The following is a 55,129-nucleotide window of genomic DNA, read 5'->3' on the forward strand; positions in this document are numbered from 1 at the left end:
TCGGGAGCCCGTCAGAGCTGAGGCTGCGAAACGCGCTACAGGTTCGGTGTCGCGCCGCGACGGCCGACCGCGATGATCTCGGCGACAGGCTTGCCGGCCTCGTCCGGCGCCACGAACGCCGTCACCGCCGCGCCGCCGGTGAGGAGAGCCTTCTCGCCCCGTGTGATCTGCGTGGCCGTCGCGTCGGGGGGGAGCGCCAGGGTCGTCGTGCCGCCCTCGTAGCTCAGCACGACCCGGCGCGGATCCGCGTCCGAGAGATCCGCGATCCAGCCGCCGGTCAGAACCGCGCTCGCCATCGTGTCCCAGGGGCGGCTGCCGGCGAACCAGCCGCGCAGATCCGGCGCGTAGATGGTCACGGTCTCGGCCCTGCGTGCGGAGCCGCATTCAGGGGTCGAGATCGCGCTCAGGTAGCTCTCCGGCTTGATGTCGCGGATGTTGGCCGGCGTCGCGGTGAGGAGGCGCGTCGTATCGTTCATGCGGAGGGTCAGGGACTCGCCCGAGTGCAGCCGCAGGGTGAGGAGGTCGCCGTCCCGCTTCTCGACGGTGCCGCGATAGCGCGTGCCGACATTCTCTGTCGCGTCGGCCAGAGCGGCGGCGGTGAGGCCGAGGAGGAATACGGCGGAGAGAATCGTGCGCATCGGGTTCGGGCCAAGCTTGCAGCGCGGCCAGGTTAGCTTGGCCAGGGTCACCGGCAACGGGGGCGGCGGGCCTCGGTTCCGCACCGTACGTTCACGGATTCGCGCACAGACCGCTCAATGGGCCAGCAGCACCGGCAGCTCGGCATGGGCGAGGACGTGACTCGTCGGGCCGCCGAAGATCATCTGCCTCAAGCGGCTCTGCGTGTAGGCGCCCTTGATGAGGAGGTCCGCGCCGAACTCCTTCGCTTCGGTGAGGAAGGTCTCGCCCGGCGTCCGGCGCCCGGCCGGCAGAGCCCGATGGCTGGCGGCGATGCCTTCGCAGGCCAGCGACTGTGCGAGGTCTTCCGCGCTCGGCCCCGGCACGGTGCCGCCCTCGACGCTGAGGACGAGGATGCGTTTGGCTTGGAGAAGGAACGGCATCGCGAAGGCGACCGCTCGGGCCGTCTCGGTCGACCCGTTCCACGCGATCAGCACGGCCTCGCCGAGGCTTGCGGGTGCCAAAGGCGGGGCCAGCAGGATCGGCCGCCCGCCCTCGAACAAGGCGGTCTCGAAGGTCGCCATGCGGGGCGAGGAATCCTCCGATCCCGGGCGTCCGACGACGGTGGCCGAGAACAGCCGGGCATACTGGCCGAGGAAGGCGTCGCCTGCCGGCACGTCCTGCCGCCAGCGGTAGCGCGGGCCGCAGCCTGCGACGTTCTCGGGGACGCAGAGGCCATCGCGCGGGTGGCGCGGGATCGCGGCCGCCTCCATCGCCGCGATGAAGTGCTCACCCGCCTCTTCGGCCTCGGCGCGGTCGGCCTCCTCATCGCGCAGCCACGTCATGCCGCCGACCATGTCGACGGGCACGTACTCTGCCAGCGCGGGGCGCAGGGACACCCCCTCGATCAGGCTGCCGAAACGGCGCGCGACAAGCGTCGCGGTGGCGAACACGGAGGGTAGGGTGTCGTGCAGGGCGACGGGTACGAGAAGCGTCTTCATCACCGTGAACTCCATACCGGCGCGGGCGGCGGGGCGCAGCCGCCCGGGAGTTCGGCCGCATCGTGCGCTCGCGCGCCGATGCTAGAGCGCTTCCTCCCGTCGTGGAACTCGTGGACCAAGAGCACGCACACGGATTTTCACAAGGGTGAGGGCGCTCCATGAGCAAGTGCTCAGGCAATCGCCAAGCTCAGCACCGAGGCGGGATGACAACGGCCAAGTCTTGCCCACGATTCTGTGAAAATCGACCCACCGTGTCCAGGAACAAAGCTGAGAAGTCCTCGTTGACGGCGTGAAGTGCAGGCGACAGCCTCGATTGGTCACCGACCATCGAGGCTGAACGCTCACGTCGAATATCTGAGATCGAGGTCGCTTATGTTGAAGAAGTACGTTGCCATGTCCGCCCTGATGACAGCTCTCGCCACTCCGGCGATGGCCCAGGGTGTCGGCGACTTCCGCCTCCAGGCCATGCAGGCCAATGCCTTCGAGATCCAGTCGAGCCAGATCGCGCTGTCCAAGTCGCGCAACCCGGCTGTCCGCACCTTCGCGCAGCACGCGATCAGCGATCACCGCGCCGCCAACGTTGCGTTGGCGGGTGGCGAGCGGAACTACGTCGCGGGCGGCGGCCCGGTTGGCGGTCTGATCGAGGCGCCCCTGGCGGTGGCCGGCGGTGCGGTCGGTGCGGCCACGGGCGCTGCAGCCGGCGCGGTCGGCGGCACCCTTGCGGGTGGTCCGGTCGGCGGTGTCGAGGGCATCGGCGCCGGTGCGGCACGCGGCGCGGCGGTCGGCAGCCGCGTGGCGACGGGCGACGTCGACGCCACGGCCGGCACCACGATCGTGCCGCCGAACCCGGAGCAGCAGGCGATGCTCGCCGAACTCTCCTCGACCCCGCCCGGCCCGCGCTTCGACCGCCTCTACGGCCGTCAGCAGGTGATGGCTCACCAGCAGACGATCGCCGTGACTCAGGCTTACGCAGCCTCAGGTCCGAACCCGGCGCTCCGCAACTATGCCCAGCAGGCCCTGCCGGTGCTCGAGCAACACTACGCGATGGCGCAGCGCCTTCCCGGCGCCCGCTGATCCGCGAATGATCGATAGGCCGGTGGCGGATCTCCGCTGCTCAATCGGGGAGAACGGCGGGCGAGAGCCCGCCGTTCTCGTATGTGGCGCCTGGCTCAGGTGCAGTTGATCAGGGCCGACGGGCGCAGGCTCTGGCCGTCCCGGTCGGTGATCGGCGCGAAATCGCCCGTGCCTGGGTCGCGCACGAGGAGCTCGCCGGTCGCAACGCCGAAATGTGCACCGTGCAACTGCAAGGTCCCGGCCTCGACGCGCTCGCGCACGAAGGGGAAGGTCATGAGGTTCTCGATGCTCTGGCTCACCATCGCGTGCTCCATGCGGGTGAGGTAGTCGGGCGCGGATGAATCGCCCGCCTTCTTCTCGGCCGGCTCGACCAGGGAGACCCATTTGCCGATGAAGTTGCCGGGCGAGAGGGGCTTGGCCTTGTTGGCGAATGCCTTGATGCCGCCGCAGGTGGCGTGGCCGAGCACGACGATGTGCTTCACCTCCAGCGCCTGCACGGCGAACTCGATCGCCGCCGAGGTGCCGTGATACTCGCCGCCCGTCTCGCAGGGCGGCACGATGTTGGCGACGTTGCGGATCACGAACAGCTCGCCCGGACCCACATCGAAGATCACCTCCGGCGACACGCGGCTGTCGCAGCAGCCGATGACCAGCACGTCGGGCTCCTGCGTCTTGGCGAGCTGGGCATAGCGCCGGCTCTCGTTCGGGAAGCGGTTCTCGAGGAAGGAGCGGTAGCCCGTGGTCAAGGATTCGGGGAACATCATGCGTCTCTCCGGCCGTTGCGACGTGTCAGAATGGCGGCGATGTAACTGCCATGTCTCGACGGCGTTGCCGACTCAAGCATCCCGCCACGACAACGTGACCGGAACGGCGGGGATATCCCCGGCGAGAATGCGCCGGACGAGGGCCGCCAGTCCCGCCGGCTCGATGCGTTCCTCGGTCGCCTCCAGGTCGGAGAGGCTCCACCAGCGGGTGCCGAGGACCGGATTGTCCTCCGTTTCCGCGAGCCGGGCCGTGTCGATGCGGTCCGAGGGCAGGCGCACGAGGAAGTAGCGCTCGCGCGCATCGCGTGGCTTCCGGAACAGGTGGAAGAGCCCGTCGCAGGTGGCGACCAGCGGGCCGATCGGCGCTCCGGCGACGCCAATCTCCTCCTCGAGCTCCCGCCGGCAGGCCTGCTCGTGCGTCTCGCCGGTTTCGAGGCCTCCGCCCGGCATGAACCAGAAGGACCGATCCTCCGGCCTCGTCGGATCGATCGGCCGCACCGACTCGTAGGCGATGAGGAGCAGGCGGTCGGCCGGGTCGAAGACCAGGGCGCGGGCAATATGGCGCAGCGGCGGCGCGTCGTCGGTCGGTTCGCTCATGCCTCCCGCATAGCAGCTTCGCGCGCGGCCTGTCGCGGCGACAAGCCCCGCGGCGCCCAGATCACGACCGGCAGCCCGTAGGCGTCGCGCCCCGGCGGGTCGGGCAGCGGGACCGCGCGGCCCTCGAGGATGTCGCGGGCGACGACGAGGCCCGCCATCGCGTCGAGGTGGTCGTCGGCGCCGACCCCGCGTGGCCGCGGCGAGTGGACCAGGGCCGCAGGCAGGCCCGCCGCCAGCAGGAGCTCGCGCCGCTCTTCGAGCCCCCTTTGCCGCGCCGGCCCCTTCTTGGCGCCGGCGAGAGGCTGCCCTGCGTTGAGACAGCGGAAGGCCACTTCAGGGTGGACCTCGCGCAGGCGGGCGGCGACGCCCGGCCGCGACCGCAGCAGCCCGTCCGCCTCCCGCACGTAGCGGAGGATGTTCCAGCACTGGATCGAGGGTGCGAAGGGCGGCTCGCTCGCGGCGCGCGAGAGCGCCTTCGCCTCCTCGTAGGTCTCCGCATAGACGGCCGCACGCGGCGGCACCGGAAAGACGCTGGACCGTCCGCCGGGACCGAGCAGGGCTCGCGCCGCGCGGTCGGCGACGCGCCCGCCCCCTTCGACCCGGTCCGGAAGGCCGATCGGCACGTCGATGCCGACGATGCGGGGCGCCTCCGCCCCGTCGAGGAGCGCGGCGATGCTCGGAAAGAGCGCGACGCGCCAAGCCCCCGGATCGTCGAGGTCGAGGAGCGCGCCCGCCCAGGCGCCGCGGCAGCCGTCGAGACCCGCGATCCAGCGCGCCATGCTCTCCCCCGCAACCCCGGCCGATCCTTGAATCGGGTTGCGCGGGACGGTATCGGCGAAGCGGCCGGCGGGCTACCCGGCGAGGAGGAGGCGCCCCCCATGACCGAGATCCGCCCCCGTCGCAGCGTCCTGTCCCTGCCGGGGTCGAGCGCGCGCATGCTGGAGAAGGCTGCAGGGCTTCCCGCCGACGTCGTTATGCTCGACCTCGAGGACGCCGTGGCGCCCGAGGCGAAGGATCAGGCGCGCGGTCTCGTGGCCGAGGCCGTCGCCGGCCGCCGCTTCGGGCGGCGCGAGGTGGTGGTACGGGTGAACGCCCTCGAGACACCCTGGGGCGAGGCGGATCTCGCCGCGGTCGCACCTGCCGCTCCGGACGCGATCGTGGTGCCGAAGGTCAATCGTCCTGACGACCTCGTCGCGGTGGGCTCCCGCCTGCGCCGGCTCGGGGCCCCCGGCCCCCTGCGGGTCTGGGCGATGATCGAGAGTCCGCTCGCCATCCTGGAGATCGGCGCGATCGCCAGCGCCGCCCGCGATGTCGATACGCGGCTCGCGTGCCTCGTTCTCGGGCCTAACGACCTCGCCCGGGCGAGCCGGGTCCGCCTCGGGGTGCCGGGACGGCCGGCGCTGATGCCCTGGCTGATGAGCGCTGTCGCGGCGGCGCGCGCCTACGAGATCGACATCATCGACGGCATCTACAACGCCTTTCGGGACGAGGCCGGTCTCCGCGCCGAGTGCGAGCAGGGCCGGGATTGCGGCTTCGACGGCAAGATGCTGATTCATCCGAGCCAGATCGAGACGGCGAACACCGTGTTCGGGCCGGACGAGGCCGCCATCGGCGAAGCCCGCGCGATCCTCGGCGCGTTCGCCGAGCCGGAGAACCGGGGGCGCGGCGCGATCCCCTTCCAGGGTCGGATGATCGAGCGCCTGCACGCCGACGAGGCGCGCCGCACCCTTGCGATGGCCGAGGCCATCGACGCGCGCCGGGCATGAGCAGCCCGGCTCTGGAGGTCGCGATCCGCCTCCTCGACCCGCGGCTCGCGGGATGGGGTTTCCCGCGCTGGGGCTCGCCCGCGGCTGCGGGCCTCGATCTCCACGCGTGCCTCGAGGCGCCCATGATCCTCGAGCCGCAGGCCGCGCCGACCCTGATCCCGGCGGGAATCGTCGTCGCGATCCGCGATCCCGACTGGTGCGGGCTGGTGCTGCCCCGCTCCGGATTCGGCCACCGCGAGGGTCTGGTCCTGGGCAACGGCACCGGCGTCATCGACGCGGATTACGAAGGCCCGCTCCTCGTTTCCGCCTGGAACCGCAACCCGGCTCCCGGCCCCGGCATCCGGATCGAGCCGGGCGACCGCATCGCGCAGCTCGTGTTCACCCGGGTGACGCGCCCACGCCTCCTCGTTTCGGAGAGTGGCGGCGAGCCGCCCCAGGGTTCCGCCCGTGGCAGCGGCGGCTTCGGGTCGAGCGGACGGCGTTGAGGGCCGAGGGCGCATTCTCCGGCGGAGGAGGGGACACCTGAGCACCATGCGCTCCGATCCGCCCCCCGCGCCGGCCGGCCAAACAGCCGTTCGGCTCCGTCTCGCCACGGCGGCCGTGATCGACATCGCGCTCCACGCGCGGCCGCAGCCCGTCAACGCCCGGGTTCTGGCCGCTCGCCACGGCTTGCCGCCGCGCCACCTCGAGACCGTGCTCCAGGCCCTCGTCCGGCACGGCCTCCTGAAGGGCGTGCGCGGCCCGCGCGGCGGCTACGAACTCGCCAGGGAGCGGCGGCGGATCAGCGTCGGCGACATCGCGCGCGCCGCGGGTTGCGTCGAGGAGGACGAGGCGCCGTCCGCTCCCATGGCTGCCCTCATCGAGCCGACGATCCGGGCGGCGCAGGTGGCCTTCCTGTCGGCTCTCGACGCCGTGACGGTCGAAGATCTCTGCCGGCAGGCCGAAGTGCTCGACGCAGGCCGTCGCGAGCGGCCGATTCCGCATTTCGACATTTGATCTCGCGCCTGCGCGGGGTAGCGCTTGGGCTCGCACCTTCGGGCCCGCTGCCCTAGATGCCGGCGCGATGAACGCCGAATTCGATCTCGATCCGCGCCTCGCCGCCGACACCGTCGCGGTCGGGGACCTCGCCCTGTCGACCGTCCTGCTGATGGACGACGCGCGCTTCCCCTGGTTCATCCTCGTGCCGCGCCGTACGGGCGCCAGCGAGATCACCGATCTCGGGGAGGCCGACTCGGCGCTTCTGTGGGACGAGATCCGTCTCGCGACGGGTGTGATGCAGGCGTTGTCGCGGCCCGACAAGGTCAACGTCGCCGCCCTGGGCAACGTGGTGGCGCAGCTCCACGTCCACGTCGTCGGCCGCTTCCGCTCCGATCCGGCCTGGCCCGGCCCGGTCTGGGGCCAGGGTGAGCGCAAGCCCTATCCGCCGCATGCGCGTGCTCAGCTCGTCGAGCGCGCCGGCGCGCTCTTCGCCGCGGCGTGAGCTCCATGCTGGAAGGCTCGCTCGCCCGGCTCGGCTATGCGCAGAGCCGACTCCGCCGCCACTCGGCCGAGGCCGGGGAGGGCGCCGTGCCGCCCCTCGACACGCCGGACGCTGCGTGGGTGCTCTTCGCCGGCGACCGAGTGGTCCTGCGGCGCGAGCCCGCCACGGCCCTGCTGACGCCGGAGATGGTGGCGCGCGCGCCTGCCCTCGCCGCGCCCCTCTTCCTCGGCCGCTTCGACGGGCGGCCGGTCTTCGCTGCGGCGATCGAGCCGGCGTCCGACGACCTTGCGGACGGGGAAAGCCACCGCAGCCTCGACTTGCGCAGCCTTGCCGCCGAGGGCGCCGTGGAGGCGGATGAGCTGGGCCTCCTTGCAACGGCCAAATCCCTGCTCGTCTGGCACGCCCGCAACGGCTTCTGCGCAAATTGCGGCACGCCGAGCCAGCCCGCGGCGGGCGGCTTCCGGCGTGATTGCCAAGCTTGCGGCACGCATCATTTCCCGCGCACCGACCCGGTGGTCATCATGCTGGTGCGGCGGGGCGAGACCTGCCTGCTCGGCCGCGCGCCCCGTTTCAAGGAGGGGATGTACTCGTGCCTCGCCGGCTTCCTGGAGCCCGGCGAGACGGTCGAGGACGCGGTGCGGCGAGAGACGCGGGAGGAGGCCGGCATTCGGGTCGGCGGCGTGCGCTACCTCGCTTCCCAGCCCTGGCCCTTCCCGGCCTCACTGATGCTCGGCTGTGTCGCCGAAGGGCTCGACGAGACGATCACGATCGATCCCGCCGAACTGGCCGACGCCCGCTGGTTCCACCGAGCGGAGGTCGCCCGGTTGATCGCGGGCACGCATCCGGAGGGCCTGAGCGTGCCCCCGCCGATGGCGATCGCGCACCTCCTGATGCGCGCCTTCGTCGACGGAGCGGCGTGATCGCGATCAGATCTCGAGCGTGCGCCGCCCGATGCCGACGCCGGCTGGATCGAGGGCCACGCTCTTCACGATGGCGTAGACGGCGAGGCCCGGCACGAGGCCGAGATCCTGCGCCGATGCGCGGGTGAGGCGCGCGGCGATCGCGGTGGTGCCGCACGCGATCTCGACCATCACGGCGTCTCCCATCGGCGTCAGCGCGGCGATGCGCCCGGCCAGCATGTTGCGGGCGCTCAGCCCCACCGGCCTCTGCGTCGCCACGAGCACGTCTCGGGCGGGCAGGCGGACGCGTACTGGGGTTCCGACCGGCCGGCCGAAATGCGGCACGGCGAGTTGGCCGGCCGCGCCCGAGAGGCGCGTGACGCCACCCGCCAGATCGTGCGCCTCCACCACCATGTCGAGGAGGGCGCCGGCCTCCGCCTCGTGGGCGGGCAGGAGCTCGGCCCGGCGCAGGATCGTGTCGGCCGGCCCGGTGGCGGCGACGCGCCCGCCCTCCAGGACGACCACGGTGTTGGCGAGCCGCGCCACCTCGGCCACCGCGTGGCTCACGTAAACGATGGGGATGCCGGCCTCGTCCCGCAGCCGCTCGATATAGGGCAGGATTTCGGCCTTGCGGGCCTCGTCGAGGGCCGCGAGCGGCTCGTCCATCAGGAGGAGGCGGGGCTTCGCCAGGAGCGCACGGCCGATCGCGACCCGCTGCGTCTCGCCGCCCGACAGGCCTGCCGGGCGCCGGTCGAGCAGATGGCCGATGCCGAGCATCTCGATCACCGAGGCGAGATCCGCGCCCAAGCCCGCGCGCCGGCCGGCGAAGAAGCGCCCGTAGCCGAGATTGCCGCGCACGCTCAGGTGCGGCAGCAGCCGCGCCTCTTGGAACACGCACGCGATCCGGCGGCGGTGCACCGGCACGCTGAGCCGCCTGTCCGTGTCGAGGAGGGTCTCCCCGCCGACCACGATGCGCCCCCGGTCCGGACGGGCGAGCCCAGCGATCAGGTGGATCAGGGTGCTCTTGCCCGAACCCGAGCGGCCGAACAGGGCGGTGAGCCCCGGCCCGCTCGTGAAGGCGGCCGCGAGAGAGAAGGTGCCGCGCCGGAGTGCCACGTCGACCGCGAGGGTCATGGGCTCAGGCCGCTCCGAGCCGACGGCTGACGCGCCGGGCCAGCATGTCGGAGGCGAGGAGCGCGCCCATCGAGACGAGGATCGAGACGAGGGTCAGCCGCATCGCGCCGCCCTCGCCGCCGGGGACCTGGGTCAGGGTGTAGATCGCGGAGGGAAGGGTCTGGGTCTCGCCGGGAATGTTCGAGACGAAGGTGATGGTGGCGCCGAACTCGCCCATCGCCTTGGCGAAGGCGAGCACCGCCCCGGCCAGGATGCCGGGCAGGCTGAGCGGCAGCGTCACCGTGAGGAAGACGGCGAGGGGGTTGGCGCCGAGCGTCGAGGCCGCCTGTTCCAGGCGCCGGTCGACCGCTTCCAGGGACAGGCGCATCGCCCGTACCATCAAGGGGAACCCCATCACCGCGCAGGCCAGCGCCGCCCCCGTCCAGCGGAAGGCGAAGACGAGGCCGAACTCGGCGAGGAAGGCGCCCGCCGGACCCTTCCGCCCGAAGGCCAGGAGCAGCAGGTAGCCCGTTACCACGGGCGGCAGGATCAGGGGCAGGTGGACGAGCCCGTCGAGGAGGGTGCGTCCGTAGAAGTCGCGGCGGGCGAGGAGCCAGGCGACCGCGAGCCCGGGGACGAGGCTCGCCAGCGTCGCCACGCTCGCCACCTTGAGGCTGAGGGAGAGCGCGACCCATTCCTCGGGCGTCAGGCCGAGCATGGCGGGTTCCCGGCCGGGTCAGTAGCGCTCGCCCGCCTGCCCCAGCACCGTGAAGCCCTGGCGCTCGAAGAAGGGGTGGGCGGTAGGGCTCTTGAGGTAGGCGAGGAAGGAGGCCGCATCCGGATTGGCGGACTCCTTCACGATGGCGAGGGGGTAGACGATCGGCGGGTGGCTGTCCGCCGGGAAGGTCGCCACGACGCGCACGGACGGGTCGGAGGCTGCGTCGGTGGCGTAGACGATCCCGAGCGGCGCCTCGCCGCGGGAGACGAGAAGGAGGGCCGCGCGCACGTTCTCGGCCTGGGCAAGCCGGTCCTTCACCCCGTCCCAGGCGCCGAGCGCCTGCAGGGCCGCCCGGCCGTACTTGCCGGCCGGCACCGACTCGACGTTGCCCACAGCGAGCCTGTCGTCACCGAGAACCTTAGCCAGGTCGAGGCCGGGCTTCAGGTCGAGGGCGATGGGCGAGTCCTTCGGCGCCACCAGCACGATGCTGTTGCGCAGGAAGTTCGCGCGGGTGCCGGGCCGGATCGAGCCCGCCTTCTCGGCGTAGTCCATCCAGGCGAGGTCGGCGGAGATGAAGAGGTCGGCCGGCGCCCCGGCCTCGATCTGCTTGGCCAGCGCGTTAGAGGCGGCGTAGGAGGCCTTCGCGGACTTGCCGCTCTCCGTCCGCCAGGCCGAGATCGCGTCGTCGACGGCGTTCTTCAGGCTCGCCGCGGCAAAGACGAGGACCGGCTGCTCCGCCCGCGCGGGGAAGGTGCCCAGGGCGAGGGCGAGCGCGCCCGCGAGCCAGATCCGCCGCGTCGATGTCATGGGTGCCCCTTCATCCCTGCGTTTCCGCGACCGGACGGCGGCGGATCGGCGAGGATGATAGGGGCGGGGACGGAGCGCACAAGCGCCGTCGCGCTCGCCCACGCCATGTCCGCGGCGAGGATCAGCCCAGTGCTTCGTCGTCCCCCTGCATGCGGGCCGATTCCGAGCGGTGGAGCCGGCTCAGGAGGACGAGCAACTGGCCCGGCATCGGCGCGTCGAGACCGTCGCTCCCGGGCGGGCCGCTGCGGCGTCGCCCACGACGGGGCGGGGGTTCCGTGGTGAGGATAACCGGCTCACGGTGGCCGGACCGTTTCTTCTTCATACGCGAACGCAGCCTCAGAAGCCTCCGCGGCTCGGCGGAAAGCCAGCGAGAACGCCCGTCCGCGCTCTCCGTTCCGGCCGAGCTTACGCCCACAGGATGAACAAACTGCCGCATCCTTGGGCGGTTCCCGGCCGGCCGCGAGGCGAACCACCGAGGTTCGCGACTCACCCCTCGGGGATGTGGCGGACCGCCCCCTTCGCCGCGCTCGTCGCCAGCATCGCGTAGGCGCGAAGCGCCGTGCTGACCTTGCGCTTGCGGGGAGCGGCCGGGCGCCAGCCCGCCGCGTCGCGCTCGGCTCGACGGCGGCCGAGTTCGGGCTCGTCCACGGCGAGGTGGATGCGCCGGTTCGGGATGTCGATCTCGATCCGGTCGCCCTGCTCCACGATGCCGATCAGCCCGCCCTCGGCCGCCTCCGGCGAGACGTGGCCGATGGAGAGGCCCGAGGAGCCGCCCGAGAAGCGCCCGTCCGTCACGAGGGCGCAGGCTTTGCCGAGGCCCTTCGATTTCAGGTAGCTCGTCGGGTAGAGCATCTCCTGCATGCCAGGGCCGCCGCGCGGACCCTCGTAGCGGATCAGCACCACTTCGCCGGCCTTGACCCGGCCGTTGAGGATGCCGTCCACCGCCGCGTCCTGGCTCTCGAAGACGTGAGCGGTGCCCGCGAAGGTGAGGATCGAGGCATCGACGCCGGCCGTCTTCACGATGCAGCCGTCCGCGGCGAGGTTGCCGTAGAGAACTGCGAGGCCTCCGTCCTGCGAGTAGGCGTGATCCGCGTCCCGGATGACGCCCGCCTCCCGGTCGAGGTCGAGGTCGTCGAAGCGCGAATCCTGGCTGAAGGCGACCTGGGTCGGCACCCCGCCCGGCGCCGCCCGGTAGAAGGTCTGGACCGAGGCGCTGCCCGAGCGGCGCACGTCCCAGCGGTCGAGGGCGGCGCTCAAGGTCCCGGCGCTGACGTTGCCGACGCTCGTGTCGAGGAGGCCCGCGCGGTCGAGTTCGCCGAGGATGCCCATGATGCCGCCGGCCCGGTGTACGTCCTCCATGTGGATGTCGGCGACCGCAGGGGCGACCTTGCAGAGCACCGGCACGCGCCGGGACAGTCGGTCGATGTCGGCCATGGTGAAGGGCACCTGGCCCTCATGCGCGGCGGCGAGGAGATGCAGCACCGTGTTCGTCGAGCCGCCCATGGCGATGTCGAGCGTCATCGCGTTCTCGAAGGCCGAGAAGCTCGCGACCGCGCGCGGCAGCACGCTGGCGTCGTCCTGCTCGTAGTGGCGGCGGGCGAGGTCGACGATCAGGTGGCCGGCCTCCACGAACAGGCGGCGCCGGTCGGCATGGGTGGCGAGCACGGAGCCGTTGCCGGGCAGCGCCAGCCCCAGCGCCTCGGTGAGGCAGTTCATCGAGTTGGCCGTGAACATGCCCGAGCACGAGCCGCAGGTCGGGCAGGCCGAGCGCTCGATCACCGCGACGTCCTCGTCCGAGACCCGATCGTCGGCCGCCGCGACCATCGCGTCGACGAGGTCGAATTTGCGGGTCACGCCCTTCATCACGACCTTGCCGGCCTCCATCGGCCCACCGGAGACGAACACGACCGGGATGTTGAGGCGCAGCGCCGCCATCAGCATGCCGGGTGTGATCTTGTCGCAATTGGAGATGCAGACCATGGCGTCGGCGCAATGCGCGTTGACCATGTACTCGACGGAATCGGCGATGAGCTCCCGCGATGGCAGGGAGTAAAGCATCCCGTCGTGGCCCATCGCGATCCCGTCATCGACCGCGATCGTGTTGAACTCCTTGGCGACGCCGCCGGCCTGCTCGATCTCGCGGGCGACGAGCTGGCCGAGGTCCTTCAGGTGGACGTGGCCGGGCACGAATTGCGTGAAGGAGTTCACCACCGCGATGATCGGCTTTCCGAAATCGGAATCCTTCATGCCGGTGGCGCGCCAGAGGCCGCGGGCGCCGGCCATGTTGCGGCCGTGGGTGGTGGTGCGGGAGCGATAGGCGGGCATGTTGGTGCGCGGGATCCGGTGCCGTTCGAGCCTTGCGGCCGTCTTCCGCACCCTCTCTCACGAATGGGTCCGAAAATTCAACGCAGGCGCGTCCGGCCCCGCTTCCGGGCAGCCCTGCTCCTTCGGCGTGAGCGCATCGGCGAGCCGGATCAGGTGGGCGGCGAGCCATATCTCGGTGCGAAATCCATGTGACAGGCGAGCCTTTGGCGCTTAGAGCCGGGCCCATGCTCGAAGGCCTGCCGCCCCACCGCCCGACCCACGTCCTGCGCCTCCTCACGGACGAAAGGTCGGCCCGCGCCATGACCGACATCCTCGGCGAGATGTTCGACCCGACGGAGACGGCGGTGGCCGCCTTCGAGGCGGAGGACGGAGTGACGTGGCGGCTCGAAGCCTACTTCGCCGAGGCGCCGGACGAGGAGATGGTGCGCGAGCTGATCCGCCCCATCGTCGGCGATCAGGCGGACGTCGCGGATTTCCAGACCATCGACCAGCAGGATTGGGTCCGCGCCTCGCTGGAGGGCCTGAAGCCGGTGCGCGCCGGCCGCATCCTCGTGCACGGCGCCCACGACCGGGCGCATGTGCGCGCCAACGATCTGCCGATCGAGATCGAGGCGGCACTCGCCTTCGGCACGGGGCATCACGGGACCACGCTCGGCTGCCTGCTCGCCCTCGTCGCCGCGATGAAGCGCGGCCGCCCGGCCCGCGTGCTCGATGTCGGCACCGGCACCGGCATCCTCGCCTTCGCGGCAGCGCGGGTGCTGCGATCCACCGTGGTGGCGGGTGACCTCGACCCGGAAGCGGTTCTCACGGCGCGCGCCAACGCGCGGCTCAACGGGCTGACGCCCTGGCTCCGCCTCTACCAGGGCCCCGGCGTGCAGCACGCGCTGGCGAACCGCCCGCGCCGGTTCGACGTGGTGTTCGCCAACATCCTGGCCCGGCCGCTGAAGCGCCTCGCCCCCTCCCTGACCTCCGTCGTGGCGGATGGCGGCGTGCTGATCCTGTCGGGGCTGATCGAGCGCGACGTGCCGGGGGTGCTCTCGACCTACGGGCACCAGGGCTTCCACCTCGCGCAGAAGGGCGTGATCGAGGGCTGGGCGACGCTCGTCCTCCGCCGCGGCGGGGCGGCCGCGCGCCCGCTCTGAACCCGGTTGCCGGGCGCAGGCCGCCGACGTAACCCTTCGCGCATGAATCCTTCGCGCATGACCACCGCCCAGCCGCGACACCGCTTCCAGACCTTCGATGACCCGAGCCATCGCAAGGGGCCGGAACGGATCGCTGCCCTGCGGGCGGCGATGCGCGAGGCGCGGGTCGACGGGTTCGTGGTGCCGCGCGCCGACGAGCACCAGTCCGAGTACGTGCCGGCCCATGCCGAGCGCCTCGCCTGGCTCACCGGTTTCACGGGCTCGGCCGGCACCGCCGTGGTCCTTGCCGATGCGGCGGCGCTCTTCGTCGACGGCCGCTACACGCTGCAGGCGCCGGAGCAGGTCGATACGGGCGTGATCACCCCGGTGCCGCTCGCCGAGAAGACGGCCGAGGCGTGGCTCGCCGAGACCCTGAAGCAGGGGGCGATCCTCGGCTACGATCCCTGGCTGCACACGCCGGACGGTGTCGCCCGGCTGGAGCGGGCCGTGGCCCAGGCCGGCGCCTCCTTGCGCCCGGTCGCGGAAAACCTCGTCGACGCCGTCTGGGCGGGCCGCCCGCGCCCGCCCGCCGGCGCGGTCGTTCTCCAGCCCGAGGCGCTGGCGGGGGAGGGGGCGTCGGACAAGCTCGCGCGGATCCGGGAGGGACTTTCCGGTTCGGGCTGCGACGCCCTCGTGATCTCCGATCCGCACAACCTCGCCTGGGCCTTCAACCTGCGCGGCAGCGACGTGACGCATACGCCGCTGGCCCTGGGCTACGCGCTGGTGCCGCGCCAGGGGCGGGCACGCATCTTCCTCGTCTCCTCCGAGATCGCGCCGGAGGTGAGGAGCGCCCTCGAAGGGCTCGCCGACATCGCACCCCGTGGCGCCTTCGCCGACGCGCTCGCGGGCCTCGGGAACGGGCGCATCCGCCTCGACGCGGCGACGGGGGCGGCCGCCCTCAAAAATCTGGTGGAGGCAGCCGGCGGCGTCGCCGATGTCGGGCCGGATCCGATCACCGCCCTGAAGGCGGTGAAGAACGAGGCCGAGATCGCGGGCGCGCGCGCCGCCCACATCCGTGACGGGCTCGCGGTGACCCACTTCCTCGCCTGGCTCGACGCCCGCGCGGCCGCAGGCGCGCTCAATGAGATCGAGGCCGTCGAGGCATTGGAGGATTTTCGCGCGGCCGGCGGCGAGTTGCGCGACGTCTCCTTCCCGACGATCTCGGGCTCCGGCCCGAACGGGGCCATCGTCCACTACCGGGTGACTCGCGCCACCGACCGGCGCGTCCAGCCCGGCGAACTCTTCCTCGTCGATTCCGGCGCGCAGTACCGGGACGGCACCACCGACGTTACCCGAACCGTGGCCGTGGGCGAGCCGAGCGCCGAGATGCGGGACCGCTTCACCCGCGTCCTCAAGGGCCATGTCGCGATCTCGCGCGCGGTTTTCCCGAAGGGAACGACGGGGGCGCAGATCGACGCGCTCGCCCGCCTGAGCCTCTGGGAGGCGGGCCTCGACTTCGACCACGGCACCGGCCACGGCGTCGGCAGCTTCCTCTCGGTGCACGAGGGGCCGCAGCGCATCGCCAAAACCGGGACCGTTGTGCTCCAGCCCGGCATGATCCTCTCGAACGAGCCGGGCTATTACCGGGCCGGCGCCTACGGCATCCGCACGGAGAACCTCGTCCTCGTGCGGGACATCGAGATCGCGGGGGCCGAGCGCCCGATGCTCGGCTTCGAGACCCTGACGCTCGCACCCTACGACCGGCGCCTGATCGAGATCGCGCTCCTGTCGCCGGCCGAGATCGCCTGGATCGACGCCTATCACGGCCGGGTCCGCGAGGCCCTGTCGGCCGATCTCGCCTCGGAAACCGCCCTCTGGCTGGAGCGCGCGACGGCGCCTCTCGTCGCAGGCGTCTGAGCCGCCTGCGACGGCGTCCCGCGCGCACCCTCGGTTCCGGCCCGCCCGGAAAGGCCGTATGCTCGGCCGGTCAGACACCGTGCCCGCGGCGGCACGCAAGGGCGCGATGATCCGGCTTCTCTCCCTCCTCGTCCTGCTCGTCGGCCTGAACGGCGCCGCGGCGCAGGGCCTCAAGGCGCCCGTCGACCTCGTTCGGGCGAGCCTCGTCGCGGAGACGGCTTCCGTGCGCGCAGGCGAGCCGTTCACCGTCGCCCTGCGCCTGGTGATGAAGCCCGGCTGGCACGTCTACTGGCGCAACCCGGGTGATTCCGGCCTGCCGCCGGAGATGGTGTGGACGCTGCCCGCGGGTGTTTCGGCTGGCCCGATCCAGTGGCCGGCGCCCGAGCGCATCCCCGTCGCGCACCTGATGAATTACGGCTACGAGGGGGATATCGCTCTCCTCGTCACGATCACGCCCCCGGCGAGCCTCGATCCGGCGGTCGCGGTGAAGGTCGCGGGCAAGCTCAGCTACCTCGTCTGCGAGGTCGAGTGCGTGCCGGGCTCCGCGAACCTGAGCTTGACGCTGCCCGTTTCCTCCGCGCCGCCCGCGGCCGACCCCGGAAGCGCGGCTCTCTTCCGCCGCGCCCGCGCCGCGCTGCCCGAGCCGACCCCGGCGCCCGCACACCTTTCTGTCGAGGGAGAGCGCCTCGTCCTCGCCCTGGGGGGGCTCGGCCTCGACCCGGCCAGCCTGCGGTCGGCCGCTTTCTTCCCCTATTCCGAGACGGCGATCGACAACGCCGCCGCGCAGGAGTTCAAGGCCGACGCGGCGGGGATCCGGCTCACCCTGGCGCGCGCCACGCCTTCCGAGCCGCCGCCTGCGACGTTGCCGGGCGTGCTCGTCGTCGAGACGGCGGCCGGCGATCCCGGGCGCCGGGCCTTCGCGATCGGCGAGGAGCCGGCCATCGCCCCTGCGGCGGGGCAGATCCCGGACGTCGCCGTTCCTGCGCCGAAGGCGGCTTCCGGCCCGGCGCCCGACGAGGCGCTCACTCTTCTCGGGGCGGCCGGCCTCGCCTTCCTCGGTGGCCTCATCCTCAACCTGATGCCGTGCGTTTTCCCGGTGCTCTCGATCAAGGTGCTGAGCCTCGTGCGCCATTCTGGCGAGTCTCAGTCCCGGGTGCGGCTGCACGGCCTCGCCTACACCCTGGGCGTGCTCGCGTCCTTCCTCGCGCTTGCCGGTCTGCTGATCGCGTTGAAGAGCGGGGGCGCGACGATCGGCTGGGGCTTCCAGCTGCAATCGCCGCTCGTCGTGGCAGGTCTCGCCTATCTCCTCTTCGCCATGGGCTTGAGCCTGTCCGGCGTGATGCATCTCGGCGGCGCGCTCGCCGGTCTCGGCGATGGGCTGTCACGGCGCGGCGGGCTGGAGGGCTCCTTCCTCACCGGCATCCTCGCCACCGTCGTGGCGACGCCCTGCACGGCCCCCTTCATGGGCGCCGCGATCGGCTTTGCGCTCACCCAGTCGGCGATCACCGGCCTCGCGGTCTTCGCGAGCCTCGGCCTGGGCCTCGCGCTGCCGTTCCTGCTGCTGACGGCGTGGCCCGGCGCGCTGGCGCGGCTTCCGCGGCCCGGCGCCTGGATGGAGACCCTGAAGGGAGCTCTCGCCTTTCCCGTCTACGCGACCGCCGCTTGGCTCGTCTGGGTCCTGGCGCAGCAGGTCGGGCCGGAGGGGCTGCTCGCGGCGCTGGTCGGCCTCGTGCTCGTCGCCTTCTCGGCATGGACCTGGGAGCGGGCCCGCACCGCCAGCAGTTTGCCCGGGCGCCTCGCCCGTGTGCTCTCCCTCGCGGCCCTCCTCGGGGCGGGCGCTCTCGCCCTCGGACTCGAGCGCGGCGGGGGTGCCGTGAGTCTCGCCGGGGAGGGGGTGGAGCCTTTCACCCAGGCGCGGCTCGACGGGCTTCTGCGGGAGGGGCGCCCCGTCCTCGTCAACATGACCGCCGCGTGGTGCATCACCTGTCAGGTCAACGAGCGCACCGCTCTCTCGACCGAGGCCGTACGGACCGCCCTCCGGGAGCGCGGCATTGCCTATCTCAAGGGGGATTGGACGAACCAGAACCCGGAGATCACGAAACTGCTGGAGCTGCACGGGCGCAGCGGCGTGCCGCTCTACCTGCTCTACACGGGGCCGGGCGAGCCGATGGTCCTGCCGCAGATTCTCACGAAGGGGACGGTGCTCGCGGCTCTGGAGAGCGTGAAGCCGGTCGGTGGCGGTCAGAGCGCGGCGTTGGGCGGCACCCGCCCCTGAACGCACGATCGTCCCCACACTTCGGCCCCCGCGTCGCATTTCGTATTCCGATCCGGCTCCCCTTCCGCGAGAATTGGTCTAAACAGCCCTCGACCGCAGGCATCCGCACGGCGGACCAGCATCGAGAACAGGCGATGACCGGCTTCGACACCCTGCCCCTGACACGGCCCACCTCGCAGCTCGTGACCATCTTCGGCGGGTCCGGCTTTCTCGGCCGGCACGTGGTGCGCGCGCTGGCCAAGCGCGGCTACCGGATCCGCGTCGCGGTGCGCCGGCCCGACCTCGCCCTGTTCCTGCAACCTCTCGGCAAGGTCGGGCAGATCGTGGCCGTGCAGGCGAACCTGCGCTACCCGGACTCGGTCGCCCGCGCCGTCGAGGGTTCGAACGTGGTGATCAACCTCGTCGGCATCCTGCAGGAGGCCGGTCCTCAGAGCTTCTCCCGCCTTCAGGCGGAGGGTGCGGGTGAGATCGCGCGGCAGGCCGCCAAGGTGGGCGCGGCGATGATTCAGGTCTCGGCGATCGGCGCCGATCCGAACTCCGCCTCCGCCTATGCCCGCACCAAGGCCGAGGGCGAGGCGCGGGTCTTTGCCGCCTGCCCGGACGCGATCGTGATCCGCCCGTCCCTGGTGTTCGGCCCCGGCGACAGCTTCTTCAATCGCTTCGCGAGCCTCGCCCGGGCGCTCCCGGTGCTGCCGCTCGCGGGAGCGGATACGCGCTTTCAGCCCGTCTTCGTCGGCGACGTCGCCGAGGCGATCGCCCGGGCGGTCGAGGGACGCGCGCCGGCGGGCAAGGTCTACGAGCTCGGTGGTCCCGAAGTCGCGACGCTGGAACATCTCGTTCGCTACATGCTGGAGACGACTCAGCGCCGCCGCCCGATCGTCGCCCTGCCGCTGCCGGTCGCACGGATCCAGGCCCGCGCCCTGGAGATCGCCAACACGCTGACCCTCGGCCTGCTGCCGGACGAGCTGAAGCTCACCCGCGACCAAGTGATCCTGCTGCAGACGGACAACGTCGTCTCCGATGCCGCGAAGGCGGAAGGGCGGACGCTGGAGGCGTTGGGCATCATCCCGACCGCAGCCGAGGCCGTCGTGCCGGGCTATCTCTGGCGCTTCCGCAAGGCGGGGCAATTCGCCACCGGCCGCGGCTCGGAATCCGAGGCCGAAGTCCCGGACACGCTGAGCCCGGAGCCGATGGACGAGGGCTCGCAGCACCGCCCCAAGCGGGCGAGCGGCCCAGCGATCGGTCCGAACGCCGCCAATCCCAGCCGCATGGGAACCCGCTGGGGCTCGCGCCGGTAGGAAGGCGGCCTCAGCGGAGCCGCTCGGCCTGGGCGGGCGCCGTGAGGGCTGGTCCGCGCCGGCTCAGCGCCTTGTGCACATGGACCATGAGCGCGATGCCGAAGAGGGGCGTCAGCAGGTTCACCACCGGCACCACCATCATCCCCGCCAGGAGGCAGCCCGCCGCCAGGGTCGTTCCGCCGTAGTGCCGGCGCATGGCCGCCGCCTCGTCGAGGGGCCGGAACCGGGCAGCGGCGGTCTCGAAGTACTCGCGGCTGAGAAGGTAGGCATTCGCGGCGAAGAAGGCCACGAGCCCGACCACGGGCACGAAGAACAGGATGAGAGCCGCGAGATTCACGAGGAGCGCGAGTCCGGCGAAGCGCAGGGCGTAGAGCAGCGCGCTGCCGGCCGGCAGCGCTTGGCCCGGTGGTTCGCCTGGAAAATCCGTTCGCTCGACGATCTCGGCCGCGTCGTCGAGGAAGAATCCCGCCACGAGGATCGACACGGCCGGCATGATGTACGCGAGGGCCACGAAGAGCCCGGCGCCGGCGAGGAAGTAGGCGAGCGTGTCGAGAAAGGGATAGTCGGCGGAGATGTGATGGCTCGCCTGGAACCACTGGATCAGCCGCGTCAGCCCGAACCAGATCAGGAGCAGGAGCCCGACGGTCATCGCCAGCGATTTCCAGAGGATCGCGCGCAGCGGCGGCGAGAAGACCTGCCGCAGGGCGGCGAAGGCGGCTTGGACGAGCATGCCGGGGATCCTCTCCAATGTCGGCCGAGCGCTTAAAGAGGAGCCGGGGCCCGGAGCGCAAGCCCGCACTTTTGCGATCCTGCCGCGTTCACGTGCCGTCCGCTCCTCACCGAAGGATCGCCCCATGCGCCTGTCGGCTCCGCTCGCCCTTCTCATCGCCCTCGCCGTGCCCTCATCCGCCCACGAAGTCGGTGCCTGGGCCGGCGGCCATGCGGCACCCGCCGAACGCTCGGAGGTCGCCGTCGCCGCGATCGACGGCAAGGCCTACGTCATCGGCGATTACAACGGGGCCACGGAACTCCTGATCTTCGACCTTGCCGGCGGCACATGGAGCAAGGGCGCGCCCTTCCCCTATCCCGTGCACCACACGATGGCGGCCGGCTTCGAGGGCAAGATCTACGTCTTCGGCGGCTACACGAACGGCTGGAACGCGGTCGGCAACAGCTTCGCCTACGACCCGAAGACCGATGCATGGTCCCCCCGGGCCGGTCTGCCGACACCGCGTGCCGCGGGCGGTGCCACCCTCGTTGGCGGGAGGATCCACGTCGTCGGCGGTAGCGTCACGGGCCGGGGCAACACGCCGGCCCACGAGGTCTATGATCCGGCGACCGACAGCTGGACGGCGGCCCCGCCCTTGCCGACGCCCCGCGACCACCTCGCGGTGCAGGCGATCGAGGGCAAGATCGTCGCGGCCGGCGGGCGCGTCGATGGCGATCCGGGCCGGAACCTCGACGCCACGCAGGTCTACGACCCGACCACCGGCGCCTGGAGCGAGGCCGCACCTCTCCCCACGGCCCGCAGCGGCTCGGCCTCCGCCGTGCTGGGGCGCGAGGTCTACGTGATCGGCGGCGAATCACGCGAGAAGACCTTCGGCGCGGTCGAGGCCTTCGACCTGCCGCGCAACCTGTGGCGAGCCCTCGCCTCGCTGCCCACGCCACGACACGGCTTCGGCGCCGTGAGCTACAACGGCCGCATCTACACCCTGGTCGGCAGCCCGCGCCCCGGCGGCGACAAGTCCGGCACGGTCGAGGTGTTCAAGCCGTGAGCGCGCGTCGGGTGCCCTGACCCGCTCCGACAGGATCGAAGGATCACAGGATGAGAGGACGAGAGGTCGCACACGCGCACTTCCGGCCGAGCGTTGCGCCTCGGCTCGCGAGGCTTCCCCAGGCGCCGGACGTCATCGTGATCGGCTCGGGGGCGGCGGGGATCGCGGCGGCGCGGCGCCTGTCGGAGCGGAGCCTCTCCGTGGCCGTCCTGGAGGCCCGCGACCGTGTCGGCGGGCGGGCCATCACCACGATGCTGCGCGGCCACGCGATCGATCTCGGCGCGCACTGGCTGCATGCGGGCCCGATCAACCCGTTGGTCAGGCTGGGGCACGCGCGGGGCGAACCGCTGCGGCGAGCTCCGCAGGAGAGCCACCTCTGGGTCGGGCGCCGTCCCGGTCGGCCCGGGGAGGCGGCGGCCTCCGCCCGGGCCTTTGCCCTCGCCGACCGCGCCATGACGGCAGGATCCTCCGAGAGCAACCCCGACCGACCCGCGTCCACGGCCCTGCCGCCCGGTCTCGGCCCCTGGGGTGAGCGGGTGGCGCGCGTCCACGGCCTCGTCTCGGGCCGTCCGCTGTCCGAGGTCTCGCTCCACGATTTCCCGAGCCTGGAATACGGCGACAATTATTTCCTCGCCGGCGGCTATGGCGCCTACCTTGCGCGGCTCGCGCATGGGTTGCCGATCGCGCTTCGGAGCCCCGTCACCCGCATCGAGTGGGGCGGACCCGGCATCCGGGTCGCGACGGCGGACGGGCGCAGCCTCTCGGCGCGGGCCGTCGTCATCACGGTGCCCGTGATGGTGCTGCGCGACAGCATCACCTTCGTGCCGGCACTGCCGGCGGCCCCGCGCGGAGCGATCGACGGCTTTCTGTCCGGTCTCTACGAGCATGCGGTGCTGCACTGGCCATCGAGTCCCTTCCGCGGGGCGGACCGGCTCGCGAGCATCGTCGGCGGTCGCCACAAGCCGCCCGGCCTGCTCGCGCGCATCGACGGCACGCCCTTCCACTACTTCGAACTCGATGCCCCCGCGGCGGAGGCGATCGACGCGCGGCGCGGGGGGGCGGACGGCGTGCGGCATCTCGTGCGCGCGGTGCTGGCAGAGCATTTCGGGCATGCCCGCCTGCGCGATCTCACGATCCCGGCGGTCAGCGCGTGGCGGCACGATCCGTGGTCGCGCGGTTCCTGGGCCGTGGTGCCGCCGGGCCATGCCGGAGCGCGGGCGCTCCTCCGCGAGTCGGTCGGCGGCCGTCTCTGGTTCGCGGGCGAGGCCCTGTCTCGCCTGCAATGGGGAACGGTGGGCGGCGCCTACGAGGAAGGGTTGCGAGCAGCCGATGCCATCGCGGACGGAATCCGGGCTGAGGCGGCGTGAGGCGCGCGAATTCGGCGGCGCGCGCATTGCCATGCGCGGCCGGGACGGAGACAAACCCAACTCCGTCGCCGCGAGGGAGAGCGCCGCATGAACTGGGTCGACGCGATCGGCTATCTCGGCACGATCCTCACGATCGCGGCGTCGGCGATGAGCACGATGATCCCGCTGCGCATCGTGGCGCTGCTGGCGAGCTGCGCCGTCATCACCTACGGGTTTCTGATCGGCAGCATGCCCGTGGTGCTGACCGAGTTGATCCAGATTCCGTTCAACGCTTTCCGCCTCTACCAGATGGTCCGCCTCGTCCGCGACGTGGAGCGTGCTGCCGAGGGCGATCTCTCCTTCGACTGGCTGAAGCCGTTCGGCCAGGCGCGGCGGTTCCCCGCGGGCGCGGTCGTGTTCCGCAAGGGCGAGCCGGCGACCGAGATGCTCTACGTGGAGAGCGGCCTTTTCCGGATCCCGGAACAGGCGATCGACGTCCGGCCCGGCGCCATCGTCGGCGAGCTTGGCATGCTTTCGCCGGGCAACCGGCGCACCGGCTCCCTCGTCTGCGTCGAAGCGGGTCAAGCCCGCTGCATCGCCTATTCCGAGGTGAAGCAGCTCTACTACCAGAACCCGGAATTCGGCTTCTATCTCCTGAAGCTCACGAGCGAGCGGCTGTTCCAGGCAACGCGCGACGCGGATCGGCGCGAATCGGTGCCGGCCGGATCCGAGGTGATGTGACGAGGGTCAGTCCGTCTGCCGCATGAAGGTGTCCGGCGTGCCCGTCCCCGCCGTCACGAAGCGGATGTCGCGCGGCTCGCGGCGGGGCGTGTCGACGGAGAGGAAGACCATAGGTTCCTCCAGGATCTCCGGCACCGAATGCACGACGCCGCGCTTGAACACGACGAGCTTGCCCGGGCCGACTTCGACGGGCGCCTCGTCGCCGAACTTCATCCGGCAGCGGCCGGTGAGCACGTAGAGGTACTCGTCGCAACTCGCGTGGGTGTGCGGCGGGGTCGGCTTGTAGACGCGGAAGACCCGGACGCTCGCCGCCGCGTCCTCGGTGAAGCGATGATCCGCGACCATGGTGGCGGAGGTCTCGGGCAGGGCCGCGGCGGCGGCGGCCACGTCGAAGACCGCGTGCGAGAGCCTGTCGCCTGGGGAGGGTTCTGTCGCGCTCACGGGTCTGCTCTCCTCTGCCGAAGCCGCGCCGACGCGTCTCAGAGCATGCTCGGCAGGATGCGGTCCGGCGGCCGGTGCCCGTCCATGAAGGTCTTGATGTTGATGATGACCTTCTCGCCCATGTCGACGCGGCTCTCGAAGGTCGCCGAGCCCATGTGCGGCAGCAGCACCACCTTGCCGGCCCGCGCGAGCTTGACGAGGCGAGGGCTCACGGCGGGCTCCTGCTCGAACACGTCGAGACCGGCCCCGGAAATCTCGCCGGCCTCGATCAGGCGCGCCAGCGCGTTCTCGTCGATCACCTCGCCGCGGGCGGTGTTCACGACGATCGCCTCGGGCTTCAGGAGCTTCAGGCGCCGGGCCGACAGCAGGTGGTAGGTGGCCGGGGTGTGCGGGCAGTTGATCGAGACGATGTCGACCCGCGCCAGCATCTGATCGAGGGATTCCCAGTAGGTCGCGTCGAGGTTCGTCTCGATCGGCGAGGGCACCCTGCGGCGGTTGTGATAGTGGATCTGCAGGCCGAAGGCGCGGGCGCGACGGGCTAGCGCCTGGCCGATTCGGCCCATGCCGACGATGCCGAGCCGCTTGCCGGTGATGCGGCGGCCCAGCATCCAGGTCGGGGACCAGCCCGCGTCCCAGGAATCGTCCGGGATGATGCGCGCGCCCTCGGTGACGCGGCGCGCCACGGCGAGGATCAGGCCCATCGTCATGTCCGCCGTGTCCTCGGTCAGCACGCCCGGCGTGTTCGTGACCGTGATGCCGCGCTCCAGCGCCACGCCGACGTCGATGTGGTCGACGCCGTTGCCGAAATTCGCGATGAGCCGCAGGTTCGGTCCCGCCTGGGCGAGGAGGCCGGAATCGATCTCGTCGGTGACGGTCGGAACGAGCACGTCCGCCTCACGCATCGCCGCGGCCAGCGCCTCCTGCGAGAGCGGCTTGTCCTCGTGGTTGAGGCGGGTGTCGAACAACTCGCGCATGCGCGTCTCGACCACGTCCGGCAGGCGCCGCGTCACCACGACGAGCGGCTTGCGCTTCAACGACGACATGTCTCCTCCCCAGCCGATGGGCGTCCCGGCTCCCGCATCGACGCGTCTCGGGCTTGGCCGGTTCCGCCGACCGTCCCGGCGGGCGGCGATGCGGCTTCAAGCTCCGTTAACCAGTTTCCCGCCAGACAGGACCCGACGGCGCCCGGGGCCGCCCTGGACCGACCCTCCGGCCTCTCTACCAGAGAGGGTGCGGAACACAATGCGGGACGGTGGCCCGGCGCGGCCCGGGCACGGATTTCGGAAGTCTTCCGAGCGCCGAACGGCCCGGAACAGGAGACGGACGATGCGCTCCCTTGCCCTTCTCGCCGCCGGCCTCGCGCTGCTCGCATGCCCGGCCCTGGCGGCGCCTTCGGGCGCCCCCGAGCCCGGCATCGGCCCCGTGACGAAGCTGCCGCTTCCGCGCTACGCCAGCCTCAAGACGGACCGGGTGAACCTGCGCGAAGGGCCATCGAAGGACCACCGCACCCTCTGGGTGTTCCAGCGCGCGGGTCTGCCCGTCGAGATCGTGGCCGAGTTCGAGACGTGGCGCCGGATCCGCGATTCGGAAGGCACCGAGGGCTGGGTCCTGCACTCCCTCCTGTCGGGGCGCCGCACCGCCATCGTCACCGCGCCGAAGGGCGGCGACCGCAGCGCGCCGGTACCCCTGCGCGCCCGGGCCGACGAGGGGGCCGCGGACGAGGCCCGGCTCCAGGCCGGCGTGATCGGGAGCGTGAAGACCTGCACGGGCACGTGGTGCCGCCTGATCGTGGCGCTCCCCGAGAAGCGCGGCGATGTCGACGGCTACATCCGGCAGGACAGGCTCTGGGGCGTCTACCCCAACGAGAAGGTGGAATGAGAAAGGCCCGGTCGCTTGGCGACCGGGCCTTCTCGAAGAACCGTAACGGTTGAGACCGGCGTCTCAGCCCTGGCGGCTGCCGGTGCGGCGGCGCAGCCGCACGATCACCTCGACGCCGGCGATCTCCATGCCTTCCGGCGCGTCGGGCAGCGAATCGACGGTGATGCCGCAATCGGGCATGTCCAGCACCTGTCCCTCGTCCTCGAGGTAGAAGTGATGGTGCTCGCTCGGGTTCGTGTCGAAATAGGCCTTCGACCCGTCCAGCGCGAGTTGCCGCAGCAGGCCCGCTTCCGTGAACTGATGCAGGGTGTTGTAGACCGTGGCGAGCGAGACCGGCACCTTGGCGCGCATGGCCTCGTCGTACAGCATCTCCGCCGTGAGGTGACGGTCGCCGCGGCCGAAGAGCAGCCAGCCGAGGGAGAGACGCTGCCGGGTCGGGCGCAGACCCGCGCGGCGCAGCCGGTCCCGCAGGTCCGAGAGTGGGCAACCACGACGGCCCGCACCGGCGGCCTCGCCCGGGAAGGAGGAGGTCCGGGCGTTGAGCACGGCCTGAAGGGGCACCAGATCGGACATCGGCGGGACTGATCGCTCGCGAACGGATGGAATTTTGCCGCAGAGTATACGGGAGGGGCCTCGCCCCCGCAACCCGAGCGGTTCGCGGGGAGGGCCCGCGCCGAGCGGAATACGGCGCGGTCCCCCATCCAGTGAGACCCGCACCGGTTCGACCGAAGCGGTGCCGTCAGCCCCGGCCGACCACCGGGATGAGGATGGCGATCACCAGGATCGGCAGAGCGAGGCAGGCGAAGGAGAGATGCGCGACGCCGAAGGCGCCCGCGATCGCCCCGATCGCGAAGGCGAGGATCGCGGGCAGCATCCGGCCGATCCGCCCGCGCGCCGCGCCAGCCCCCGTCGTGCCGAGCCGCAGGAGATCGACCGCGTCGATCACGGCCTGGGTCACGTTCACCGTCATCACCGTGGTGGCGGCAAGATGCGCCAGCGCCAGCCGCGCGATGGCGTTCTGGACGCCCATGGCGGCGACGCCCAGCATGCCGACGAGGATGGCGTCGAGACCGTCGGCCGCGCGCAACGGGGAGAGGGCGAGGCCTGCCGCGCCGAACAGGGCGAGCATCACGGCTTCCAGAAGGAGGAGCCAGCGCAGGGTCGCCGCGCCTCGCCGCTCCAGCGCCAGCGTGAGGAGCCGCGTTCCCGCGACGGCGAGGACGAAGGCGGGGAGCGCGAGGAGCTTGGCGATGACGCCGCTCGAGGTGGCGACGAGTTCGGCTCCGATCAGCACGAAATTTCCTGTGACGTGCGAGGTGAACAGGCCGAACAGGGCGACGAAGCCCGCCGCATCGACGAAGCCCGCGACGAAGCCGAGGCCCGCCCCCGTCAGGAGGTCCCTTCGCGCGCGCCGGTCGGGTGCGGCTGCGGTGGGGGCGGCGAGAGCTGGCTGAGCGGAGGCCTGTGAACTCAAGGCTCGATGTCTCCGGGGCGTGCCGGGAACGGGGCACCCGACCGGATGTCTAGCGCAAGCGCGTGCTCTGGAACAATGAATGCCACAAGACGGTAGCTCACGAAGGCCGCTTTGATGGCGCTTATCCCCTGTGCTAACGAGGCCGCGATTTCCGCCGCGCCGGGACCGGGCCCCGCGTGGACGACCGAGAGAACACCCGCGAGCCGAGGACCGTACCGCCTTCATGTCTTCCGACCAGACCGCCCCGTCCGCCCCCGCACGGGCGTCGAGCTACAGCTACGAGGATCTGCTCGCCTGCGGCCGCGGCGAGCTGTTCGGCTCCGGCAACGCGCAGCTTCCGCTGCCGCCGATGCTGATGTTCGACCGCATCACCTCGATCGGGACGGAGGGCGGCGCCTACGGCAAGGGCCATGTCCGGGCCGAGTTCGACATCCGGCCGGATCTCTGGTTCTTCGGCTGTCACTTCCAGGGCGATCCCGTCATGCCGGGATGCCTCGGCCTCGACGCCCTCTGGCAACTCGTCGGCTTCCATCTCGGCTGGCTCGGTTCCCCAGGCCGCGGCCGCGCCCTCGGTGTCGGCGAGGTCAAGTTCACCGATCAGGTGCTGCCCAGCGTCTCCCGCGTGGTCTACAATGTCGACCTGAAGCGCGTCCGGCAGGGCAAGCTCGTCCTCGGCATCGCCGACGGCAACGTCGAGGCCGATGGCAAGCGGATCTATGAGGCCCAGGATCTGCGGGTGGCCCTGTTCCAGTCCTGAGGCGGCACGCGCGCCGCACTCGGTGCGCGACGCACCGGTTGAGATCGGGGCGTCGTCGTCCTAGGTGACCCGAATGAGCGCGGCGCGCAGGCAAGCGCCGTTGCGGAGAAGAACGACTTTCATGCGCCGTGTCGTGATCACCGGGATGGGCATCGTCTCATCCATCGGCAACAACACTCAGGAAGTGCTGGCGTCGCTGCGCGAGGCGCGGTCCGGCATCGTCCGCGCCGAGGCTTACGCGGAGCACGGGTTCCGCAGCCAGGTGGAGGGGGCGCCGAACCTCGACCCCGAGGGCGTGGTGGACCGGCGCGCCATGCGCTTCCACGGCGGCGGCACCGCCTGGAACCACGTCGCGATGGATCAGGCGATCCGGGATGCGGGCCTTGAGGAAGGCGACGTCTCGAACGATCGCACCGGCATCATCATGGGCTCGGGCGGCCCCTCGACGCGGACCATCGTGGAATCGGCCGCGATCGCTCGCGACAAGGGTCCGAAGCGCGTCGGCCCCTTCGCCGTTCCGAAGGCGATGTCCTCGACGGCCTCGGCGACCCTGGCCACGTGGTTCAAGATCAAGGGCGTGAACTACTCGATCTCCTCGGCCTGCGCGACGTCGAACCACTGCATCGGCAACGCCGCCGAAATCATCCAGGGCGGGCGCCAGGACATCATCTTCGCAGGCGGCTGCGAGGATCTCGATTGGACGCTCTCCGTGCTCTTCGACGCGATGGGCGCGATGTCCTCGAAGTACAACGACACGCCGGCCCGGGCCTCCCGCGCCTACGACGCGAACCGCGACGGCTTCGTCATTGCGGGCGGTGCGGGCGTGCTGGTGCTCGAGGAGTACGAGCACGCCAAGGCCCGCGGCGCGCGCATCTACGGCGAGGTCGCCGGCTACGGCGCGACCTCGGACGGGCACGACATGGTGGCCCCGTCGGGCGAGGGCGCCGTGCGCTGCATGCGGCAGGCGCTCTCCGGCCTCAAGGGCGCGCGCATCGATTACATCAACCCGCACGCCACCTCGACCCCGGTCGGCGACGAGAAGGAGATCGAGGCGATCCGTGAGGTGTTCGGCACGGGTGACGCCTGCCCTCCGATCTCGGCGACGAAGTCGCTGACCGGCCACTCCCTCGGTGCGACGGGCGTGCAGGAAGCCATCTACTCGCTTCTGATGATGAACAACGGCTTCATCTGCGAGAGCGCCCATATCGACGATCTCGACCCGGCCTTCGCCGACATGCCGATCCTGCGCGAGCGCCGTGACGGTGCCAAACTCTCGCACGTCCTGTCGAACTCGTTCGGCTTCGGGGGGACCAACGCGACCCTGGTGCTGAAGCACGTCGACGCCTGAAGCGCCGGGCGGTTAACGGAACGGAAATCGGGCGACTGCGTTTTTCCTGCAACACGCAAGGACATTCGCAGATGCTCTGGATCGCCCTCGTGGCTATCGTCGGCGCCACTCTCGTCGGCGCCATATACGCCAAGCAGACGTTGATCGACGACGCCCGGGCCCAGACGCGCGGCTATTTCTGACGCCCGCATCCTCGCTCTCCGACCCGAGCCCTGCCGCGAGGCAGGGCTTTTTGCTGCGCAGGGTCTTCCCCACCGCACCGATGCGCCGGCGGGATTGGACAGGCGCGCGAGCCGCGCGCTAAGCCTCATCCCGGCCAGCCCCGCGGCGGGCGGCGGGCGTAGCAGCGAGGCGGACAGGCGCATGACGGGATTGATGGCGGGCAAGCGCGGCCTGATCTTGGGCGTGGCAAACGATCATTCGATTGCGTGGGGCATCGCCAAGACCCTGCACGAACACGGCGCGCAGCTCGCCTTCACCTATCAGGGCGAGGCTCTCGGTCGTCGCGTCGGGCCGCTCGCAGCCAGGCTCGGCTCCGACATCGTGCTCCCCTGCGACGTCGAGGACCTCGCCTCCGTCGACGCCGTCTTCGCCGGGCTCGACGAGCGCTTCGGGGGCGAGCTCGATTTCGTGGTCCACGCGGTCGGCTTCTCCGACAAGGCGCAGCTGAAGGGCCGCTACGTCGATGTCACGACGCGCGAGAATTTCTCCCGCACCCTGACGATCTCATGCTTCTCCTTCACCGAGATCGCGCAGCGTGCGGCCAAGCGCATGCGCCAGGGCGGCTCGCTCCTCACTCTGACCTACGGCGGCTCAACCCGGGTCATGCCGAACTACAACGTGATGGGCGTCGCCAAGGCGGCGCTCGAGGCCTCCGTGCGCTACCTCGCCGCGGATCTCGGCCCGAACGGCATCCGGGTCAACGCCCTCTCGGCCGGCCCGATGCGGACGCTCGCGGGTGCCGGCATCGCGGATGCCCGGCTGATGTTCAACCACCAGAAGGCGCACGCTCCCCTTCGTCGCACCGTGACGCTGGAGGATGTCGGCGGCTCGGCCCTCTACCTGCTCTCGGATCTCTCCGGCGGCGTGACCGGCGAGGTCCATTTCGTCGATTCCGGCTACAACATCATCTCGATGCCGCGGCCCGACGTGCTGCAGGCGCAGGACGCGGCGGGCGTCGTCGGCGACGAGTGACCGACGACGCGCCTCCGGCCGGCGTGCCTGCAGACCAAGGCCCCGCGCTGCGGCGACCCGCCGGCATCTGTGCCGCTGACAGCGGTCAGGCCGGGCTCTCGCCCCGGCCGCCTCGACGGACCGCACGGCCGACCTCAGGGACTGCCCGGACCCTTGGCGAGGCCCGCCAGGGTGAAAAGGTCGACCGAGAGCTTCGCTCCGACCACGAACGCGTCCGGGATGTTGCGGGTGCGGAACGGGAAGCGGGTCTGGTCCGGGTTGACGATGTACTGCAGATTCGGCGTCAGCCGGATCGCGGGCGTGACCTGGATGCCGTAGTTCAGCTCCATCATGATCTGCTGCCTCGGGATCGACCGCGTGATCCCGAGCGCGTTCTGGGCGAGGTTGATGTTGGCCAGCCCCAGCGGGCTGAACTTCTGCGTGTTGATGACGAAGCCCACCGTGTCGAAGGGCCGGCCCGGGAACGTGCCGGTCTGCAGCGCGCCGATTTCCAGGAAGTAATCCTCGATCAGCCGCCCCGATGTGCCCGCCATCGCCACGCCGAACAGGGTCAGGCCCTGCGGCGCGGTCGGGTCGGGCCGCCAGACCATCTGGTCGAACCGGGCGTAGACGCCGGAGCGCCCGAAGCGGGTGGCCGAGGGCAGGCCGGTCAGGATGGACGCGCCGCCCCGCACGTCGCGGACAGGATCGGGATAGTCCGATGCGTCGTACCAGCCGCCGATGCCGTAATTGCGGGGCAGGACGTCGTTGGCGAAGGTCGTCGAGTAGCCGAGCTCGAACGGCACGATCGCGCCGGTGGCGCCCTTCGTCGAGAAGTCGAGGCCGTTGTCGCCGGGCTGCTGATGCAGCGGATTCACCTCATAGGCGCCGGCATGGAAGAACACCGTGTCGGTGAGCCATGCCTTGGCATGCGCACCCCAACTCGCCACCGGCCAGAACGTGAAATTCGAGGTCTTGAAGACGAAGGTCGGATTGCCGCAGGCCGAATTCGTTTGGAAGTTGCAGTAGATCGGCGAGTTGAGGAAGGCGATGTTCGCGACCAGACGGCCCACTTCGATGTCGAGCCGGTTGTCGAGCAGCTTCTGCTGGTAGCTGAAGAGGGTCAGGCGGGTGGTCTGGCCGCCGCCGAAGATCTCCTGCACGCTGGTGTTGTTGCCGATGAAGTCGTTCGCGAGGCTCCGCCCGTGCCGGTTCGTGACCGCGATGTGGAGCGAGCCGCCGTCGATGCCCGCGAGCCGGTTCAGGTCGGCGTCGAGGCCGAAAAAGAGCTGTCCTGCCCAGGCCGAGCCCTGGCGGATGCCGCCGACGGGGTTGATGGCCCCCTGGCCCGTATAGTTCAGCAGGAGGCTGAGGCCGTTCCCGAGGTCGTAGGTCCCGGGCGCCAGGGTCGGCGGTGTCGCCGTCTGTCCGAGCGTGTCGGCCGCCCCCGCAGCCGTGTCCGCCCCGCCGAAGCCCTGGCCGTCCGGCCGGGGTGGCGGTGCCGCGCGAAGGCGGTTCGCCGGGCGTTGCACGGTCGCGGGGACCGCGATGCCGGTTGTGCCGTCCTGCGGCCCCGTCTGCGCCTGAGCCTCGATCCCACCGGCCGCGCAGAGGCCCAGCGCGGCAAGCCAAGTCCGATGTCCTTTCATGATCGTTCCCCCAGGTGACCCTTGACGGGTTTTGGCCCCGATCTTCGTCGGGCTGACGCATATATTGTATTATGATCTATTTATGCTCACGTGCGGCGAGGCGGATCTGTGTTGGTCAAGACTATATCAGTCTCGCGCGGTGGATCCGTGTCCTGCCGGCCTCATGCCGAACGCTTCTTGAGAAGTCCCACCATGAGCGCGGTCACGACCGTGCCGGCGATGATCGCGATCACGGCACCCGTCAGGTTGGTGACCGCGTTGGGGATCGGCAGGACGAAGAGGCCGCCATGGGGAACCTTCAGTTCGACGCCAAGGCTCAGCGCGAGGGCGCCGGCGACGGCGGAGCCCGCCACCATCGAGGGAATCACCCGCAAGGGGTCGGCTGCAGCGAAGGGGATGGCGCCCTCGGTGATGAAGGCCGCGCCGAGCACGGCTGCCGCACCCCCGGCCTCGCGCTCCGGCGCCGTGAAGCGGCCGGGGAAGAGGCGTGTGGCGAGCGCGATGCCGAGTGGCGGGGTCATGCCGCCGATCATCACCGCCGCCATCGGGGCGTAGATCCCTGACGAGATGAGCGCGGCCGAGGAGGCATACGCCGCCTTGTTGATCGGGCCGCCCATGTCGACGGCCATCATGCCGCCGAGCACGAGGCCGAGGACGAGGGCTCCGGTGCCCTGCATCCCCTTGAGCCAGCTTGTCAGCGCCGCGAGGATCGCGGCCACCGGTACACCGACGACGTAGACCATCAGAAGGCCGGTCACGAGGGTCGCCAGCAGCGGCAGGATCAGAACCGGCTTCAGACCCTCGAGATTCTTGTGCAGGCGGATGTGCCGGTTGAGGAAGCGGGCCGTGTAGCCGGCGATGAATCCCGCCGCGATGCCGCCCAGGAAGCCCGCCTGGAGATTCGCAGCGAGCATCCCGCCGATCATGCCCGGAGCGATGCCGGGCCGGTCGGCGATCGAGTAGGCGATATAGCCGGCGAGGGCTGGGACGATCAGGGCGAAGGCGCCCTTGGCGCCGATCTCGCCGAGCGCGTATCCGAGGGTCCCGGCACGGCCCGGGCTCATCGCATCGATGCCGCCAAAAGCGAAGGCGAGGGCGATCAGGAGGCCGCCCGCCACGACGAAGGGCAGCATGAAGGACACGCCGGTCATCAGGTGCTTGTAGGCGCCGGCCTTCTCCTCGGCGGCTGCCGGCCGGGCCGGACCCTCCGCCTTCGCTCCGGTCTCGCCCGACGCCTGGAGTTGCGCCTCCGACAGCGCGGTCGCGATCAGCCCCTTGCCGTCGCGGATCGCTGCCTTGGTGTTCGTCGCGTAGACCCGTTTGCCGGCAAACCGCGCCCGGTCGACGCCCGTGTCGGCGGCGATCAGCACGATGTCGGCGGCCGCGATCTCGGCCGCCGTCAGCGCGTCGCGCGCGCCGACGGAGCCCTGCGTCTCGACGCGGACGTCGTGGCCGAGGGTCCTGCCGGCGCTCTGGATGCCCTCGGCCGCCATGAAGGTGTGGGCGATGCCCGTGGGGCACGAGGTGATGGCGACGATCCGCTTCGGGCCGGCATCCGCCGCGGCTCTCGAATCGGTACCTGCCGGCGCGTCGCCTGCTCCGCCCAGTACACGGTCGATCACGGCGTTGACGTCGGTCAGCACGTCCTCGATCGCGACCTTGGCCCGGCGCAGCGCCCCGAAACGACCCTCGCCGAGATCGCCGGAGCCGACGAGGAGCACGGCCTCGGCCCGGGCGATGGCAGCTTCCGGCAGCGGGTTTCCGCTCGTGCCGGGCCCGCGCAGTTCGAGCGCGATCGGCTGGTTGCGGCGGCCCGCGGCCTTGCGCAGGGCCTCGACGGCGAGGACGGCGTGGGTCGAGAGGTCGCCGCCTCCCACCACCGCCAAGAGCTGTGCCATGGTTTCCTCCGGGTGATCTGCTCTGGTTCGAAGAGGGAGACGTTCCCTCAGCCTGTCACCGGCTGGACGGAGATGGTCCGCGCGATCGCCTCGATTTCGGCGCGAGCCGGCAGGTTGGCACCGGGCTTGGTGAGCTTGCCGGCGGCGAAGGCCAGGGCGAGCCGGGCGGTGCCTGCGAGGTCGAAGCCGATGTGAAGGGCGGCCACGAGCCCGGCCACGAGCGCGTCCCCGGCCCCGACCGTGCTCGCGACCCGCATCGCGGGCGGGCGCGCATGCAGGGTCTCGTCCTGCGTCGCGAGCAGGGCGCCGTCGGCACCCAGAGACACCACCACGAGGGGGATGCCGCGGGCGACGAGGCTGCGCGCCGCCTCCGCAATCTCGGCGTGCGAGGCGAGGGGCCGGCCGGCCCATTCCTCCAACTCGTGCCGGTTCGGCTTCACGAGGTGCGGCAGAGCCGCCGGATCGGCTGCGAGGGCCGCTGTGAGCGCGGCGCCCGACGCGTCGAGGACGACCCGGGCGCCGCGCGCCTTCAGGTCCCGGGTCAGGCGGGCGTAGGTCTCGGGCGGCAGGGTGCCTGGCAGGCTGCCGGCGAGCACCACGAGCGTATCCCGCGCCACCATGTCGACGAGCACGGCGCGCACCGCGTCGAGGGTGCCGGGCGTCACCGCCAGTCCCGGCAGATTCACGTCCGTGGTCTCGCCCGTGGCGAGGTCCAGAAGCTTCAGGTTCGTCCGGGTCTCCCCGGGGATCCAGCAGAAGCGGTCGTCGATGCCCTTCTCCGCGAGGCACTGCTCGAAGGGCGCGGCGTTGTCCTGGCCGAGGATGCCGGTGGCTGCGACCGGGATGCCCCAATCGGCGAGGCAGCGGGCGACGTTGACGCCCTTGCCGCCCGCATCCGTGCGCACCGCCTTCGCCCGATGCACGGCGCCCGGCACGAGACGCTCCAGAGTGACGCTCTCGTCGATCGCCGGGTTGAGGGTGAGGGTGACGACGGCACTCACGCGACACCCCCGATCTCGGGCTTGTCGAGGGCGCGGACCGCGGCGGCGTCCTCCTGCTCGCAGGCCCGGGCGGCGAGCGCCCGCAATTCGCCCATCTCGACGGAGCGCAGCCGCGCCTTCACGCCGGGCAGGTCGCGGGGCGTCATCGAGAGCTCGTGGACGCCGAGGCCGGCCAGCAGGCAGGCCCCGAACGGATCGCCCGCGATTCCGCCGCAGACGCCGACGAAGCGCTTGTGCCGGGCGGCGCCCTCGCAGGTCATGTGGATGAGGCGCAGTACCGCCGGGTGCAGCGAGTCGGCCTCAGGTGCGAGGTCGGTGTTCTGCCGGTCGATCGCGAGCGCGTATTGCGTCAGGTCGTTGGTGCCGATCGAGAAGAAGTCGCAATGCCGGGCGAGTGCGTCCGCCTGGATCGCGGCGGCCGGCACCTCGATCATGATGCCGAGGGGCACCTCCGGCGCGCCGATCTCGCTGCGGATGCGCTCGCAGATCGCGCGCAGGCGCAGCACCTCGGGCACCGAGGTGATCATCGGCATCATGATGGAGAGCGGTGCGTCCTTGCCCGTGGGGGCGCTCGGCGCCACACACTCCCTGGCCGCCCGGTAGAGGGCGCGCAATTGCGGCTCCATCAGGTCCGGCCGGCGCAGCAGCAGGCGGGCGCCGCGCACGCCGAGAAAGGGATTCTCCTCCCGCGGCAGGTGGAGATGGGCGACCTGCTTGTCGCCGCCGATGTCCAGGGTGCGCACGATGAGCGGGCGCCCGTCGAGCGCCTTCAGCATGGCGCGGTAGGTCTCGAACTGGTCGTCCTCGCCGGGCGTGTCTCCGCGCTCCAGGAACAGGAACTCGGTGCGCATCAGGCCGACGCCCTCGGCGCCCTGGTCGAGGGCGAAGGGGACCTGTTCCGGATTGTTGACGTTGGCGCCGATGGCGACGGCATGCCCGTCGCGGGTGCGGGCGGGCAGCGCCCGCTCGCGGGCCTCTTCCTCCGCCTTCTCGCGCTGGCGCTCGCGCCATGCGGCGGCCGAGGCGACGTCGCCCGCGCTGGGGCTGAGATAGAGGCGGCCGGTGGTGCCGTCGAGGATGGCCTCGGTGCCGTTCGCGAGCCCGAGGAGAGCGGCGCCCCCCGCCACCATGGCGGGGATGCCGAGGGTGCGCGCCAGGATCGCGGTGTGGGAGGTCGGACCGCCCTGCGCGGTGGCGAGCCCGATGACGCGGGCGGGGTCGAGGCCGGCCGTATCGGACGGCGCGAGGTCGGGCGCGATCAGGATGCAGGGCTCGTCCGGCAGGTCGTGCCCGCTTTTCAACGCCGGATCGATCTGGGCGAGCACCCGGCGGCCGACATCGCGGAGATCCGCGGCGCGGCCCGCGAGGACCGGGTTGCCGAGCGCCGAGAGCTGGCCGGCGAGCCGGTCGACCGCCCGGTCCCAGGCATAGGCGACGCCGTGACCCTCGACCATGAGCTGGCAGGCGAGCGTGATGAGGTCGGTGTCGGCGATGAGGTCGGCCTGCGCCTTGAAAATGCCCGCATCCGCCTTGCCAAGGCGGCGCTCGGTGTCGTCGGCGAGCGCCTTGAGTTGATCGGTGGTCGCGGCCAGCGCGGCGTGAAGGCGGTCACCCCCGCTCGTCAGGGGCTCCGGCTCGTCCGGCACGGCGATCTCGGTCGCAGCGAGAACGTGGACCGGGCCGATCGCGATGCCGGGGCTCGCGCCGATGCCGGGCTGGATGCGGGGCTTGTCCGCAGGGTTCCAGCCGGCGACCGGGCCGGCAGCCTTGGCGGCGGCCTCGGCCGCCCGCTGGGCTGCCGCCTTCTCGCCGGCGCTGAGGCCCGTGACGGCGGCGCACATCTTCGCGAGTGCACCGGCCTCGTCGTCCCCCTCGGCGGAGATCACGACCTCGTCGCCGCAGCGCAGACCCAATTGCAGAAGCGCGATCAGGTTCTTGGCATCGGCCACTTGCGCCGCGTGGCGGACCTGGATCCGCGCGGCGCAGGCGCGCGCCGTCTCGACCCAGTGCGAGGCGGGGCGCGCGTGCAGGCCGGTCGGATAGTCGACCGTCCAATCGAAGCGCTGGCTCAGGTCGGTGGCGGGACGGGAAGCGGACGGCGCCGCCGAATCCTCGGTGAGCGCCTCGGCGATGTCCTCCTGGCACGTCGTTGCGCGCAGGTGCTCCAGCCGGGCTTCGTCCTGGATCAGGCGTGTCAGGCGGCGCAGGATCGTGATGTGGGTGTCGGACTGGGCCGCGATGGCGACGATCAGGTGGGCCGTCTGCCCATCGTGCCATTCAAGGCCGCCGGGGACCTGCAGCACGGCGAGCCCACTCTGCCGGACGAGGTGCCGGTCATCGACCATGCCGTGCGGGATGACGACACCGTGACCGAGGTAGGTGTTGGCGACCTCTTCCCGCCGCAGCATGCTCTCGCCGTAGACCGGATCGATGCAGCCGGCCGCGCTGAGAAGCTGGGCCGCCTCGCGAATGGCGGCCTCCTTGTCCTTCGGCGCGGTGCCCATGCGGATGAGCAGACGGGGCGCCAAACTGGGCGTCGGTGCGAGCATGGCGTGCTCCTCCCGGATCGTTGTCCGAATTCGGTGTTGAGCTGACTGAAAACGTTTTCAGTGATCATGTCAACACTCACGCACGTTCACGCATTCGCGAGGTCTTGCCGCAGATCGCCGCCCATGGCAGAAGCGGTTGTATGGCGCTGCAAACGTTTCCTGTTCCATGAGTGTCGGCATCCGGGATGTGGCCCGCGCGGCGGGCGTGTCGACGGCGACGGTGTCGCGTGCGCTCGGGCGCGGGCCGGTCAGCGACGCGCTGCGCGAGCAGGTCGAGGCAGCGGTGCGCGCCACCGGTTACAGGCCCAATCTCTCGGCACGGCGGCTGCGCTCGCAGGCGACGCAGACGATCGGCCTGATCGTCGCCGACATCCGCAACCCGTTCTTCACTGCGGTGAGCCGGGCAGTGGAGGACGCGGCCTATCAGGCGGGCATGCGCGTCATCCTCTGCAACACCGACGAGGATGCCGAGCGCGAGGCCCTGTACCTGCGCCTGATGCAGGAGGAGCGGGTCACCGGCGTGATCTTCGCGCCGACGCGGGCCACGGCTCAGGCGATGCGGGCGGGCAGTCTCGACTTTCCCGTCGTTCTCATCGACCGCTCGGGGCCGCCTGGTGCCCATGACAGCGTCGTCCTCGACAATGCGGCAGCCTCCGCCGCCCTCGTCGACCATCTCGTCGCGCAGGGCTACGCGCGGATCGGCGGCGTGTTCGGCTCCACGAGCTCGACCGCGCAGGAGAGGCGTGCCGGCTACGAGGCGGCCATGGGCCGCCACGGCCTCGAGCCCGCGGCCCGCGCCTGCGCGCCGAACGCCCTCGCCGCGGAGGCGGAAGCCGGCCGCTGGCTCGCGGAGGACGATCGGCCGGAGGCGCTGATCCTCTCGAACGGGCTGATGCTGATGGGCGCGGTGCGGGCAGCCCGCACGCTCGCCCTGCCGATCCCCGGCGCGCTGGCGCTGGCGGGCTTCGACAACGAGCCCTGGACGGAACTCCTCGACCCCGGCCTCACCGTGATCGAGCAGCCGGTGGCCGAGATCGGCGCGCAGGCGATGAGCCTGCTCTTCGACCGGCTGAAGAGCCCGGACCAGCCCGTGCGCAAGGTGGTGCTGAGCGGACGGACGGTGCTGCGCGGCTCGACGCGGAAGCCCTGATCAGCGCAGCTGCGGGCTGCGGCTCCCCAGACGCAGAAGAATCGCGACCGGGATCAGCCCGACCAGCACGATGAGGAGGGCGGCGACCGCCCCGTCCTCGTAGGTGCCGCGGGCGGCCTCGCCGTAGAGGTGGGTCGCGAGCGTCTCGACGTTGAGCGGACGCAGGAGGAGGGTTGCCGGCAACTCCTTCACGCAATCCACGAAGACGAGGAGGGCGCCACTCACGAGCGCCGGCCAAGTGAGCGGCAGTTGCACCCGGGCGAGCGTCGCGACAGGCCCGCGCCCCAGCATGCGCGCCGCATCGGGCAGGGACCCCGGCACCCGCGACAGGCCCGCCTCGCAGGTGCCGATCGCCACGGCCAGAAAGCGCAAGAGGTAGGCGGTGACGAGCGCCCCGCCGGTGCCGAGGCCGATCAGCGCGGGGGCCGCGCCGAAGACCGCGGTCGAGGCGGCGGCGAGTGCCGAATCGGCCGTGGCGAGAGGGCCGAGCAGGCCGATGGCGAGGATCGTTCCCGGCAGGGCGTAGCCGAGGCTCGCGACCCGGATCAGGGCCGTCCCCGCCCGCCGGGCGATCAGCCGCGGGCTCGCCGCCACGACGAAGCCGACCGCGCCCGCGATCAGCGTCGCCGCACCGGCGTAGAGCACGGTGCTGAAGATCTCGGCCGGCAGCGTCTCGGGCAGGCCGGCGCGCGCGATCCGTCCCGCGGCGGAAGCGGCGAGATATCCCGCCGGGATCAAGAAGCCGAGGGCGACGGGAGCGAGGCCGAGGAGGAAGGCCGCAGCGGCGTGAGGCCCCCTCAAGCGTGTGCGCGTGAGGCTCCGAGGGCGTTGGGCCGTACCGGCGAAGCCGCGCCCGCGCCGGGCCCAGCGCTCGGCGACGACGAGGCCGATCACGACGAGGAGCATCACGAGGGCGATCTGCGCGGCGCCCGGCAGGTCCGAGCGGTTGATCCAGGTGGCGTAGACCTGGACCGTGAGGGTGCGCACGCCCAGGAACTCGGCCGCGCCGATGTCGTTCAGCGCCTCCATCAGGGCGAGGCTCGTGCCGAGCGCCACCGCCGGCCGGGCCATCGGCAGCGCGACGCGGGCGAAGACGGCGCGCGGGCTGTGACCGAGGGTGCGTGCGGCCTCCAGGAGATTGGCCGCCTGCATCAGGAAGAGCGCCCGCGTCGGCAGATAGACGTAGGGGTAGAGCACGAAGCCGAGGAGCAGGATGCAGCCGGGCAGCGACCGCAGCTCGGGCAATCGCAAATCGCGCGGACTGGCGATTCCGAGGAGGTCGCGCAGACCGGACTGGACCGGTCCGAGCGGGTGCAGAAGGTCGAGATAGGCGAAGGCGACGATGTAGGTCGGGACCGCGAGCGGCAGCAGCAATCCGATCTCCAAGAGGCGCCGCCCGGGAAAGTCGTAGGCCGCGACGAGCCACGCCGCCCCGGTGCCGATCAGCGTGACCGCGAGCCCCACGCCGGCGAGAAGCCCCGCCGTCTGCAGGACCGCCTGCGGCAGCACGTATTCGAGGAGGTGCGGCCAGAGTTCCCCCGAGCCCTGCAGCGCGGCGTGCCCCAGCGAGACGAGCGGGCTCAGCACGAGCCCCGTCAAGGCCAGGGCGGCGAGCGCCCAGGCGAGGGGAGGGGACCGCAGGGGCTGGGTGAGCGGCAGGCTCATGGAACGGGCCGGATGTCCGGATTCATCTTCGCGTCACCGGCCGAGGACAGGGACACCGGACGGACGCTTCCTGCCCATACGGGGTGGAGAAGCCCGTCAATTGTCGAAGCCGACCTTGTCGACGAGGAGGCTCGCGGCCTTGCGGTTGCGGGCGATCTCGGCGATCGGCGTATCGTCGATCTTGAGCGTCCCGAGCTCGACGAGGAGCGGGTCGACCGGCGCGCCCGGCTTCACCGGATACTCGTAATCGGTCTTGGCGTAGATGCCCTGCGCCTCGTCGGACACGAGATACTCGAGGAGCTTCACCGCCTCGTCGCGGTTCGGCGCATTCTTCGCCACCGCGGCGCCGGAGACGTTCACGTGCGTGCCGCCGTTCTCGAAGGTCGGCAGCACGACGCGGATCGCCTCGCCCCACTTCTTCTGCTCGGGGCCGCCGCGGCCCGAACGCATCAGCCCGACGTAGTAGGAATTGCCGAGGCCGATCTCGCAGGTCTCGGCCAGGATGTCGCGCGCCACGTCCCGGTCGCCGCCGGCGGGCTTCTTGGCGAGGTTCGCCTTGATGCCGCGCAGCCAAGCCTCCGTGTTCTCCGGGCCGTGCTTGACGAGATAGTGCGCGATCAGCGCCGTGTTGTAGGGGTGCTGGCCCGACCGCAGGCAGATCTTGCCCTTCCATTTCGGGTCGGCGAGGTCCTCGTAGGCAAGTGCCTTGAGGTCGGCGAAGTCCTTGGCGTCGGTGTAGGCGACGCGGGCGCGCGTGGAGAGCGCGAACCAGCGCCCCTCGGAATCGCGCAGCGAGGCCGGCACGGCCGCTTCCAGGGTCGAGGACTTCACCGGCTGTGCGAGGCCGCGATCCACGATCTCGATCAGGTTGCCGATATCGACCGTCATCAGGATGTCGGCGTTGGCGCGCTCGCCCTCCGCCGCCACGCGCTCGGCAAGGCCCTTCTCGACGAAGACGGTGTTCACCTTCACGCCCGATTTCGTCGTGTAGGCGTCGAGCAAGGGGCGGATCAGGCCGGGCTCGCGGGTGGTGTAGAGGTTGACCTCCGCCGCCTGCACCATCCCGGCAGACAGCAGACCCCCGCATGCCACGGCAATTCTCGCGACCGAGCCCAACATGATGCGTTCCCCAGCTTCGTTGCAGGAGCAAGGGAGGCATCGCGCAAGAAAAAGCAAGCACGAAGTCTTTGAATTAAAACGATTAAAAACTATTCCGCCGAGATGAGCACAGACTTCATGCGACTCGATCGAGCGGGCGGTTTAATCCCGCGCGAGGTCGAAAATCAGCGGCGACCCGCGCAGCACGAGACCGACCGGATCTCCCGGGCGCATCGGGTCGTCGGGGTGTGCTGCGAGGCTGAAGGGAGCCGCGATGCCATCGACCGCGATCTCGAGCGCCACGGTCGCGCCGAGGAAGCTGCGCCTGACGACGCGGCCCGGCGTTCCGTGGCCCGGCTCGGCAAGCCTGATCGTCTCCGGGCGCAGGCAGGCGAGGCGATTCGCGCCTTCGGGGGCACCTCCCGCGTCGAGGAGGCCGAAGGGGGTCTCGAGGTTTCCGCTGCGGCAGCGGGCGGGCATCTCGACGAGATCGCCGAAGAAGCGCGCCGCGAAGCGGGAGTTCGGCCGCTCGTAGAGATCCTCGCCCGTGCCGACCTGCACGATGCGACCGGACCGCATCAACGCGATCCGGTCACAGAAGGCGAGCGCCTCCTCGGGGTCGTGCGTGACGAGGAGCGTCGTCGTGCCAGTCTCGCGAAGGAGCCCGAACGTGTCGGCCCGAACCCGGTCGCGGGTGCGTCGATCGAGGTTGGAGAAGGGCTCGTCGAGGAGGAGGATGCGCGGACCCGGCGCCAGTGCCCGGGCGAGCGCTACGCGCTGGCCCTCGCCGCCCGACAGGGTTGCCGGGTAGCTCTCGGTCCGCTTCGCGAGCCCGACCTGCTCCAGCCGGCCCGCGGCGATCGCCCGGGCCTCGGTCCGCGATCGGCCACTGAGGCCGAAACGCACGTTCTCGCCGACCGTGAGGTGCGGGAACAGGGCGTAGTCCTGGAACATCAAGCCGATGCCGCGGGCTTCCGGCGGCACGCTCGCATCGACCGGCCGGCCGTCGAGGCGCACGGTGCCCGCGTCCGCGAATTCGAGGCCCGCCACCACGCGCAGCAACGTGCTCTTGCCGCAGCCGGAATCGCCGAGAAGCGCCACGATCTCGCCCGCGCGCACCACGAGCGAGACGCCTTCCAGGGCCTGGACGGTACCGAAGCGACGGTCGACGCCGACAAGTTCCAGTCGAGGCGGCTCGGGCCCGGCATCGGCGGCTTGAAAATTCATCGGTGGGTCCGGCGGATCGATCCCGGCTCCTTAAACCATGAGCGGGCGCAAGCAACGCGCGCGAAGCGCCCCTGCATGCTAGCGTGGCTCGGGGAGCGTCGAATGGGGCAGGGGGGCGATCGGTCGGGAACGGGCGTAGGCGGCGCGCTCCCGCGCTTTCTGCTCCTCTACGGGCTCCTCTACGCGGCCTATGGCTGCCTCTCGCCGATCCTGCCGAACTTCCTCGCGGCGCGCGGCCTCTCGGCCCGTGACATCTCGCTGGTGCTCGCGGGCGCGCTTCTCGTGCGCCTCGCCGCCGGCCCGCTGGCGGGGCGCTTCGCCGACCGGCGCGGCACGGGGCGCGGCATCCTGGCGGCTGCGGCGGCGATCGCGGGATTGGCCGCCCTCGCGCATCTGCCCGGGCAGGGCTTCCTCGTCCTTCTCACGGTCGGGCTCGTCTACGCGCTTGCGACCGCGCCGCTGGCGCCGCTCGCCGACGCCCTCGCCCTCGGTGCCGCCGAGGGCGGGCGCGCCTTCCAGTACGGCTGGGTCCGGGGCGCGGGAGCCGCCGCCTTCATCGGCGCGGCGAGCCTCGGCGGATGGCTCATCGCCGGCCACGGCCTCGCGGCCGCGGTCGCCGCGGGCGGCATCCTGTTCTGCGCCACGGCGCTCGCCGCCCGGCTCGTGCCCGCGGGCACACCCGCCGCGACGGAGCCGGGCGCCACGGTGGGGCTCTGGCAGGGTTTCTTCACGCTGCTCCGCAGCGGCGCCTACCGGCGCATCCTCCTCGTCGCGGCCCTCGTCGTCGGTGCGCACGCCATGCACGACACCTTCACGATGATCCTCTGGCGCGAGGCGGGGATCGGCGCGGGGCTCGCGGGCCTGCTCTGGTCGGAGGCGGTCGCGGCGGAAGTTCTGGTGTTCCTGCTCGCCGGACCGTGGCTGATCGGACGGCTCGGGCCGGGCCTCTGCCTCGCGCTTGCCGCCGGGGCCGGTGCCCTGCGCTGGGCCGTGACCGCCGAGACCGTCGCGCTGCCTGCGGTTGCCGCGATCCAAGTGCTGCACGGTCTCACATTCGCGCTCCTGCACCTCGCCTGCCTCAACCTGATCGCGGCCAACATCGCGCCCGGTCTTCGCGCGACGGCGCTGACCCTCTACGGGAGTCTCGGCGTCGGCCTCGCGACGGCGCTGCTGACGCTCGCTGCCGGCAGCCTCTACGCGACGTTCGGGGCTCGCGCCTTCTGGGCGATGGCGGCCCTCAGCCTCGCTGCAGTGCCGGTCGGGCTGAGCTTGCGCGCAACGAAGAGCCCGCCGTTCTCTGGAACGGGAACTGTACATATATAGAACAAACGGCAGACACGTCCCGGACCCGATGCCCCAGACCGCCGAGATCCTGATCCCGCTCGCCCTCGACACGGCCTACAGCTACGCCGTGCCCGCGGGCTTGAGCCTCGCCGAGGGCGACGTGGTGCAAGTGCCGCTCGGGCCCCGCGAGACGATCGGCGTGGTTTGGGGCGTCGCTGATAGCGCCTCCGGCTCGAACCTGCGGCCCGTGACGGGGCGGCTCGACGTGCCACCGCTGTCCGAGCCCCTGCGCCGCCTCGTCGACTGGCTCGCCCGCTACACACTCGCGCCGAAGGGCTCGGCGCTGGCGATGGCCTTGCGCCTGCCCGACGAGGCCGCGGCCCGCGAGAGCCTGCGCGTCGGCGTGCGGGCCTCCGGGCGGCCACCCGCCCGCGCCACGGCCGCCCGTACCAAGGTGATGGCGGTGGCCGCCGACAACGCGTTGCGGGGCAAGACCGCGCTGGCGAAGGAGGCCGGCGTCTCGATGAGCGTCGTCGACGGGCTGATCGATGACGGCGCCCTGGAGACGGTCGCACTGGAGCCCGAGCCCGTCGCGCGTCCGCCGGATCTCGACCACCCGCGGGTGCCTCTCTCGGAGGCGCAGGCGGCCGCCGCCCTGGACTTGCTGCCGCCCGAGGGCGATCCCGGCGCGACGCTCCTCGAAGGCGTGACGGGCTCGGGCAAGACCGAGGTCTATTTCGAGGGCGTCGCCTCGTGCGTGCGCGCCGGGCGGCAGGCGCTGATCCTGATGCCCGAGATCGCGCTCACGGCCCAATTCCTCGACCGGTTCGCGGCCCGGTTCGGGGTGCGCCCGGCGGCTTGGCATTCCGGCATCGGCGGCAAGCGGCGCGAGCGCATCCGCGCCGGCGTCGCCGCGGGCGAGATCGCGGTCGTGGTCGGAGCCCGCTCGGCTCTGTTCCTGCCGTTTTCCAGGCTCGGCCTCATCGTCGTCGATGAGGAGCACGAATCCGCCTACAAGCAGGAGGACGGCGTCCATTACCACGCCCGCGACATGGCGGTGGTGCGGGGCAAGCTTGAGGGCTGCCCCGTCGTGCTCGCCTCCGCGACGCCCTCCATCGAGACGCGGGTCAACGCGGAGAAGGGCCGCTACCGCCATGTCGTCCTGCCGGAGCGCTTCGGCGGCCGGCGCCTGCCCGATATCCGGGCGGTCGACATGCGCCTCGACAAACCCGAGCGCGGCCGCTTCCTGGCACCTCCCATGATCGATGCGGTGAGGCACAACCTCGCGGCCGGCGAGCAGACCCTCCTGTTCCTCAACCGCCGAGGGTATGCGCCGCTCACCCTCTGCCGCGCCTGCGGCCATCGCTACCAGTGCCGCAACTGCTCGACTTGGCTCGTGGAGCATCGGTTCCGCCGGGCGCTCGTCTGCCACCAGTGCGGCTACGCCGAGCGCAAGCCCGAGGCCTGCGTGGAATGCGGCGCCTTCGACCATCTGACCCCCTGCGGGCCGGGCGTCGAGCGCATCGCCGAGGAGGTGGCGGAGCTGTTCCCGCAGCAGCGGATCGTCGTCCTGTCGAGCGACTTCCCCGGCGGTGCCGAGCGCCTGCGGGCCGAATTGCAGACCGTCGCGGAGGGGGGCTGCGACATTGTCATCGGCACGCAGCTCGTGGCCAAGGGCCACAATTTCCCGCACCTGACCCTCGTCGGCGTGCTCGACGCCGATATCGGCCTGACCAGCGGCGACCCCCGGGCGGCCGAGCGCACCTTCCAATTGCTGCAGCAGGTCACGGGGCGCGCGGGACGCGGCGAGAAGCCCGGCCGGGCCCTCGTCCAGACCTGCCAGCCGGACCATCCGGTGATCGCGGCCCTCCTCTCGGGCGATGCCGCGCGCTTCTACGCCGAGGAGATCGCCGCCCGCGAGGCGGCGGGCCTTCCGCCCTTCGGGCGTCTCGCGGCGCTGATCGTCTCGGCGAACGAGCGGGAGGCGGCGGAGGCCCACGGGCAGGCGCTCGCCCGCGTCGCCGATCCGCCCGCCGGGATCACGGTGCTCGGGCCGGCCGAGGCTCCGCTCGCGCTCATCCGAGGCCGCTGGCGCTTCCGGCTGCTCGTCAAGACGGAGCGCGCCATCGACCTTCAGGCCTATCTGCGGGACTGGCTCGCGCGGGGGCCGAAGGTGCGCGGCAACGTCAAGGTCGCGATCGACGTCGACCCGCAGAGCTTTTTGTAGGAACCTAAAGCCCCTGTTCGTCGTCGTTCGACGGTCCAGAAGGAGCGTGCACGTGCTGAGCTACGAGAAGAAGGCGGATTCGAACGTCGCCGAGATCGTCGTCGACGGGAAGATCAGCGACGAGGAGATGAACGCCGTGATGACGGCGATGAAGGCCGATCTCGACGGGGGCGGCAAGATCAAGCTCCTGGAGGATATCCGCAGCTTCCAGGGCATGGAGCCGGCGGCCTTCTTCAAGGATCCGCGCTTCGGCCTGTCGATGATGAAAGGGGTGAGCCACGTCGCCCTGGTCACGGACGCGACATGGCTGAAGGCGCTCGCCGAGACCTTCAGCTTCGTGTCTCCGGCGCAGATCAAGGTGTTCGAGCGGGCCCGCCTCGACGAGGCGCGCAGCTGGCTCGCCGGAGCGGCCTGAGGCGCTCGCGCTTCACTCGGCCTGGGCGACCTGCGAGCTGTTGCGGCGGGCCGTCCAGCGACCCGAGCAGAGAGCCGAGACCTTCCAGGTGCCGCCGCCCGAGCGGGCCTGGAGGCGGCCCGAGACGTTGCCGCTCGCGGTGCCGTTCGAGACGCTGAGGCCGACCGTGCCGTCCGGGCCGACATGCCCGCTCATCCGCGCGCCGCCGCCGGAGACGAGGCGCACCTGCCCCTCCTGCACCGCGACCGCGTAGCTGTAGCGGCTGTCGCAGAGGCCGCTCTCGGTCACCAGTTCCACCGACCAGGTTCCGTTGAAGTTGCCACCGTCCGCAGCCTGGGATGTGGACAGAGCCGGCGCGAGAAGGCCGGCGCTGAGCGCGAGAATGGTGGCAAGCTTCGTCATGGAACCCCCTCGGACGATAATGGAGACACGGCCGAGCCCGCCGGGGCGGTCAGCCTTATCGGTTTTGGGCCTGTTGCCCGACGCGATGTGAATGAAACCCGAATATTGGTGGGAAGCGGCGAGAATATGACGCGCCGTGCGGCCCGGCACACGAAGATCTGATCGAGCTTCAGCGTGGCTGTTCGCCCTCCGTGCAGCCCTCGATCGTGGCCTGACGGGGGTGTGACCACGGCCGCCGGCGCGCGAGCCTTGGAACTGCTACGCTCGTCGCATCGTTGCTTTGACCGAGACGAGCCCCAGCGTCGACCTCACGGCGCTCAGCGTCGGCCGGACGGTCGGGCGTCGGGGCTGCCCTTCATGCCATCAGGAGAATGCCATGCGCCCGTTCCTCGCCGTCATGACGCTCGCAGCCTGCCTCCCGGCCGGTGCCGCTGCGGCCCAGACCACCATCATCGAGCGGGAGGCGCCCCCGCGCGCCGTGGTGATCGAGCGCGATCCCGTGGTGGTCGAACGCCGTGTCGTGCCCGTCGAGCGGGAGCCCGGCTGCGAGACGCGAACGGTCACGCGGACCGAGGAGGACGGTTCCACCACGACGGTCCGTCGCGAGCGCTGCGACTGAGCCGGCGCGAGGTCCCTCAGACCAGGGCCTCGATACGGCAGACGACGCCGTCCGGCTCGAAGGCGAGGTCGACGGTGCCGTGCAGTTCCGCAGCGAGGCCGCGCTGAAGAAGGCGCGATCCGAAGCCGCGGCGGAGCGGCGCGGCGACCGGCGGGCCGTCGCGCTCCGTCCAGGACAGGCGCAGGCCTCGCTCGACGGTCGCGGCGTCAATGGGCGGATCGATCGCCCAGGATATTTCGACGCGCCCCGCCTCCACCGAGAGGGCTCCGTACTTGATGGCGTTGGTGGCGAGTTCGTGCAGCGCCAGGGCCAGCGAAAGGGCGGCGTTCGGGCTGAGGCGGAGGGAGGGGCCCGAGGTCACCACCTGCCGGCCCTGCACCCCCAGCCCGCTCTCGAGCGTCGCGCGCACCACCTCGGCGAGGTCGGCCCCTTCCCAGCTCTCGCTGGTGAGGAGGTCGTGGGCGCGCGCCAGCGCCACGAGGCGCGCGGTCAGGTCGCTTCTCGCCTGGTCGAGGTCGCGGGCGGCCCGCAGGGTCTGGCTGGCGATGCCCTGGACGACGGCGAGGGAATTCTTCACGCGGTGATTCAGCTCGTTCACCATCAGCTGCCGCCGCTCCTCGTTGCGGTGGCGCTCGGTGATGTCGCGGAAGAACACGGACAGGCCGGTCGGGCCCGGATAGATGCTGCTCTCGACCCAGCCGCCGAGCGCCTCCGAGAAGTATTCGAGGCGCTGCGCGCTGCCGAGCACCGAAGCGCGCAGGTGCGCCCGCCGGATCTCGCTGTCGGGCGCCCGGTCGAACACGTCCCAGATGACCTGCCCGATCAGCCCGTCCCGCGGGCGGCCCCACAATTCCTCGGCCTTGCGGTTGACGTAGGTGAAGCGGTCCTGCGGGTCGATCGCATAGAAGGCCTCCGAGATCGTCTCGAGGATCTCGCGCATCTGGCTGTGGGATGCGGCGAGCGCCTCCTCCGCCCGCAGCCGCTCGGTGACGTCGTGCCCCTGCACGAAGATGCCCGTCATCGTGCCCGAGGCGTCGATGATGGGCTGGTAGATGAAGTCGAGGTGGAACAGCGTCCGCTCGGCCGCGCTACCGCGGTGGAGTGTGATGGGCTGCGCCCGCCCGATGAAGGGCCGTCCGGTCCGGTAGACCTCGTCGAGGAGCAGGAAGAACGCCTGATCCTCCAGTTCCGGCAGCGCCTCGCGAACGCTCAGGCCGATCAGGTCGCGCGCGCCGACGATGTCGAGATAGGCCGCGTTGGCGAGTTCGAAGACGTGGCTCGGTCCCGTGAGCACGGCCATGAAGCCGGGGGCCTGATCGAACAGGCTGCGCAGTCGCAGGCGCTCGGCATCGAGCAGCCGGTTGGTGTGGGAGACGGCCTCTGCCCGGTGAAACACGTCCGTCTCGATCCGCGCGACGACGTCCGGCGCGTTCTCGGGCCCGCGGCTGCGCAACCGGTGCAGTTCGGTCACGTCCACCGTGTGCTGCAGGATGAGGGCGACGGCGCCCGAGGCATCGAGAAGCGGCGTGTGCGTGGCGCTCCAGTAGCGCTCCTCGAAACCGCCCTCCGGGCGCGCGATGTCGTAGCGGATCAGGGGCAGGTGATCGACCTGTCCCGTCTCGAGGACGCGTTCGAGCGAGGCGCGCAGGACGTCGGCGCCGCCGTCGCTCGGGAAGGCCTCGAACATGCTCCTGCCGACGAGTTCGGCGCGCTCGCGCATCGTCACCCGCAGGTAGGCGTCGTTCATGTCGACGAGGGCGAAGCGGGTGTCGAGCAGGACGTAAGGATTCGGCGAATGCGAGAAAATCAGCGAGAAATCGATCGGCGGCACCTTCAACGCGCTCGAAAGCATTTCCATACCGCGCACAGACGAGGGTGCGATAATTAATCTGCATCAATTCAGGGCCGCAGCCGGCCTGTGCCGCCACCCTCGTCACGGTTAGCGGAAGACCTCGGTGTTTAGCATGCGGGAACACCTGGGCAAGCGGGCTCGCTCGACGTGGTGAAGGGGCGCCGAGCCCCCGCGCGCCATCCTCAAGCCGGGATGCGAACGGTCGCGCGCAATCCGCCGAGCGGGCTCTCCTGAAGGGTCACGTCGCCGCCATGGGCGCGGGCGATATCGCGGGCGATGGCGAGGCCGAGGCCGGATCCGCCCGCGTCCTGGCGGGCGTCGTCGAGGCGCACGAAGGGCTTGAACACCTCCTCGCGGCTCTCTGGGGGGATGCCAGGCCCGTCGTCGTCGATCGAGACCAGGAAGGCGCGGTCCTCCTCGCGGGCGGAGATCGCCACCGTCTCTCCGTAGCGTGCGGCGTTGGCCGCGAGGTTGAACAGGCAGCGCCGCAGGGAATCCGGCCGCACGGTGACGAGGGGCGACCCGGACAGCTCGACCGCGGCGACGTGTGCGCCCAGGCGCTCGACGTCCGTGCGCAGATCCTCCAGGAGCGCCCGCATGTCGGTGGGGGCGGCGGGCTCGGCGGAGTCGCCCCGGGCGAAGGCGAGGTAGCCCTCCAGCATCCGGCTCATCTCGTCGACGTCGCGGGAAAGGTCCTCGACCTCCGGCGTCTGATCAACGAGGGCGAGCGAGAGCTTGAAGCGGGTGATGATGGTGCGCAGGTCGTGGCTGACCCCGTTCAGCATCGTCGTGCGCTGCTCCATCGCCCGCTCGATGCGCCGCTTCATCTCGATGAAGGCGTGACCCGCGGCCCGCACCTCGCGGGCGCCCCGGGGCCGAAACTCGATGTCGCGGCCCTTGCCGAATCCCTCGGCCACCGCGGCGAGCCGCAGGATCGGCTTGATCTGGTTGCGCAGGAACAGGATCGCGACGCCGAGGAGCACCATCGACGAGCCGATCATCCAGACGAGGAAGATGTGGGAGTTCGAGGCGTAGGCCTGGCTCCGCCGCGCCGTGATCCGCATCACTCCGTCGGGGATCGCGACGCGGATCTCGATGAGGTTCGAGCGTCCCACCGTATCGATCCAGAAGGGGCGCCCGATCTGGCGCTTGATCTCGTCGGAGAGCGCCTCGTCGAGGATCGAGAAGAAGGGCCTCGGCCCCGGCACCGGGAGCTTGGCGCCCTTCAGGATGTCGAGGTCGAGGCTGAGGCGCTCGCTCGCGATCCGGGTCAGTGTCTCGGCGTCCCTGGTCTGCGGGTAGCTCTCGTAGATGTCGATCAGGGCGGCGATGTCGGCCGTCACCGCCGATGACAGACGCTTCGTCACGAGCTGCCAGTGCCGCTCCATGAAGGTGTAGGCGATCACCGACTGGAGCAGGACGACGGGCGCGATGATGATGATCAGCGAGCGGGCGTAGAGGCCCTTCGGCAGGGCGTCGCCGATGGCCCGGGAGAAGCGCTTCCACAGGGTCCTCGGTCGCCGCACGCCCGGCGGCCGGGCCTCGCGCCCGGCATCCTGCTGCCGGGCGAGATCCGCCTGTCGCGCGAGGTCGGGATCCTGCGCGTTCATCGCGCCCGTCAGTCGACGGCCAGGCGGTAGCCGACGCCGCGGACCGTCTGCAGGAAGGTGGGGTTGGCCGGGTCGACCTCCGTCTTGCGGCGGAGCCGGTTGATCTGGACGTCGATGGTGCGCTCGGCCGCGGCACCCCCGTTGCCCGCGAGCGCCTCGCGCTCGACATTGGCGCCCCCCGCCGCCGCGAGGATCGTCAGGATCTCGCGCTCGCGCTCGGTGATGCGGATCATCTCGTCCTCCCGGCGCAACTCGCCCCGGTCGAGCCGGTAGGAGAAGGGCCCGAAGGTCACGGTCTCGCCCCCTGCGTCCCGGCGCGGGCCGGCGGCGCGGTTGATGATGTTGTTCAGCCGCAGGATCAACTCGCGGGGCTCGAAGGGCTTCGGCAGGTAATCGTCGGCGCCGATCTCCAGGCCCGTCACCCGGTCGTTGGTGTTGGAGCGGGCCGTCAGCATCAGGATCGGAACCCGCGAGGTCTCGCGGACCTTGCGGGCGTAGTCGAAGCCGCTCTCGCCCGGCATCATCACGTCGAGGACCATCGCGTCGAAGACGAGGCTCTGGGCCTTGGCCCGGGCCTCGGCGGCGTTCGCCGCGGCGGTGACGCGGAAGCCCTGCTCGAACAGGTAGCGGGAGAGGAGTTCGCGCACGCGACGGTCGTCGTCGACCACGAGGACGTGGGGCGCTTGGTCCGAGAGCTCGCAGCGCGATCCGGAAGCCGTGGCGCTCATCAGGCGGCCCCTTTCGTGCGCCGGGCCATCAGGCGGCGCACCGCGGCGCGCTCGTCGGGCTCGATCATGGAGAGGAGGAAGCTGTGGGCCGAGGTCGAGGCACCCGACGGCAGCGTCTCGCCCGCCTCGACCGGGTCGGCGAGGGCGCGCGCCAAGCGCCGGGCCTGAACGCGGGTGAGGTCGGCCGCGAGGTCGGCACCGGCGCGGCTGCAGAACAGGAGCCGCTGGCGCCGGTCGCTCGTGCCGGTCTTCTGCTCGATGTAGCCCTGCTCGATCAAATCCTTGAGCACCCGGTTGAGGCTCTGCTTGGTGATCCGCAGGATATCGAGGAGTTCGGCGATCGTGAGACCGGGATAGCGGTCGACGAAATGCAGCACCCGGTGATGCGCCCGTCCGAAGCCGTACTCGGCGAGGATCCGGTCCGGATCGCCGACGAAATCCCGGTAGGCGAAGAACAGCAGCTCGATCAGGTCGTCGCTGGCGGTCCCGGCCCGGTCCGCCTGCGCGCCCATCGGAGCCTCGGCAGCTCCCGCCCGATCCGCCTCTTGCCTCGTCATGGGGCGTGTCACGTCGGCATCGATCCCGATATAAGTCAGTGTTGTTGACATATCTCAGCCCGGTTGATACCCGTCAAGCCTTCCGGCAAGACAGGCTCGCCCCCGGGCGCCCGCCTGCCGGCCATCAAGCCTGATCCGATCGATCCCGCGGCACGAAGCGGATTCGGCCGCGCGAGAAGGAAGTACCCGCCATGTCCGTGATCCCGTTCGACGAGCGCGAGGGCACCATCTGGTTCGATGGCGCCATGGTGCCGTGGCGGGAGGCCAAGATCCACGTACTCACCCACGGTCTCCACTACGGATCGGCCGTGTTCGAGGGGGAGCGGGCCTATGGCGGGCGCATCTTCAAGAGCCTGGAGCATTCGGAGCGCCTGCGCCGCTCGGCCCAGCTCCTCGATTTCGAGATGCCCTACAGCGTCGCCGAGATCGAGGCGGCGAAGGAGCTCGTGCTCAAGACGAGCGGCCTGAGCGACGCCTACCTGCGGCCGGTCGCCTGGCGCGGCTCCGAGATGATGGGCGTGGCCGCCCAGCAGAACACGATCCACCTCGCCATCGCGGCCTGGGAATGGCCGAGCTACTTCGACCCGGCCACCAAGATGAAGGGCATCCGCCTCGACATCGCGGATTACCGCCGGCCGGACCCGCGCACGGCGCCGTCGACCTCGAAGGCGGCGGGTTTGTACATGATCTGCACGATCTCGAAGCACCGGGCCGAGAACAAGGGCTATGCCGACGCCCTTATGCTCGACTGGGAGGACAACGTCGCCGAGTGCACCGGTGCGAACGTCTTCTTCATCCGTGACGGGGTGATCCACACGCCGAAGGCGGACCGCTTCCTGAACGGGCTCACCCGCCAGACCGTGATCGATCTCGCTCGCCGCCGCGGCTTCGAGGTGGTGGAGCGTCGCATCCGGCCCGAGGAGATGGAGGGCTTCTCCGAGTGCTTCATCACGGGCTCGGCCGCCGAGGTCACGCCGGTCGCGGAGGTCGGCCCCTACCGGTTCACGCCGGGTGCGATGACGAAGACTCTGATGGACGACTACCTCGCCGAGGTGCAGCCGAAGGCGCACGCGGCCTGAGGCCGCAGGGTTCCGGCGAGGGATGCTCGCCGGAACCCGTCCAGCATCCTCGCGTTGAGCAGAACATTTCAAGAACGAAAGGTTCTGTCATGACCAAGGCGCAGGCGAAGGCCGGTCCGACCAACCCGAAGACCGACCCGAAGGACGTTTCCAATCAGATCAAGGATCCGGACCAGTGGACCACCGGCGGCGAGCCGATGACCGGCGCGCAGGCCTCTTACCTCAAGACCCTCTCCGAGGAGGCGAAGGAGCCGGAGGCATTCGATCCGGATCTCGACAAGGCCGAGGCCTCGAAGCGGATCGACGCGCTCCGGAAGGACGCCGGGCGGGACGGGTGACGCAGCGCCGGCCGGGAGGCGCCTTGCCCCCCTCACGGCCGCGGATCGCCGCTGTCTCCGGAAGCGCGGCTTGTCCGTCGGTCGGCGGGGCTGGACTTTCCTTCGGGCGGGAGAGGATTGTCGTTTCCTCGACGCGCACAGTTTTCTCTCGACGATCCGCTTAAAGTATCTGCAAGAGACGGCCGCTACACTCCCTTGCGCCGCGGGTTGCGGCCGGGGGCAGGGTCGATGGCGAAGCCGGTCGTACAGGAGGAGGCCACGGCCTCCGGCCGCGCGCGTCGCCTCACTGCTCTCCTCTTCGCGCTCGGGTGCGACCGAAGCGGGGCCACGGCTATCGAGTACGCGATGATCGGCGCCTTGATCTTCGCCGTCGCGGCGGGGGCGATCAGGCTGTACGGATCGAAGTTGAACGGCGTCTACGACCGGATCGGAACGACGATCGGGTCGAACCTGAACTGAGGGTCCTCGGCCTCAGCGCGGCGTCGGCTTGCCGGGTTTGCGGGCCGTCTTCGTCGCCTCCTTGGCCGCGGCCGGCCGGCTCGGCGATGTTCTGCCCGCAGAGCCGCCCGAGCCGGATCTCGGCGCCCGGGACGGCGGCTTCGCCGCCGGTATGGGAGGCTGCCCCGCCTCCTCCTTCGCGCCGCCCTTCGGATCGGACCAGAAGGCGTCGAAGATGTCCTGCATCGCCTTGACGTTCTGCTCCTGCACCTCGGCGCCGGTCTGGAGCATCTTGTTGAACATGTCCAAGGGCTGAGCCTCCGGCGAAGCCTTCTCCACCGGCGGCGGGCTCGGGGGCTGGGGCGCGACCGGCGCGGCCTGCGGGTTCTGCGGCGGGGCGAAGGCCCGCAGCATGTCCCCCCAGAAGCTATTGGCCATGAGGTAGGGATTGCTGCCCTCCGCCTCGGGCTTGGCGGCCGGCTGCGGGGCCGGCGGAGTTTGATTGAGCATCATGTGCACGATGCTCGCCACCACCATGCCCGCCATCAGCGGCAGCATCTGGCGTACCACCTGCGAGCCCACGCCGCTCGCGGCGGACGCCTGCTGCACCACCGCCTGGGCGAGCATCGGAGAGCCGAAG

52 protein-coding genes (1 of these 52 running past the window's edge) are annotated in these 55,129 nt (G+C 71.0%); 25 read left to right on the forward strand and 27 right to left on the reverse strand.

Going from position 1 to position 55,129, the window contains the following annotated elements; translation table 11 throughout:
• Positions 1–35: 35 nt before the first annotated feature.
• Both J2X36_RS16740 and J2X36_RS16745 read right to left on the reverse strand, forming a co-directional pair.
• A complete protein-coding gene (locus tag J2X36_RS16740; protein ID WP_310351746.1) occupies positions 36–638 on the reverse strand; it encodes a hypothetical protein in 603 nt (200 codons plus the stop codon).
• A gap of 114 nt (positions 639–752) precedes the next feature.
• Positions 753–1,616, reverse strand: a complete 864-nt coding sequence (locus J2X36_RS16745) for a universal stress protein (protein ID WP_310351748.1) — start codon at positions 1,614–1,616, stop codon at positions 753–755.
• Positions 1,617–1,988: 372 nt separating this feature from the next.
• On the opposite strand from J2X36_RS16745, the gene J2X36_RS16750 reads away from it, so the two are divergent.
• Positions 1,989–2,690 carry a DUF4142 domain-containing protein gene (locus J2X36_RS16750; RefSeq protein ID WP_132249882.1) on the forward strand — a complete coding sequence of 234 codons (702 nt, stop codon included), beginning with the start codon at positions 1,989–1,991 and terminating at the stop codon, positions 2,688–2,690.
• 95 nt (positions 2,691–2,785) lie between these two features.
• On the opposite strand, the gene J2X36_RS16755 is transcribed toward J2X36_RS16750, so the two are convergent.
• The 3 genes from J2X36_RS16755 to J2X36_RS16765 all read right to left on the reverse strand — a co-directional run bounded on the left by J2X36_RS16755 (position 2,786) and on the right by J2X36_RS16765 (position 4,830).
• Entirely contained in the window at positions 2,786–3,451 is a 666-nt protein-coding gene (locus J2X36_RS16755; RefSeq protein WP_132249932.1) for a carbonic anhydrase, read from the reverse strand.
• A gap of 75 nt (positions 3,452–3,526) precedes the next feature.
• Positions 3,527–4,051 (reverse strand): NUDIX domain-containing protein, encoded by a 525-nt coding sequence (locus J2X36_RS16760; RefSeq protein ID WP_310351754.1) that lies wholly within the window; start codon positions 4,049–4,051, stop codon positions 3,527–3,529.
• Complete coding sequence (locus tag J2X36_RS16765) at positions 4,048–4,830, reverse strand: DUF429 domain-containing protein (protein WP_132249878.1); 783 nt, start codon at positions 4,828–4,830, stop codon at positions 4,048–4,050. Before J2X36_RS16765 ends, J2X36_RS16760 begins: the two co-directional genes overlap by 4 nt.
• Positions 4,831–4,929: 99 nt before the next feature.
• Here J2X36_RS16765 and J2X36_RS16770 point away from each other — a divergent pair, with 99 nt between their 5' ends.
• The 5 genes from J2X36_RS16770 (at position 4,930) to nudC (ending at position 8,217) form a co-directional block, all read left to right on the forward strand.
• Positions 4,930–5,817: a CoA ester lyase gene (locus J2X36_RS16770; protein WP_310351758.1), complete on the forward strand. Its 888-nt coding sequence runs from the start codon at positions 4,930–4,932 to the stop codon at positions 5,815–5,817.
• Positions 5,814–6,302: a dUTP diphosphatase gene (gene dut, locus J2X36_RS16775; RefSeq protein WP_310351760.1), complete on the forward strand. Its 489-nt coding sequence runs from the start codon at positions 5,814–5,816 to the stop codon at positions 6,300–6,302. The genes J2X36_RS16770 and dut overlap by 4 nt, the downstream gene beginning before the upstream one ends.
• A gap of 46 nt (positions 6,303–6,348) precedes the next feature.
• Positions 6,349–6,813, forward strand: coding sequence for an Rrf2 family transcriptional regulator (locus J2X36_RS16780; RefSeq protein ID WP_310351763.1), 465 nt, complete (start codon positions 6,349–6,351; stop codon positions 6,811–6,813).
• Positions 6,814–6,880: 67 nt separating this feature from the next.
• Complete coding sequence (locus J2X36_RS16785) at positions 6,881–7,297, forward strand: HIT domain-containing protein (RefSeq protein WP_132249870.1); 417 nt, start codon at positions 6,881–6,883, stop codon at positions 7,295–7,297.
• Between the two features lie 5 nt (positions 7,298–7,302).
• Positions 7,303–8,217 carry an NAD(+) diphosphatase gene (nudC, locus tag J2X36_RS16790; protein ID WP_310351767.1) on the forward strand — a complete coding sequence of 305 codons (915 nt, stop codon included), beginning with the start codon at positions 7,303–7,305 and terminating at the stop codon, positions 8,215–8,217.
• Positions 8,218–8,223: 6 nt separating this feature from the next.
• Here nudC and modC read toward each other — a convergent pair whose 3' ends face one another.
• The 4 genes from modC to ilvD all read right to left on the reverse strand — a co-directional run bounded on the left by modC (position 8,224) and on the right by ilvD (position 13,159).
• Positions 8,224–9,330, reverse strand: coding sequence for a molybdenum ABC transporter ATP-binding protein (gene modC / locus J2X36_RS16795; protein ID WP_310351770.1), 1,107 nt, complete (start codon positions 9,328–9,330; stop codon positions 8,224–8,226).
• 4 nt (positions 9,331–9,334) lie between these two features.
• A complete protein-coding gene (gene modB, locus J2X36_RS16800; protein WP_310351772.1) occupies positions 9,335–10,027 on the reverse strand; it encodes a molybdate ABC transporter permease subunit in 693 nt (230 codons plus the stop codon).
• 18 nt (positions 10,028–10,045) lie between these two features.
• Complete coding sequence (gene modA, locus J2X36_RS16805; protein ID WP_310351776.1) at positions 10,046–10,834, reverse strand: molybdate ABC transporter substrate-binding protein; 789 nt, start codon at positions 10,832–10,834, stop codon at positions 10,046–10,048.
• 486 nt (positions 10,835–11,320) lie between these two features.
• Entirely contained in the window at positions 11,321–13,159 is a 1,839-nt protein-coding gene (ilvD, locus tag J2X36_RS16810; protein WP_310351778.1) for a dihydroxy-acid dehydratase, read from the reverse strand.
• 224 nt (positions 13,160–13,383) lie between these two features.
• Between ilvD and J2X36_RS16815 the strand changes: the two genes are divergently transcribed.
• The 4 genes from J2X36_RS16815 (at position 13,384) to J2X36_RS16830 (ending at position 19,770) form a co-directional block, all read left to right on the forward strand.
• Entirely contained in the window at positions 13,384–14,301 is a 918-nt protein-coding gene (locus J2X36_RS16815) for a 50S ribosomal protein L11 methyltransferase (RefSeq protein ID WP_132249860.1), read from the forward strand.
• A gap of 57 nt (positions 14,302–14,358) precedes the next feature.
• Complete coding sequence (locus J2X36_RS16820) at positions 14,359–16,197, forward strand: aminopeptidase P family protein (RefSeq protein ID WP_310351781.1); 1,839 nt, start codon at positions 14,359–14,361, stop codon at positions 16,195–16,197.
• Positions 16,198–16,303: 106 nt separating this feature from the next.
• Entirely contained in the window at positions 16,304–18,472 is a 2,169-nt protein-coding gene (locus J2X36_RS16825; protein ID WP_310351880.1) for a protein-disulfide reductase DsbD domain-containing protein, read from the forward strand.
• A 134-nt stretch (positions 18,473–18,606) separates the two neighbouring features.
• Positions 18,607–19,770, forward strand: a complete 1,164-nt coding sequence (locus J2X36_RS16830; protein ID WP_310351784.1) for a complex I NDUFA9 subunit family protein — start codon at positions 18,607–18,609, stop codon at positions 19,768–19,770.
• A gap of 10 nt (positions 19,771–19,780) precedes the next feature.
• On the opposite strand, the gene J2X36_RS16835 is transcribed toward J2X36_RS16830, so the two are convergent.
• Positions 19,781–20,500, reverse strand: a complete 720-nt coding sequence (locus J2X36_RS16835; RefSeq protein WP_132249854.1) for a sulfate transporter family protein — start codon at positions 20,498–20,500, stop codon at positions 19,781–19,783.
• 124 nt (positions 20,501–20,624) lie between these two features.
• Between J2X36_RS16835 and J2X36_RS16840 the strand changes: the two genes are divergently transcribed.
• The 3 genes from J2X36_RS16840 (at position 20,625) to J2X36_RS16850 (ending at position 23,632) form a co-directional block, all read left to right on the forward strand.
• On the forward strand, positions 20,625–21,545 hold the full coding sequence (locus J2X36_RS16840; protein ID WP_310351788.1) for a kelch repeat-containing protein: 921 nt from the start codon (positions 20,625–20,627) through the stop codon (positions 21,543–21,545).
• A 50-nt stretch (positions 21,546–21,595) separates the two neighbouring features.
• On the forward strand, positions 21,596–22,912 hold the full coding sequence (locus tag J2X36_RS16845) for an NAD(P)/FAD-dependent oxidoreductase (RefSeq protein ID WP_310351790.1): 1,317 nt from the start codon (positions 21,596–21,598) through the stop codon (positions 22,910–22,912).
• 87 nt (positions 22,913–22,999) lie between these two features.
• Positions 23,000–23,632 carry a cyclic nucleotide-binding domain-containing protein gene (locus tag J2X36_RS16850; RefSeq protein WP_132249848.1) on the forward strand — a complete coding sequence of 211 codons (633 nt, stop codon included), beginning with the start codon at positions 23,000–23,002 and terminating at the stop codon, positions 23,630–23,632.
• Positions 23,633–23,638: 6 nt separating this feature from the next.
• Here the strand turns inward: J2X36_RS16850 and J2X36_RS16855 are convergent, their stop codons facing one another.
• Positions 23,639–24,073, reverse strand: a complete 435-nt coding sequence (locus J2X36_RS16855; RefSeq protein WP_132249846.1) for a cupin domain-containing protein — start codon at positions 24,071–24,073, stop codon at positions 23,639–23,641.
• A gap of 38 nt (positions 24,074–24,111) precedes the next feature.
• Positions 24,112–25,116 carry a D-glycerate dehydrogenase gene (locus tag J2X36_RS16860; RefSeq protein WP_132249844.1) on the reverse strand — a complete coding sequence of 335 codons (1,005 nt, stop codon included), beginning with the start codon at positions 25,114–25,116 and terminating at the stop codon, positions 24,112–24,114.
• 283 nt (positions 25,117–25,399) lie between these two features.
• On the opposite strand from J2X36_RS16860, the gene J2X36_RS16865 reads away from it, so the two are divergent.
• Positions 25,400–25,951: an SH3 domain-containing protein gene (locus J2X36_RS16865; protein WP_132249842.1), complete on the forward strand. Its 552-nt coding sequence runs from the start codon at positions 25,400–25,402 to the stop codon at positions 25,949–25,951.
• Between the two features lie 63 nt (positions 25,952–26,014).
• Here the strand turns inward: J2X36_RS16865 and irr are convergent, their stop codons facing one another.
• Positions 26,015–26,524, reverse strand: coding sequence for a Fur family transcriptional regulator Irr (irr, locus tag J2X36_RS16870; protein WP_310351796.1), 510 nt, complete (start codon positions 26,522–26,524; stop codon positions 26,015–26,017).
• A gap of 166 nt (positions 26,525–26,690) precedes the next feature.
• Positions 26,691–27,425, reverse strand: coding sequence for a YoaK family protein (locus J2X36_RS16875; protein WP_245516389.1), 735 nt, complete (start codon positions 27,423–27,425; stop codon positions 26,691–26,693).
• 223 nt (positions 27,426–27,648) lie between these two features.
• Between J2X36_RS16875 and fabA the strand changes: the two genes are divergently transcribed.
• The 3 genes from fabA to fabI all read left to right on the forward strand — a co-directional run bounded on the left by fabA (position 27,649) and on the right by fabI (position 30,724).
• Complete coding sequence (gene fabA / locus J2X36_RS16880) at positions 27,649–28,182, forward strand: 3-hydroxyacyl-[acyl-carrier-protein] dehydratase FabA (RefSeq protein WP_132249836.1); 534 nt, start codon at positions 27,649–27,651, stop codon at positions 28,180–28,182.
• A gap of 121 nt (positions 28,183–28,303) precedes the next feature.
• Positions 28,304–29,530 carry a beta-ketoacyl-ACP synthase I gene (fabB, locus tag J2X36_RS16885; RefSeq protein ID WP_132249834.1) on the forward strand — a complete coding sequence of 409 codons (1,227 nt, stop codon included), beginning with the start codon at positions 28,304–28,306 and terminating at the stop codon, positions 29,528–29,530.
• Between the two features lie 363 nt (positions 29,531–29,893).
• Positions 29,894–30,724 carry an enoyl-ACP reductase FabI gene (gene fabI / locus J2X36_RS16890; protein ID WP_132249832.1) on the forward strand — a complete coding sequence of 277 codons (831 nt, stop codon included), beginning with the start codon at positions 29,894–29,896 and terminating at the stop codon, positions 30,722–30,724.
• 134 nt (positions 30,725–30,858) lie between these two features.
• Here fabI and J2X36_RS16895 read toward each other — a convergent pair whose 3' ends face one another.
• From J2X36_RS16895 to ptsP, 4 genes are all read right to left on the reverse strand, one after another.
• A complete protein-coding gene (locus J2X36_RS16895) occupies positions 30,859–32,352 on the reverse strand; it encodes a carbohydrate porin (RefSeq protein WP_310351806.1) in 1,494 nt (497 codons plus the stop codon).
• A 161-nt stretch (positions 32,353–32,513) separates the two neighbouring features.
• Positions 32,514–34,250: a fructose-specific PTS transporter subunit EIIC gene (locus J2X36_RS16900; RefSeq protein WP_310351808.1), complete on the reverse strand. Its 1,737-nt coding sequence runs from the start codon at positions 34,248–34,250 to the stop codon at positions 32,514–32,516.
• Between the two features lie 47 nt (positions 34,251–34,297).
• The gene (pfkB, locus tag J2X36_RS16905) at positions 34,298–35,251 is read right to left on the reverse strand and encodes a 1-phosphofructokinase (protein WP_310351809.1); all 954 of its coding nucleotides are present in this window, start codon (positions 35,249–35,251) and stop codon (positions 34,298–34,300) included.
• A complete protein-coding gene (gene ptsP / locus J2X36_RS16910; protein WP_310351811.1) occupies positions 35,248–37,800 on the reverse strand; it encodes a phosphoenolpyruvate--protein phosphotransferase in 2,553 nt (850 codons plus the stop codon). The genes pfkB and ptsP overlap by 4 nt, the downstream gene beginning before the upstream one ends.
• 166 nt (positions 37,801–37,966) lie before the next feature.
• Here ptsP and J2X36_RS16915 point away from each other — a divergent pair, with 166 nt between their 5' ends.
• A complete protein-coding gene (locus J2X36_RS16915; protein ID WP_310351814.1) occupies positions 37,967–38,950 on the forward strand; it encodes a LacI family DNA-binding transcriptional regulator in 984 nt (327 codons plus the stop codon).
• Here the strand turns inward: J2X36_RS16915 and J2X36_RS16920 are convergent, their stop codons facing one another.
• From J2X36_RS16920 to J2X36_RS16930, 3 genes are all read right to left on the reverse strand, one after another.
• Positions 38,951–40,615: an iron ABC transporter permease gene (locus J2X36_RS16920; RefSeq protein WP_310351816.1), complete on the reverse strand. Its 1,665-nt coding sequence runs from the start codon at positions 40,613–40,615 to the stop codon at positions 38,951–38,953.
• A 96-nt stretch (positions 40,616–40,711) separates the two neighbouring features.
• Positions 40,712–41,677: an extracellular solute-binding protein gene (locus J2X36_RS16925; RefSeq protein ID WP_310351882.1), complete on the reverse strand. Its 966-nt coding sequence runs from the start codon at positions 41,675–41,677 to the stop codon at positions 40,712–40,714.
• A gap of 198 nt (positions 41,678–41,875) precedes the next feature.
• On the reverse strand, positions 41,876–42,940 hold the full coding sequence (locus J2X36_RS16930; RefSeq protein WP_310351819.1) for an ABC transporter ATP-binding protein: 1,065 nt from the start codon (positions 42,938–42,940) through the stop codon (positions 41,876–41,878).
• Positions 42,941–43,042: 102 nt separating this feature from the next.
• Here J2X36_RS16930 and J2X36_RS16935 point away from each other — a divergent pair, with 102 nt between their 5' ends.
• Genes J2X36_RS16935 through J2X36_RS16945 form a run of 3 tightly spaced genes read left to right on the forward strand, consistent with a single transcriptional unit; the run spans position 43,043 to position 46,866 of the window.
• Positions 43,043–44,263 (forward strand): MFS transporter, encoded by a 1,221-nt coding sequence (locus J2X36_RS16935; RefSeq protein WP_310351821.1) that lies wholly within the window; start codon positions 43,043–43,045, stop codon positions 44,261–44,263.
• 28 nt (positions 44,264–44,291) lie between these two features.
• Positions 44,292–46,451, forward strand: a complete 2,160-nt coding sequence (locus J2X36_RS16940) for a primosomal protein N' (RefSeq protein ID WP_310351824.1) — start codon at positions 44,292–44,294, stop codon at positions 46,449–46,451.
• A gap of 52 nt (positions 46,452–46,503) precedes the next feature.
• Positions 46,504–46,866 (forward strand): STAS/SEC14 domain-containing protein, encoded by a 363-nt coding sequence (locus J2X36_RS16945; protein ID WP_132249810.1) that lies wholly within the window; start codon positions 46,504–46,506, stop codon positions 46,864–46,866.
• 12 nt (positions 46,867–46,878) lie between these two features.
• On the opposite strand, the gene J2X36_RS16950 is transcribed toward J2X36_RS16945, so the two are convergent.
• Entirely contained in the window at positions 46,879–47,268 is a 390-nt protein-coding gene (locus tag J2X36_RS16950) for a hypothetical protein (protein WP_132249808.1), read from the reverse strand.
• A gap of 376 nt (positions 47,269–47,644) precedes the next feature.
• Between J2X36_RS16950 and J2X36_RS16955 the strand changes: the two genes are divergently transcribed.
• Complete coding sequence (locus tag J2X36_RS16955) at positions 47,645–47,887, forward strand: hypothetical protein (RefSeq protein ID WP_132249806.1); 243 nt, start codon at positions 47,645–47,647, stop codon at positions 47,885–47,887.
• Between the two features lie 16 nt (positions 47,888–47,903).
• Here J2X36_RS16955 and J2X36_RS16960 read toward each other — a convergent pair whose 3' ends face one another.
• The 4 genes from J2X36_RS16960 to J2X36_RS16975 form a co-directional block, all read right to left on the reverse strand.
• Positions 47,904–49,718, reverse strand: a complete 1,815-nt coding sequence (locus J2X36_RS16960) for a PAS domain-containing protein (protein WP_310351828.1) — start codon at positions 49,716–49,718, stop codon at positions 47,904–47,906.
• A 203-nt stretch (positions 49,719–49,921) separates the two neighbouring features.
• A complete protein-coding gene (locus tag J2X36_RS16965) occupies positions 49,922–51,349 on the reverse strand; it encodes an ATP-binding protein (protein WP_245516388.1) in 1,428 nt (475 codons plus the stop codon).
• 8 nt (positions 51,350–51,357) lie between these two features.
• The gene (locus J2X36_RS16970; protein ID WP_310351831.1) at positions 51,358–52,077 is read right to left on the reverse strand and encodes a response regulator transcription factor; all 720 of its coding nucleotides are present in this window, start codon (positions 52,075–52,077) and stop codon (positions 51,358–51,360) included.
• On the reverse strand, positions 52,077–52,589 hold the full coding sequence (locus tag J2X36_RS16975; protein ID WP_245516391.1) for a MarR family winged helix-turn-helix transcriptional regulator: 513 nt from the start codon (positions 52,587–52,589) through the stop codon (positions 52,077–52,079). Before J2X36_RS16975 ends, J2X36_RS16970 begins: the two co-directional genes overlap by 1 nt.
• 236 nt (positions 52,590–52,825) lie before the next feature.
• Here J2X36_RS16975 and J2X36_RS16980 point away from each other — a divergent pair, with 236 nt between their 5' ends.
• From J2X36_RS16980 to J2X36_RS16990, 3 genes are all read left to right on the forward strand, one after another.
• Positions 52,826–53,713, forward strand: coding sequence for a branched-chain amino acid aminotransferase (locus tag J2X36_RS16980; protein ID WP_310351834.1), 888 nt, complete (start codon positions 52,826–52,828; stop codon positions 53,711–53,713).
• Positions 53,714–53,802: 89 nt separating this feature from the next.
• Positions 53,803–54,051: a DUF3072 domain-containing protein gene (locus J2X36_RS16985; RefSeq protein ID WP_132249796.1), complete on the forward strand. Its 249-nt coding sequence runs from the start codon at positions 53,803–53,805 to the stop codon at positions 54,049–54,051.
• A gap of 228 nt (positions 54,052–54,279) precedes the next feature.
• Positions 54,280–54,510 carry a Flp family type IVb pilin gene (locus J2X36_RS16990; protein WP_310351839.1) on the forward strand — a complete coding sequence of 77 codons (231 nt, stop codon included), beginning with the start codon at positions 54,280–54,282 and terminating at the stop codon, positions 54,508–54,510.
• A gap of 12 nt (positions 54,511–54,522) precedes the next feature.
• Here the strand turns inward: J2X36_RS16990 and J2X36_RS16995 are convergent, their stop codons facing one another.
• Positions 54,523–55,129 carry the 3' portion of a DUF937 domain-containing protein gene (locus J2X36_RS16995; RefSeq protein WP_310351842.1) on the reverse strand. The gene runs 242 nt beyond the window's last position, so only the last 607 of its 849 coding nucleotides appear in the window; the start codon falls outside the window, past its right edge — the gene reads right to left on this strand; its stop codon occupies positions 54,523–54,525.

This window comes from Methylobacterium sp. BE186, assembly GCF_031457035.1.
Taxonomy (GTDB): Bacteria; Pseudomonadota; Alphaproteobacteria; order Rhizobiales; family Beijerinckiaceae; genus Methylobacterium; species Methylobacterium segetis.

Excerpts from the sequence above, each read along its gene's own strand:
- J2X36_RS16740 (WP_310351746.1), bottom strand. The coding sequence starts at position 638 with ATGCGCACGATTCTCTCCGCCGTATTCCTCCTCGGCCTCACCGCCGCC.
- J2X36_RS16745 (WP_310351748.1), bottom strand. The coding sequence starts at position 1,616 with ATGAAGACGCTTCTCGTACCCGTCGCCCTGCACGACACCCTACCCTCC.
- J2X36_RS16750 (WP_132249882.1), top strand. The coding sequence starts at position 1,989 with ATGTTGAAGAAGTACGTTGCCATGTCCGCCCTGATGACAGCTCTCGCC.
- J2X36_RS16755 (WP_132249932.1), bottom strand. The coding sequence starts at position 3,451 with ATGTTCCCCGAATCCTTGACCACGGGCTACCGCTCCTTCCTCGAGAAC.
- J2X36_RS16760 (WP_310351754.1), bottom strand. The coding sequence starts at position 4,051 with ATGAGCGAACCGACCGACGACGCGCCGCCGCTGCGCCATATTGCCCGC.
- J2X36_RS16765 (WP_132249878.1), bottom strand. The coding sequence starts at position 4,830 with ATGGCGCGCTGGATCGCGGGTCTCGACGGCTGCCGCGGCGCCTGGGCG.
- J2X36_RS16770 (WP_310351758.1), top strand. The coding sequence starts at position 4,930 with ATGACCGAGATCCGCCCCCGTCGCAGCGTCCTGTCCCTGCCGGGGTCG.
- dut (WP_310351760.1), top strand. The coding sequence starts at position 5,814 with ATGAGCAGCCCGGCTCTGGAGGTCGCGATCCGCCTCCTCGACCCGCGG.
- J2X36_RS16780 (WP_310351763.1), top strand. The coding sequence starts at position 6,349 with ATGCGCTCCGATCCGCCCCCCGCGCCGGCCGGCCAAACAGCCGTTCGG.
- J2X36_RS16785 (WP_132249870.1), top strand. The coding sequence starts at position 6,881 with ATGAACGCCGAATTCGATCTCGATCCGCGCCTCGCCGCCGACACCGTC.
- nudC (WP_310351767.1), top strand. The coding sequence starts at position 7,303 with ATGCTGGAAGGCTCGCTCGCCCGGCTCGGCTATGCGCAGAGCCGACTC.
- modC (WP_310351770.1), bottom strand. The coding sequence starts at position 9,330 with ATGACCCTCGCGGTCGACGTGGCACTCCGGCGCGGCACCTTCTCTCTC.
- modB (WP_310351772.1), bottom strand. The coding sequence starts at position 10,027 with ATGCTCGGCCTGACGCCCGAGGAATGGGTCGCGCTCTCCCTCAGCCTC.
- modA (WP_310351776.1), bottom strand. The coding sequence starts at position 10,834 with ATGACATCGACGCGGCGGATCTGGCTCGCGGGCGCGCTCGCCCTCGCC.
- ilvD (WP_310351778.1), bottom strand. The coding sequence starts at position 13,159 with ATGCCCGCCTATCGCTCCCGCACCACCACCCACGGCCGCAACATGGCC.
- J2X36_RS16815 (WP_132249860.1), top strand. The coding sequence starts at position 13,384 with ATGCTCGAAGGCCTGCCGCCCCACCGCCCGACCCACGTCCTGCGCCTC.
- J2X36_RS16820 (WP_310351781.1), top strand. The coding sequence starts at position 14,359 with ATGACCACCGCCCAGCCGCGACACCGCTTCCAGACCTTCGATGACCCG.
- J2X36_RS16825 (WP_310351880.1), top strand. The coding sequence starts at position 16,304 with ATGATCCGGCTTCTCTCCCTCCTCGTCCTGCTCGTCGGCCTGAACGGC.
- J2X36_RS16830 (WP_310351784.1), top strand. The coding sequence starts at position 18,607 with ATGACCGGCTTCGACACCCTGCCCCTGACACGGCCCACCTCGCAGCTC.
- J2X36_RS16835 (WP_132249854.1), bottom strand. The coding sequence starts at position 20,500 with ATGCTCGTCCAAGCCGCCTTCGCCGCCCTGCGGCAGGTCTTCTCGCCG.
- J2X36_RS16840 (WP_310351788.1), top strand. The coding sequence starts at position 20,625 with ATGCGCCTGTCGGCTCCGCTCGCCCTTCTCATCGCCCTCGCCGTGCCC.
- J2X36_RS16845 (WP_310351790.1), top strand. The coding sequence starts at position 21,596 with ATGAGAGGACGAGAGGTCGCACACGCGCACTTCCGGCCGAGCGTTGCG.
- J2X36_RS16850 (WP_132249848.1), top strand. The coding sequence starts at position 23,000 with ATGAACTGGGTCGACGCGATCGGCTATCTCGGCACGATCCTCACGATC.
- J2X36_RS16860 (WP_132249844.1), bottom strand. The coding sequence starts at position 25,116 with ATGTCGTCGTTGAAGCGCAAGCCGCTCGTCGTGGTGACGCGGCGCCTG.
- J2X36_RS16865 (WP_132249842.1), top strand. The coding sequence starts at position 25,400 with ATGCGCTCCCTTGCCCTTCTCGCCGCCGGCCTCGCGCTGCTCGCATGC.
- irr (WP_310351796.1), bottom strand. The coding sequence starts at position 26,524 with ATGTCCGATCTGGTGCCCCTTCAGGCCGTGCTCAACGCCCGGACCTCC.
- fabA (WP_132249836.1), top strand. The coding sequence starts at position 27,649 with ATGTCTTCCGACCAGACCGCCCCGTCCGCCCCCGCACGGGCGTCGAGC.
- fabB (WP_132249834.1), top strand. The coding sequence starts at position 28,304 with ATGCGCCGTGTCGTGATCACCGGGATGGGCATCGTCTCATCCATCGGC.
- fabI (WP_132249832.1), top strand. The coding sequence starts at position 29,894 with ATGACGGGATTGATGGCGGGCAAGCGCGGCCTGATCTTGGGCGTGGCA.
- J2X36_RS16895 (WP_310351806.1), bottom strand. The coding sequence starts at position 32,352 with ATGAAAGGACATCGGACTTGGCTTGCCGCGCTGGGCCTCTGCGCGGCC.
- J2X36_RS16900 (WP_310351808.1), bottom strand. The coding sequence starts at position 34,250 with ATGGCACAGCTCTTGGCGGTGGTGGGAGGCGGCGACCTCTCGACCCAC.
- ptsP (WP_310351811.1), bottom strand. The coding sequence starts at position 37,800 with ATGCTCGCACCGACGCCCAGTTTGGCGCCCCGTCTGCTCATCCGCATG.
- J2X36_RS16915 (WP_310351814.1), top strand. The coding sequence starts at position 37,967 with ATGAGTGTCGGCATCCGGGATGTGGCCCGCGCGGCGGGCGTGTCGACG.
- J2X36_RS16920 (WP_310351816.1), bottom strand. The coding sequence starts at position 40,615 with ATGAGCCTGCCGCTCACCCAGCCCCTGCGGTCCCCTCCCCTCGCCTGG.
- J2X36_RS16925 (WP_310351882.1), bottom strand. The coding sequence starts at position 41,677 with ATGGTGCAGGCGGCGGAGGTCAACCTCTACACCACCCGCGAGCCCGGC.
- J2X36_RS16930 (WP_310351819.1), bottom strand. The coding sequence starts at position 42,940 with ATGAATTTTCAAGCCGCCGATGCCGGGCCCGAGCCGCCTCGACTGGAA.
- J2X36_RS16935 (WP_310351821.1), top strand. The coding sequence starts at position 43,043 with ATGGGGCAGGGGGGCGATCGGTCGGGAACGGGCGTAGGCGGCGCGCTC.
- J2X36_RS16940 (WP_310351824.1), top strand. The coding sequence starts at position 44,292 with ATGCCCCAGACCGCCGAGATCCTGATCCCGCTCGCCCTCGACACGGCC.
- J2X36_RS16950 (WP_132249808.1), bottom strand. The coding sequence starts at position 47,268 with ATGACGAAGCTTGCCACCATTCTCGCGCTCAGCGCCGGCCTTCTCGCG.
- J2X36_RS16955 (WP_132249806.1), top strand. The coding sequence starts at position 47,645 with ATGCGCCCGTTCCTCGCCGTCATGACGCTCGCAGCCTGCCTCCCGGCC.
- J2X36_RS16965 (WP_245516388.1), bottom strand. The coding sequence starts at position 51,349 with ATGAACGCGCAGGATCCCGACCTCGCGCGACAGGCGGATCTCGCCCGG.
- J2X36_RS16970 (WP_310351831.1), bottom strand. The coding sequence starts at position 52,077 with ATGAGCGCCACGGCTTCCGGATCGCGCTGCGAGCTCTCGGACCAAGCG.
- J2X36_RS16975 (WP_245516391.1), bottom strand. The coding sequence starts at position 52,589 with ATGGGCGCGCAGGCGGACCGGGCCGGGACCGCCAGCGACGACCTGATC.
- J2X36_RS16980 (WP_310351834.1), top strand. The coding sequence starts at position 52,826 with ATGTCCGTGATCCCGTTCGACGAGCGCGAGGGCACCATCTGGTTCGAT.
- J2X36_RS16985 (WP_132249796.1), top strand. The coding sequence starts at position 53,803 with ATGACCAAGGCGCAGGCGAAGGCCGGTCCGACCAACCCGAAGACCGAC.
- J2X36_RS16990 (WP_310351839.1), top strand. The coding sequence starts at position 54,280 with ATGGCGAAGCCGGTCGTACAGGAGGAGGCCACGGCCTCCGGCCGCGCG.